Source organism: Amycolatopsis sp. NPDC114503 (assembly GCF_055633655.1).
This window is the reverse complement of the sequence record NZ_JBVKDT010000003.1, coordinates 55,258-110,863: the sequence shown is the minus strand read 5'-3', so window position 1 is coordinate 110,863 and position 55,606 is coordinate 55,258. Positions and strand designations below refer to the sequence as shown.

General features: G+C 70.8%; 52 protein-coding genes (2 of these 52 running past the window's edge). 28 read left to right on the top strand and 24 right to left on the bottom strand.

Translation table 11 applies throughout. The features are described from left to right. On the top strand, positions 1-448 hold the 3' portion of the coding sequence (locus ACZ7OI_RS13185) for an amidase family protein (RefSeq protein WP_470264423.1). The gene continues 878 nt to the left of window position 1, outside the view; only the last 448 of its 1,326 coding nucleotides appear in the window; its start codon lies off the left edge, out of view; it ends in the stop codon at positions 446-448. A gap of 851 nt (positions 449-1,299) precedes the next feature. Beyond that, complete coding sequence (locus ACZ7OI_RS13180; protein ID WP_470264422.1) at positions 1,300-4,416, top strand: amidohydrolase family protein; 3,117 nt, start codon at positions 1,300-1,302, stop codon at positions 4,414-4,416. A gap of 59 nt (positions 4,417-4,475) precedes the next feature. Here the strand turns inward: ACZ7OI_RS13180 and ACZ7OI_RS13175 are convergent, their stop codons facing one another. After that, the gene (locus ACZ7OI_RS13175) at positions 4,476-5,597 is read right to left on the bottom strand and encodes an FAD-dependent oxidoreductase (RefSeq protein ID WP_470264421.1); all 1,122 of its coding nucleotides are present in this window, start codon (positions 5,595-5,597) and stop codon (positions 4,476-4,478) included. 698 nt (positions 5,598-6,295) lie between these two features. On the opposite strand from ACZ7OI_RS13175, the gene ACZ7OI_RS13170 reads away from it, so the two are divergent. After that, positions 6,296-7,201 (top strand): universal stress protein, encoded by a 906-nt coding sequence (locus ACZ7OI_RS13170; RefSeq protein WP_470264420.1) that lies wholly within the window; start codon positions 6,296-6,298, stop codon positions 7,199-7,201. A gap of 514 nt (positions 7,202-7,715) precedes the next feature. On the opposite strand, the gene ACZ7OI_RS13165 is transcribed toward ACZ7OI_RS13170, so the two are convergent. Beyond that, on the bottom strand, positions 7,716-8,636 hold the full coding sequence (locus ACZ7OI_RS13165; RefSeq protein ID WP_470264419.1) for a LysR substrate-binding domain-containing protein: 921 nt from the start codon (positions 8,634-8,636) through the stop codon (positions 7,716-7,718). Positions 8,637-8,725: 89 nt separating this feature from the next. Between ACZ7OI_RS13165 and ACZ7OI_RS13160 the strand changes: the two genes are divergently transcribed. Both ACZ7OI_RS13160 and ACZ7OI_RS13155 read left to right on the top strand, forming a co-directional pair. After that, entirely contained in the window at positions 8,726-9,916 is a 1,191-nt protein-coding gene (locus ACZ7OI_RS13160; RefSeq protein ID WP_470264418.1) for a cytochrome P450, read from the top strand. A gap of 18 nt (positions 9,917-9,934) precedes the next feature. Continuing rightward, on the top strand, positions 9,935-10,252 hold the full coding sequence (locus ACZ7OI_RS13155; RefSeq protein ID WP_470264417.1) for a 2Fe-2S iron-sulfur cluster-binding protein: 318 nt from the start codon (positions 9,935-9,937) through the stop codon (positions 10,250-10,252). Positions 10,253-10,266: 14 nt separating this feature from the next. On the opposite strand, the gene ACZ7OI_RS13150 is transcribed toward ACZ7OI_RS13155, so the two are convergent. Continuing rightward, on the bottom strand, positions 10,267-11,286 hold the full coding sequence (locus tag ACZ7OI_RS13150; RefSeq protein WP_470264416.1) for a LysR substrate-binding domain-containing protein: 1,020 nt from the start codon (positions 11,284-11,286) through the stop codon (positions 10,267-10,269). On the opposite strand from ACZ7OI_RS13150, the gene ACZ7OI_RS13145 reads away from it, so the two are divergent. The 9 genes from ACZ7OI_RS13145 to ACZ7OI_RS13105 all read left to right on the top strand — a co-directional run bounded on the left by ACZ7OI_RS13145 (position 11,285) and on the right by ACZ7OI_RS13105 (position 22,133). Continuing rightward, entirely contained in the window at positions 11,285-12,052 is a 768-nt protein-coding gene (locus tag ACZ7OI_RS13145) for an enoyl-CoA hydratase/isomerase family protein (protein WP_470264415.1), read from the top strand. The two genes, ACZ7OI_RS13150 and ACZ7OI_RS13145, sit on opposite strands and share 2 nt — an antisense overlap. Before the next feature lie 11 nt (positions 12,053-12,063). Next, on the top strand, positions 12,064-13,617 hold the full coding sequence (locus ACZ7OI_RS13140; RefSeq protein WP_470264414.1) for an acyl-CoA synthetase: 1,554 nt from the start codon (positions 12,064-12,066) through the stop codon (positions 13,615-13,617). A gap of 14 nt (positions 13,618-13,631) precedes the next feature. Beyond that, positions 13,632-14,933, top strand: coding sequence for an MFS transporter (locus ACZ7OI_RS13135; protein WP_470264413.1), 1,302 nt, complete (start codon positions 13,632-13,634; stop codon positions 14,931-14,933). A gap of 72 nt (positions 14,934-15,005) precedes the next feature. Beyond that, positions 15,006-16,049, top strand: a complete 1,044-nt coding sequence (locus tag ACZ7OI_RS13130) for a LacI family DNA-binding transcriptional regulator (RefSeq protein ID WP_470264412.1) — start codon at positions 15,006-15,008, stop codon at positions 16,047-16,049. 142 nt (positions 16,050-16,191) lie between these two features. Then, positions 16,192-17,514 carry an MFS transporter gene (locus ACZ7OI_RS13125; RefSeq protein ID WP_470264411.1) on the top strand — a complete coding sequence of 441 codons (1,323 nt, stop codon included), beginning with the start codon at positions 16,192-16,194 and terminating at the stop codon, positions 17,512-17,514. A 16-nt stretch (positions 17,515-17,530) separates the two neighbouring features. Then, positions 17,531-18,640, top strand: coding sequence for an extracellular solute-binding protein (locus tag ACZ7OI_RS13120; RefSeq protein ID WP_470264410.1), 1,110 nt, complete (start codon positions 17,531-17,533; stop codon positions 18,638-18,640). Beyond that, a complete protein-coding gene (locus ACZ7OI_RS13115) occupies positions 18,630-20,168 on the top strand; it encodes a class I adenylate-forming enzyme family protein (RefSeq protein WP_470264409.1) in 1,539 nt (512 codons plus the stop codon). Before ACZ7OI_RS13120 ends, ACZ7OI_RS13115 begins: the two co-directional genes overlap by 11 nt. Beyond that, a complete protein-coding gene (locus ACZ7OI_RS13110; protein WP_470264408.1) occupies positions 20,165-21,346 on the top strand; it encodes a CaiB/BaiF CoA transferase family protein in 1,182 nt (393 codons plus the stop codon). Before ACZ7OI_RS13115 ends, ACZ7OI_RS13110 begins: the two co-directional genes overlap by 4 nt. Continuing rightward, a complete protein-coding gene (locus tag ACZ7OI_RS13105; protein ID WP_470264407.1) occupies positions 21,339-22,133 on the top strand; it encodes an enoyl-CoA hydratase/isomerase family protein in 795 nt (264 codons plus the stop codon). Before ACZ7OI_RS13110 ends, ACZ7OI_RS13105 begins: the two co-directional genes overlap by 8 nt. 68 nt (positions 22,134-22,201) lie before the next feature. Here the strand turns inward: ACZ7OI_RS13105 and ACZ7OI_RS13100 are convergent, their stop codons facing one another. Next, positions 22,202-23,050, bottom strand: a complete 849-nt coding sequence (locus tag ACZ7OI_RS13100; RefSeq protein WP_470264406.1) for an NmrA family NAD(P)-binding protein — start codon at positions 23,048-23,050, stop codon at positions 22,202-22,204. Between the two features lie 124 nt (positions 23,051-23,174). Here ACZ7OI_RS13100 and ACZ7OI_RS13095 point away from each other — a divergent pair, with 124 nt between their 5' ends. The 4 genes from ACZ7OI_RS13095 (at position 23,175) to ACZ7OI_RS13080 (ending at position 25,547) form a co-directional block, all read left to right on the top strand. After that, a complete protein-coding gene (locus tag ACZ7OI_RS13095) occupies positions 23,175-24,170 on the top strand; it encodes an AraC family transcriptional regulator (RefSeq protein WP_470264405.1) in 996 nt (331 codons plus the stop codon). Between the two features lie 78 nt (positions 24,171-24,248). Further along, positions 24,249-24,467, top strand: a complete 219-nt coding sequence (locus ACZ7OI_RS13090; protein WP_470264404.1) for a helix-turn-helix domain-containing protein — start codon at positions 24,249-24,251, stop codon at positions 24,465-24,467. Then, complete coding sequence (locus ACZ7OI_RS13085; RefSeq protein ID WP_470264403.1) at positions 24,467-25,159, top strand: Clp protease N-terminal domain-containing protein; 693 nt, start codon at positions 24,467-24,469, stop codon at positions 25,157-25,159. The genes ACZ7OI_RS13090 and ACZ7OI_RS13085 overlap by 1 nt, the downstream gene beginning before the upstream one ends. A 220-nt stretch (positions 25,160-25,379) precedes the next feature. Continuing rightward, positions 25,380-25,547, top strand: a complete 168-nt coding sequence (locus tag ACZ7OI_RS13080) for a hypothetical protein (protein WP_470264402.1) — start codon at positions 25,380-25,382, stop codon at positions 25,545-25,547. Here ACZ7OI_RS13080 and ACZ7OI_RS13075 read toward each other — a convergent pair whose 3' ends face one another. The 3 genes from ACZ7OI_RS13075 to ACZ7OI_RS13065 all read right to left on the bottom strand — a co-directional run bounded on the left by ACZ7OI_RS13075 (position 25,548) and on the right by ACZ7OI_RS13065 (position 28,346). Beyond that, positions 25,548-26,348 carry a pentapeptide repeat-containing protein gene (locus tag ACZ7OI_RS13075; RefSeq protein WP_470264401.1) on the bottom strand — a complete coding sequence of 267 codons (801 nt, stop codon included), beginning with the start codon at positions 26,346-26,348 and terminating at the stop codon, positions 25,548-25,550. 238 nt (positions 26,349-26,586) lie between these two features. Beyond that, entirely contained in the window at positions 26,587-27,075 is a 489-nt protein-coding gene (locus ACZ7OI_RS13070) for a DinB family protein (RefSeq protein WP_470264400.1), read from the bottom strand. A 182-nt stretch (positions 27,076-27,257) separates the two neighbouring features. Continuing rightward, entirely contained in the window at positions 27,258-28,346 is a 1,089-nt protein-coding gene (locus ACZ7OI_RS13065; protein WP_470264399.1) for a hypothetical protein, read from the bottom strand. A gap of 796 nt (positions 28,347-29,142) precedes the next feature. On the opposite strand from ACZ7OI_RS13065, the gene ACZ7OI_RS13060 reads away from it, so the two are divergent. Further along, complete coding sequence (locus ACZ7OI_RS13060; RefSeq protein ID WP_470264398.1) at positions 29,143-29,679, top strand: Tn3 family transposase; 537 nt, start codon at positions 29,143-29,145, stop codon at positions 29,677-29,679. 227 nt (positions 29,680-29,906) lie between these two features. On the opposite strand, the gene ACZ7OI_RS13055 is transcribed toward ACZ7OI_RS13060, so the two are convergent. After that, the gene (locus ACZ7OI_RS13055; RefSeq protein ID WP_470264397.1) at positions 29,907-30,332 is read right to left on the bottom strand and encodes a hypothetical protein; all 426 of its coding nucleotides are present in this window, start codon (positions 30,330-30,332) and stop codon (positions 29,907-29,909) included. A gap of 805 nt (positions 30,333-31,137) precedes the next feature. Then, positions 31,138-32,334, bottom strand: a complete 1,197-nt coding sequence (locus ACZ7OI_RS13050) for a cytochrome P450 (RefSeq protein WP_470264396.1) — start codon at positions 32,332-32,334, stop codon at positions 31,138-31,140. Between the two features lie 318 nt (positions 32,335-32,652). Between ACZ7OI_RS13050 and ACZ7OI_RS13045 the strand changes: the two genes are divergently transcribed. Next, positions 32,653-33,396, top strand: a complete 744-nt coding sequence (locus ACZ7OI_RS13045; RefSeq protein WP_470264395.1) for an AfsR/SARP family transcriptional regulator — start codon at positions 32,653-32,655, stop codon at positions 33,394-33,396. On the opposite strand, the gene ACZ7OI_RS13040 is transcribed toward ACZ7OI_RS13045, so the two are convergent. Continuing rightward, on the bottom strand, positions 33,393-34,283 hold the full coding sequence (locus tag ACZ7OI_RS13040; RefSeq protein WP_470264394.1) for a LysR family transcriptional regulator: 891 nt from the start codon (positions 34,281-34,283) through the stop codon (positions 33,393-33,395). The two genes, ACZ7OI_RS13045 and ACZ7OI_RS13040, sit on opposite strands and share 4 nt — an antisense overlap. A gap of 132 nt (positions 34,284-34,415) precedes the next feature. On the opposite strand from ACZ7OI_RS13040, the gene ACZ7OI_RS13035 reads away from it, so the two are divergent. Then, a complete protein-coding gene (locus tag ACZ7OI_RS13035) occupies positions 34,416-35,117 on the top strand; it encodes a flavodoxin family protein (protein WP_470264393.1) in 702 nt (233 codons plus the stop codon). A 57-nt stretch (positions 35,118-35,174) separates the two neighbouring features. Here the strand turns inward: ACZ7OI_RS13035 and ACZ7OI_RS13030 are convergent, their stop codons facing one another. Continuing rightward, positions 35,175-36,296: an FAD-dependent oxidoreductase gene (locus ACZ7OI_RS13030; protein ID WP_470264392.1), complete on the bottom strand. Its 1,122-nt coding sequence runs from the start codon at positions 36,294-36,296 to the stop codon at positions 35,175-35,177. A 79-nt stretch (positions 36,297-36,375) separates the two neighbouring features. Here ACZ7OI_RS13030 and ACZ7OI_RS13025 point away from each other — a divergent pair, with 79 nt between their 5' ends. Then, a complete protein-coding gene (locus ACZ7OI_RS13025; RefSeq protein ID WP_470264391.1) occupies positions 36,376-37,071 on the top strand; it encodes a TetR/AcrR family transcriptional regulator in 696 nt (231 codons plus the stop codon). After that, positions 37,068-38,234: a tyrosine-type recombinase/integrase gene (locus ACZ7OI_RS13020; RefSeq protein ID WP_470264390.1), complete on the top strand. Its 1,167-nt coding sequence runs from the start codon at positions 37,068-37,070 to the stop codon at positions 38,232-38,234. The genes ACZ7OI_RS13025 and ACZ7OI_RS13020 overlap by 4 nt, the downstream gene beginning before the upstream one ends. Here ACZ7OI_RS13020 and ACZ7OI_RS13015 read toward each other — a convergent pair. The 3 genes from ACZ7OI_RS13015 to ACZ7OI_RS13005 form a co-directional block, all read right to left on the bottom strand. After that, positions 38,224-39,033, bottom strand: coding sequence for an MBL fold metallo-hydrolase (locus tag ACZ7OI_RS13015; protein ID WP_470264389.1), 810 nt, complete (start codon positions 39,031-39,033; stop codon positions 38,224-38,226). The two genes, ACZ7OI_RS13020 and ACZ7OI_RS13015, sit on opposite strands and share 11 nt — an antisense overlap. An 82-nt stretch (positions 39,034-39,115) precedes the next feature. Beyond that, positions 39,116-39,859, bottom strand: a complete 744-nt coding sequence (locus ACZ7OI_RS13010) for a hypothetical protein (RefSeq protein WP_470264388.1) — start codon at positions 39,857-39,859, stop codon at positions 39,116-39,118. Positions 39,860-39,886: 27 nt separating this feature from the next. Then, the gene (locus ACZ7OI_RS13005; protein ID WP_470264387.1) at positions 39,887-40,573 is read right to left on the bottom strand and encodes a TetR/AcrR family transcriptional regulator; all 687 of its coding nucleotides are present in this window, start codon (positions 40,571-40,573) and stop codon (positions 39,887-39,889) included. Between the two features lie 84 nt (positions 40,574-40,657). On the opposite strand from ACZ7OI_RS13005, the gene ACZ7OI_RS13000 reads away from it, so the two are divergent. Continuing rightward, entirely contained in the window at positions 40,658-41,794 is a 1,137-nt protein-coding gene (locus ACZ7OI_RS13000; RefSeq protein ID WP_470264386.1) for an FAD-dependent oxidoreductase, read from the top strand. A gap of 155 nt (positions 41,795-41,949) precedes the next feature. On the opposite strand, the gene ACZ7OI_RS12995 is transcribed toward ACZ7OI_RS13000, so the two are convergent. Both ACZ7OI_RS12995 and ACZ7OI_RS12990 read right to left on the bottom strand, forming a co-directional pair. Further along, positions 41,950-42,885: an AraC family transcriptional regulator gene (locus ACZ7OI_RS12995; RefSeq protein WP_470264385.1), complete on the bottom strand. Its 936-nt coding sequence runs from the start codon at positions 42,883-42,885 to the stop codon at positions 41,950-41,952. 392 nt (positions 42,886-43,277) lie between these two features. Then, complete coding sequence (locus ACZ7OI_RS12990) at positions 43,278-44,117, bottom strand: alpha/beta fold hydrolase (protein ID WP_470264384.1); 840 nt, start codon at positions 44,115-44,117, stop codon at positions 43,278-43,280. 114 nt (positions 44,118-44,231) lie between these two features. Between ACZ7OI_RS12990 and ACZ7OI_RS12985 the strand changes: the two genes are divergently transcribed. Further along, positions 44,232-44,708 carry an anthrone oxygenase family protein gene (locus ACZ7OI_RS12985; protein ID WP_470265169.1) on the top strand — a complete coding sequence of 159 codons (477 nt, stop codon included), beginning with the start codon at positions 44,232-44,234 and terminating at the stop codon, positions 44,706-44,708. Positions 44,709-44,726: 18 nt separating this feature from the next. On the opposite strand, the gene ACZ7OI_RS12980 is transcribed toward ACZ7OI_RS12985, so the two are convergent. From ACZ7OI_RS12980 to ACZ7OI_RS12960, 5 genes are all read right to left on the bottom strand, one after another. Then, positions 44,727-45,215 (bottom strand): GyrI-like domain-containing protein, encoded by a 489-nt coding sequence (locus tag ACZ7OI_RS12980; protein WP_470264383.1) that lies wholly within the window; start codon positions 45,213-45,215, stop codon positions 44,727-44,729. Positions 45,216-45,246: 31 nt separating this feature from the next. Continuing rightward, complete coding sequence (locus tag ACZ7OI_RS12975) at positions 45,247-45,570, bottom strand: YciI family protein (RefSeq protein ID WP_470264382.1); 324 nt, start codon at positions 45,568-45,570, stop codon at positions 45,247-45,249. Next, positions 45,555-46,373, bottom strand: coding sequence for an alpha/beta fold hydrolase (locus ACZ7OI_RS12970; RefSeq protein ID WP_470264381.1), 819 nt, complete (start codon positions 46,371-46,373; stop codon positions 45,555-45,557). The genes ACZ7OI_RS12975 and ACZ7OI_RS12970 overlap by 16 nt, the downstream gene beginning before the upstream one ends. Next, positions 46,370-47,692 carry an RNA polymerase sigma factor gene (locus ACZ7OI_RS12965; RefSeq protein ID WP_470264380.1) on the bottom strand — a complete coding sequence of 441 codons (1,323 nt, stop codon included), beginning with the start codon at positions 47,690-47,692 and terminating at the stop codon, positions 46,370-46,372. Before ACZ7OI_RS12965 ends, ACZ7OI_RS12970 begins: the two co-directional genes overlap by 4 nt. A gap of 87 nt (positions 47,693-47,779) precedes the next feature. After that, complete coding sequence (locus tag ACZ7OI_RS12960) at positions 47,780-48,538, bottom strand: TetR/AcrR family transcriptional regulator (protein ID WP_470264379.1); 759 nt, start codon at positions 48,536-48,538, stop codon at positions 47,780-47,782. Between the two features lie 130 nt (positions 48,539-48,668). Here ACZ7OI_RS12960 and ACZ7OI_RS12955 point away from each other — a divergent pair, with 130 nt between their 5' ends. Together ACZ7OI_RS12955 and ACZ7OI_RS12950 are read left to right on the top strand one after the other, a co-directional pair. Then, entirely contained in the window at positions 48,669-51,113 is a 2,445-nt protein-coding gene (locus ACZ7OI_RS12955) for a DEAD/DEAH box helicase (protein ID WP_470265168.1), read from the top strand. Then, on the top strand, positions 51,110-51,757 hold the full coding sequence (locus tag ACZ7OI_RS12950; protein WP_470264378.1) for an SWIM zinc finger family protein: 648 nt from the start codon (positions 51,110-51,112) through the stop codon (positions 51,755-51,757). The genes ACZ7OI_RS12955 and ACZ7OI_RS12950 overlap by 4 nt, the downstream gene beginning before the upstream one ends. Positions 51,758-51,985: 228 nt before the next feature. Here ACZ7OI_RS12950 and ACZ7OI_RS12945 read toward each other — a convergent pair whose 3' ends face one another. The 3 genes from ACZ7OI_RS12945 to ACZ7OI_RS12935 form a co-directional block, all read right to left on the bottom strand. Continuing rightward, a complete protein-coding gene (locus ACZ7OI_RS12945) occupies positions 51,986-52,720 on the bottom strand; it encodes an SDR family NAD(P)-dependent oxidoreductase (protein WP_470264377.1) in 735 nt (244 codons plus the stop codon). Positions 52,721-52,938: 218 nt separating this feature from the next. After that, positions 52,939-53,535: a TetR/AcrR family transcriptional regulator gene (locus ACZ7OI_RS12940; protein ID WP_470264376.1), complete on the bottom strand. Its 597-nt coding sequence runs from the start codon at positions 53,533-53,535 to the stop codon at positions 52,939-52,941. 66 nt (positions 53,536-53,601) lie between these two features. Beyond that, on the bottom strand, positions 53,602-54,210 hold the full coding sequence (locus ACZ7OI_RS12935; RefSeq protein ID WP_470264375.1) for a TetR/AcrR family transcriptional regulator: 609 nt from the start codon (positions 54,208-54,210) through the stop codon (positions 53,602-53,604). A 105-nt stretch (positions 54,211-54,315) separates the two neighbouring features. Between ACZ7OI_RS12935 and ACZ7OI_RS12930 the strand changes: the two genes are divergently transcribed. Next, positions 54,316-55,606, top strand: the 5' portion of a protein-coding gene (locus ACZ7OI_RS12930; RefSeq protein WP_470264374.1) for a CocE/NonD family hydrolase. 221 nt of this gene lie beyond the right edge of the window; 1,291 of the gene's 1,512 nt are visible here — the first part of the coding sequence; the start codon lies at positions 54,316-54,318; its stop codon lies beyond the right edge, outside the window.

Sequence of the window (55,606 nt, the reverse complement as noted above, 5' to 3'; positions counted from 1 at the left end):
CCGGCTGGTCGAGGGAGTGCGCAGTCCTGACGTCCGGCAGATCCTCGAAGCGGAGGCGTCGTCCCCGGTGTCGCCCGACGAGTACGCGCTCGCCCAGCGGCGAACCGAGCAAGCGAGAGCGAGCTACGCGGAACTGCTGCACAGCCACGGACTCGACGCGCTCGCGTTCCCCGCCACGCCCGCACCGGCTCCGCCCGTTGACTGCGACGGGACGGTGGAGCATCTGGGCAGCCGCGTCGACGCTTTCGAGCTCTACACCCGGAACACGACACCAGGCGCGATGCTCGGGGCGCCCATGGTCACCTTCCCGCTGGCCGTCCCGGCGACAGGTCTTCCGGTCGGGCTGACGATCCAGGGAGCACGGTTCGACGACCGTCGGACACTGCGCCTGGCCGAACGAACGGCGGAGACGCTGTCGAACACCGCCGACCTGGCCGGCTCGGAGTGATCAGCGCGGCGGCAGACTTTCGAGGGTGAACACCGGGCTGGCCGGCGGGTCGCCGCGCATGCGGGCGTTCGTCTGCGAGTCGGTCACCAGCAGCCGGTCCCCGCTCACGGCGACGCCCGTGGTGTCCGGCTGGCACCCGAGTCCGGAAAGGACGCCACCGGACCACGAGCTGGTCGTCGCATCGGACCGCTGTCGCGTACCGACTGCAATCTCGGCTGTGGAGGCATCGGGTGCCTCTCGGGGTCGCAGCCAGCTGCCTTGCGCATGGGATGGGAAGGAGTTTGCGGTTTGCCGCGACCGCTTTCCGGGTTGCCTGGGATTCGACCTCGGAAATTCGCTGCAAGCCGACACCTTGAGAGCCGGGGGCGTATTTTCCGGGGATGTTTTTGTGGTGCGGCCTCGGAGGGAAGGTCGTGTCGGCCAGTCCAGTGCGTCGCGAAGATGGGCGGCGACGTCGCCGTGCCGTTCGACGAGGCCGGGTTGCCCGAGCGCGTCGAGAAGGTCGAGGCGCTGTTCGGGGTGAACGCGGACGCGGCGATCAGCGCGTAGACGACGACCGCGGCGGACACGCCACTCCGTCGCGACCACTACGACAAACAGCAGCCTCGTTGCGGGTGATGATCGACCTGGCTCCCTAGCGCTCTGGCCCAGGGAGAGGCTCTAGGGCGCGTCGGTCGGGAGGCTCTCGTCTTTGCGGACGGTGGCCAGGGGGCAAAGCGCGATTCCGGCGCGAAAGCGACGTTACGGTGCGGCAGCTGGGCGTACAGCCGAAAGGATGATCGCCGCTGGTATGCCAGGAAGCGCCGTTAGGGTGGGCCTGATCATCGAACGGCAGTGCACTGGGGGCTCAGATGACGGTGAACAGGCGTGGTTTTCTGGCCGGAGTCGCGGGAACGGCCGGGGCGGTGGGGCTCGGCGTGACCGGCCCGGTGTCCGGCGCGCAGGCGGAATCCCTTGCCGTGCAACCCCTTTCGGTCCGGCGGGGGACGAATGTGGCGGCCCAGCTGTCGCCGGACGGCCGGACCGTCGCGATCGACCTGCTCGGGGTGCTCTGGCTGCTGCCGGCGCGGGGCGGAACGGCGAAACGGCTTACCGGGGACCTTTTCGACATCGGATTGCCGTCCTGGTCCCCGGACAGCACGACGCTGGTGTTCCAGTCCTTTCGCGAAGGCGTCTTCGACCTGTGGACGATCCGGGCCGACGGCGGCGGCCTGCGGCGGCTGACGAGCGGGCCGTTCGATCACCGCGAACCGGTCTTTTCCCCGGACGGCCGCGCCGTCGCCTACTCCTCCGACGAGGGCGGCAGTTACGGCATCCGGGTGCTGGACATCGCTTCCGGGGCCAGCCGGGCGATCGCCGACAGCCCGGAGGAGGAGTACGAACCCGCCTGGTCGCCGGACGGGTCGAAACTCGCGTTCGTCGCGGGCGCGAAACGTGTCGACGTCGTCTCCGTCGCCGACGGCGCCCGTTCCACGCTGATCAGCGAACCGGACGCGGTGCTGCACAGTCCGATGTGGACCCCGGACGGGAAGGACGTTGTGTACACCCGGATCATGGGCGGCCCGGTGCCGCTGCCGCCCGCAGCCGTGGAGCTGGCGCGCGCCGGGAAACCGTTGTTCTCCGGGGAGGACGTGTTCCCGTTCCGGGTTTCCTGGCTCAGCGACGACGAATACCTCTACACCGCCGACGGTGCGCTGCGGCGCCGGAAGCTCGACGGCGGCACGGCGACGGACATCCCGTTCTGCGCCCCGGTCACCGTCGCCGAAGGGCCACTGCACGCGCGTCCGCGGGATTTCACCTCCACCACACCGAAACCGGTGGTCGGGATCGGCAGCCCGGTGCTGTCGCCGGACGGCCGCCAGGTCGTGTTCCGCGCGTTGAACGACCTTTATCTGATGGAGCTGGGCCGGTTGCCGCGCCCGCTGACCCGCGACACGTGGTGGAAAAGCGACCCGGCGTTCTCGCCCGACGGAGGCAGGCTGGTCTACTCCACCGACCGCGGCGGCACGCTCGACCTGTGGATCCGCGATCTGAAGACCGGGCAGGACCGGCAACTGACGAACCTGCCGGATCTGGCCGCGACGTCGAGCGCCTGGTCGCCGGACGGCTCCCGGGTCGCGTTCCTCGACCAGAGCGGCGCGCTGCACACCGTCGAGGTCGCGACCGGCGCCGTGCGGCAGGTATTCACCGCGACCTTCGAGCCCGGGCGTCCGACCTGGTCGCCGGACGGCAAGGTCATCGCGCTCGCCGCGGTGAAACCGTACTCGACGCGCTTCCGCGAGGGGTTGAACAAGATCCTGCTGGTCAACACCGAAACCGGTGCCGGCCGGTACGTGGACCCGATGCCGGAGCGGTCCATCCAGACCCGCGGCGACGACGGTCCGGTGTGGTCGCCGGACGGGCGGCGGATGGCGTTCGTGGCGGCCAGCGTGCTGTGGGTGGTCGACGTGCACCCGGACGGCACGTTCGCCGGCGCGCCGCGGCAGGTCACCGACGAGGTCACCGACGCGCCGAGCTGGAGCGGCGACTCGAAGACGCTGCTGTACCTGAACAACGGCCGGTTGCGGCTGATCGCGGCGGGCGGCGGCGCGCCCCGCACCGTGCCGACGCGCCTGACCTGGACCAACGCCCGCAACCGCGGCCGGGTGATCGTGCGCGCCGGGCAGATGTGGGACGGCACCTCGCACACCTCGCGCGCGGACGTGGACATCGTGGTGGACGGCGGCCGGATCGCCGGGGTGGAGCAGGCGGGCAGCGGACTGGACGGCGAGATCGTCGACGCACGCGACGGCGTGGTGATCCCCGGGCTCGTCGACATGCACAACCACCGCCAGATGCAAGGGTACGGCTACGGAGACCGGCAGGGCAGGCTGTGGCTGTCGCTCGGGTTCACCACGACGCGATCGCCGGGCAGCCCGGCGTATCACATGGTGGAGGAGCGAGAGTCGATCCAGTCCGGCGCCCGGCTCGGGCCGCGGTACTTCGCCACCGGCGAGGCGATCGACGGCTCGCGCGTCTTCTACAACTTCATGCGGCCCACCTTCGACGAGCGGCAGCTGGAACTCGAGCTGGAACGGGCCGAGAAGCTCGACTACGACCTGCTCAAGGCCTACGTGCGGATCAGTCCGGAAATGCAGCGCCGGGTGATCGAATGGGGTCACCAGCGGCGGCTGCCCGCGACCTCGCACTACCACTACCCGGCGCTCGCCTTCGGCGGCGACGGCATGGAGCACATGGGCGCCACCAGCCGGTTCGGCTACTCCCGCACGTACTCCATGCTCGGCGCCGGATACGACGACGTAGTGGACCTGTTCCTGCGCCGCGGCGCCGCGCGCACGCCCACTCTGTTCGCCGCCACCGCGCTGTTCCGCCACGACGAGAGCCTGGTGACCGACCGGCGGGTGCGGACGCTGTATCCGGCGTGGGAGTACAAGTCGTTGCAGAAGACCGTCGAAACCTCGAAGACCGCCGATCTGACCGCGGCGCTCAACAGCCTGGCCCGGCAAGTGAAAGAGGCGGCGGCGATCCTGCGCGGCGGCGGCCGGATCGTCACCGGCACCGACTCGCCGATCGACCACACCGCGGTCAGCACGCACATGAACCTGCGCGCGATGGTCGCCTACGGCTTCACCCCGTACGAAGCGCTGATCACCGCGACCAGCATCCCGGGTGACGTCCTGGGCGAACCGCTGGGCCGCGTCGCCAGGGGTTGTCACGCCGACCTGGTGGTCCTCGGCAGCGACCCGCTCGCCGATATCAAGGCCGCTGCCGACGTCCGCCAGGTCCTCGCGAACGGGCGCGTGCGCACAGTGGACGAACTGCTCGCCCCGTTCACGTCGGCCAGCTCAGCCGTGCCGGCCAGCGCACGGCTGACGCCGATTCCTGATCATCCGGACAACGCGGCCTTCTGGTGGCACGACCCGCACTACGTAGAGAGCGCCCGCACGTCCTGCTGCACCGGCGATTAGCGGATTTTCGGCTTGGTCTCGGCGTTCGCGGTGCCGAGACCAAGCCGTTGCGCGGCTCTCTAAGAGCGATCGAAGAGAGCGACCACGCTCTGCGGCGCCTCCCGGCCGAAGAAGTTCTCCAGGTTCTGTGCCGAGAGGCCGGCGACCTCGCCACTACGCGGGAACAGCCGATCCTCGTAGGCGGCGAGCGCGCCCTCGACCTCGGATTGCCCGACCAGTTCGCTCGCCAGGTCGGCACCGTCGTACATGGCGAGGTTCGCGCCTTCGCCGGCAAAGGGGGACATCAGATGCGCGGCGTCGCCGATGAGCGTCACGCCGGGTATCCGGTCCCACTTGACGCCGACGGGGAGGGCGTAGATGGGCCGGAGCCGTGGCTCCACGTCGCTTTCGGAGACGAACGCCGTAAGCAGCGGCGACCAGCCGGCGAACTCGGCGCCGACTTGACGCAGGCCCTCGGACGGGTCTCCGAAGTCGATCGAGTTCGCCCACTCCTCGGGCTTGTTCAGCGCCACGTAGCCGGATACGCGCCCGTCGGCGTAGCGATGGGCGATGATGCCTTTGCCCGGCTCGACCGCCATCAGCGTGCCGGTGCCGATCGCCTCCACGCTCGCCCGGTGGTCCGGGCCGCCGGAGACGAGGCCGATCTCGATGAAGCAGGTTCCGCTGTAGAGCGGCTTGGCGGGGGTGAGCAGCGGGCGCACCTTCGACCAGGCCCCGTCCGCACCGATGACCAGTTCGGCGTGCGCGGCCGCCTCGGTCGCGAAGGCGAGGTCGTAGCCGCCCTCCGGGCGGTGCCGAATCGAGTCGAGTTTGTGCCCCCACTTGACGGTGCCGGGTGCGAGCGACTCGATGAGCAGGTCCCGGAGTTCGCCGCGATCGACCTCCGGGCGCGCCGATCCGGGATTCCCGGGCGCGTCGAGCAGGACCGTGCCGGCGTGGTCGACCACGCGCTTGGCGTCCTCGCCAGGACGGACCAGGCTGAGGAACTCGTCGTACAGACCGGCTGCGCGGAGAGCGGCTTGTCCGGTCTCTTCGTGAATGTCGAGCAAGCCGCCTTGCGCGCGGGCGGTCGCCGACGCCTCGCCCTCGTAGATCGTCGCGGTGACACCGTTGACCTGAAGCACCCGGGCGAGCGTCAGGCCGCCCAGCCCCGCTCCGATGATGGCGACGGACTTCTGCATGGTGCGCTCCTTTGTCGAGCCGGCACGCGCCGGCAAGGGTGTTCGCCGAGAAGGGGCGGGAAGACCGGATCTCGGCAAGGAGCCGCTGACCGAGCAGAAACGTCTGCGTCGATGTGTGCGCGATGTTCGGCGGCTTGAACCGCGGAGCATCGTTTTTCGCGACACCGTCACCATAGCTCAGCATCCGGCGACCAGCGACCGGACGGTCTCGGAATCCGGTAGGCCTGCTGCCGCTTCGGGAACGCGTGTCGTGGGGCGCAGCATCCGGTCGAGACGCAGGTGCCGAGACGCCGGTGGCGCGATCGGTCAGGATCGGCGGAGGAAGAGGTCGAGTGCGGTGGATACGTTGGCGCGCGCGAACTCTTCGGGTTCCGCGGTCAGCGCTGCCTGGACGGGTTCTACGTTGTTTTCGGGTCCGGGCAGGTCGAACACGGCGCGGCCGCGGTGGTGCGGACGTTCCAGTCGTCGTCCTCGGCGGCGTCGTTCGCGGTCGACAGCGGGAACGGTTCGAGCACTGGCGAATCCCGTTTACCGGGGACGAGCAGCCGCCGTGTCCGGAAACGGTTGTCGGGGGTCATCCGGCCGAAGCGGTTGACCAGCTCGCCGCTTCCCCCGTCGGGGTGTGACGACGGGCTGGAACGGCTTTGGGCCGGTAGCTTCCTTGCACGGACTGTCCGTACGGGGAAAGCAGGGATCGGATGACGGGGTCGGAGTCAGCAGTGGTGGTCGGTGTCGACGGTTCCGCGGCCGCTCTGACAGCAGTGCGCTGGGCGGCACGGGTCGCGCGGGAACGTCACCGGGGTCTTCGCCTGGTCCATGCGTTGCCTGAGCTGCCGGCGTCCTTTCCCGCAGCAGAGCTGTCGTTCGAGCAGATGCAGGAAGCTGCCGGCGCGCGCGGCGCTCGAGTGCTGGCCGAAGCGGGCGACGCGGCTGCCCAGGCCGCGCCGGGCGTCGAGGCGGCGACCGCGGTGCGGGCCGAAGGGCCGGCGGAAGCATTGCTGGCCGAGGCGGCCGGCGCGAGCATGATCGTCCTCGGCAGTCCAGGCCGGAGCACGGCGGGCCGCGTCTTGCTCGGGTCGGTGTCGGTCGCGCTGGCCGCACACGCGCCGTGTCCGGTCGCGGTGGTCCGGCCGCACGTCGGCGAGGACGAGGCTCCGGCCGAGGGGTCGGTCGTGCTGGGCGTCGACGGCACCCCCAAGGGCGAAGCGGCGATCGCGGCCGCGTTCGAAGAGGCGACCTGGCGGAATGCGCGGCTGGTGGCGGTGCACAGCTGGAGCGAGACGTTCCTGGCCGAGATCTTCGAAGAGGGCCGGCGGGGAATGGACCGCACGGCAGTCGAGGAGCACGAGCACGAGCTGCTCGCGCAGCGGCTGGCCGGCTGGCAGGAGAAGTATCCGGACGTCGTCGTCGAGCGGGTCGTGCGGGCGGGGCGCCCGGCCGAGGTGCTGCTCGATCTTGCCGACCGGGCGCAGTTGCTGGTCGTCGGCAGCCGGGGCCGGGGCGGGTTCAGCGGCCTGGCGCTGGGATCCACGAGCCAGGCGCTGATCTCGTACGCGCTGTGCCCGGTGCTGGTCGCCCGCGGCGGGACTCGCCCGGGTGAGTAGGGGAGCAGCGCACCGGCCTGGAGCGGGCGATGTCGGCTGGGCGGGCGGCGACGGACTGGTTTCCCGGACGAGGAGTTCGACGCGGCCGAGTTCGGCGAAGCGGGCCGTCGGCGGAAGCGACGAGGAAGATGCGGCCTCCGGCGGTGCGGACGTGGCTGGCGTGGGAGATTGGCGCGAGTTCCACGGCGTCGGGGCCGGGCCGTACGGGCAGCGGGGCGATGCGCAGCGAGGCCAGCGCGCCGTCGCCTGTGTCGGGGACGGCGGCATAGGCGGCGACGGCGTGGTGTCCGGGGCCGACGGGTTCAGGGTTCGAGTCCTTGGCGGCCCACTCTCGAACCCCAGATCGACGACCACGCCGCACACGGTCGTGCAGCGACCCGCGAGGCGGACACCACCTCGCGGGTCGGTGCGCCGCGCGGAGGGCTGAGGCGGCGGCAAGGCACAGCGGCCCAGGATCCTCCATTGTGGACGAACGTGAACCTGGTTGGCGCCCCGTCAGCTCGCGTCGCGGCAATCAGGCGCGGCGGCGCGGGTCCAGCCGGTCGGCGTTGCGGGCGGCGAACTCGACGAGGGCGGCGGCCCGGTCGTTCAAGCGGACCTCGCGAGGCCACATCATCACCACGTTCGCGGCCGGGTCCGCGGGTTCGAGGTCGCACAGCGCGAGCGGCAGGTCCTCGTACGACCGGTTGACCGTGGGGCGCTGGATCAGCACCGAATAGCCGAACCCGCGGGCGACGAGGGAGCGGGTCAGTTCGAAATCTGCGGTCCGGTGCGCGACGCGAGGCTCGAACCCGGCCCGCTCGAACAGTTCCCGGGTGTGCTGGGCCGCGGGCGGGAGGTCCAGCATGATCATCGGCTCGTCCGCCAGTTCGGCCAGCGGTACCGTGCCGCGGCCGGCCAACCGGTGCCCGGCGGGCAGCAGGGCGTACGGCGGGGCGCTGTACAGCCGGACGGAGTCCAGTCCGTCCGGCAGTGCCATGTCGTAGCCGACGGCCAGGTCGAGCCCGCCGGCCAGCAGCCGCTGCGGCAGTTCGGCCTGGTTGCCGGTGACCACCGACAGGTCCACGCGCGGGTGCTGGTCGCGCACCCACTCCATCAGGATGGGGGCCACCGTCGGCGCCACCGTGGAGTAGCAGCCCAGCGCCAGCGGCCCGGCGAGTTCGCGCCCTCCGCCCACGGCTGCCCGCTCGAGTTCGTCGGCGTCGCGCAGCAGCCCGGCGATGCGCTCTCGCACGTACTGCCCGGTCGGCGTCAACGTGATGCCGTGCGCCTTGCGGCGGACCACCAGTTGGGTGCGCAGCACGCGTTCCAGTCCGGTGAGCGCGGAAGCCACCGCGGTCGGAGTCACGTGCAGCGCCGCCGCGGCCGCCGAGATCGACTTCGCCTCCGCCACCGCCGCGAAGTATTCGAGCTGGCGGAGGGTGTAGCCAGGCATAACCAAACCTCAGCTGTGGTTGTTCGCAGGTTATTTGAACTTTACCTGTCGTGGTGGCGTGGCTCACGCTGGGAGCGAGGAGGTCGACGATGACAATCGACACGACAGCGACCCGCGAAATCCCGACCGCGGACTGGGTGGAGATCCCCGCTCTGTACGCCGATCCTTACCCGATTTACCAGCGGCTCCTGGCACAGTCTCCGATCCATTGGGTTCCGGCGCTGGACCGCTATCTGGTGGTCGGCCACGAAGCCTGTCACACCGTCGAACTCGACCAGGAGCGGTTTTCCGCCGACGAAGCGCAGTCGTTGATGAAGCGCTCGATGGGCCACAGCATGCTGCGCAAGGACGACCCCGAACACGATGCCGAGCGGAAAGCGTACGGCGGGCTGTTGCGGCCGAAGGCGGTCAAACAGCAGTGGGAAGCGGTCTTCGAGCGCAACTACCGCACGTACGCGGAGCAGTTGCGCGCCGCGGGCCCGGGCGCTGATCTCGTCGCCGAGTTCGCCGCACCGTATGCCGCCGACAATTTGCGCGCCGTCCTCGGGTTCCGCAATGCCACTCAGCGGGATCTGCAGCGGTGGTCGCAGACGCTCATCGACGGCACCGGGAACTACGCGGACAACCCGCAGGTGTGGGCCGCCGCGGAACGCTCGTCCCGCGAGGTCGACGAGGCGGTCGACGAACTGTTGCCGACCCTGCGCGCCGAACCCGACGGCAGCCTGCTGTCCGTGCTCGCCGCCTCCGGGATGCCGATAGATGCGTTGCGCGCCAACGTGAAAATGACGATCGGCGGCGGGGTCAACGAACCGCGCGACGCGCTCGCGACCACGGCGTGGGCGTTGCTGACCCGTCCGGCGCAGCTGGCGGCGGTGCTCGCCGGGCAGCGATGGCGGGAAGCCTTCGAGGAATCCCTCCGCTGGGTCGCGCCGATCGGCATGTATCCCCGGCAGGCGACGCGGGACACCGAACTGGCCGGGCTCGCGGTGCCCCGCGGCGCGCGGCTCGGCGTCGTGATCGGCGCGGCCAACCGGGATCCCGCGGTGTTCGGCGATCCGGCGGTCTACGACATCGACCGGCCGCGCAAACCTCACCTCGCCTTCGGCGGCGGCAACCATTTCTGCGCCGGTGCGTGGGTCGCTCGCGCGTCGGTGGTCGACGTCGCGCTGCCGCGGCTGTTCGCCGAATTCCCGGGGCTGCGGCCCGATCCGGCCCGGCCCGCGACGGTAGGCGGCTGGGTTTTCCGCGGCGTGCTCTCCCTGCCCGTGCACTGGGACTGAATCCTCGAGGAGAACCGAATGCCCAAGGTCACCTTCCACCACGACGGGGTTGTCAGCACAGTCGCGGTCGCGGCGGGCAGCACCGTGATGCGCGCCGCCGTGGAAAACGGGGTCGACGGGATCGTCGGCGAATGCGGCGGCCAGGCGATGTGCGCGACCTGCCATGTCTATGTCCGCGAGCCCTACCTGACCGTGGTGCCGCCGCTGTCCGAGGACGAAATGCTCGAGTGCACCGCGGCGCCCCGCGACGAGAAGCGCAGCCGTCTCGGCTGTCAGCTGAAGCTGGGCGGTGCCTTGGAAGAAGTCGAAGTGGACGTGCCCGACACCCAGCTCTGACTTCCCGGTGCTTGTCAGTCCACAGTAGACATTCTGTGCCCGGCGGCACGCAGGGCTTCCTCGGCCACTTCGGCGAATCCGGCGATGACGTCGTTGGCGCGCGTCGGCACCCAGACGACCGAACTCGACCACCGCAGCCGGTCCTCGTCGAGCGGGCGCCAGGTCAGGCCGTCGGGCAACGGGTGTTCCTCGTTGAAGTGCACACCCATTCCGGCCAGCACGAGCCCGTGCGTGAAGTTCGGGTTTCGCGCGTGCCGGATCGCGCCGGGCAGGAAGCCGTTGTCGCGGCAGATCGCGAGGATGTGGTCGTAGAGCCGCGGCGCCATCTCGCGCTGGAAGATGACCAGCGGGGCGCCGTTGAGGTCGCGCAGCCGCACGACGTCCGAGGCCGCGAGCCGGTGCGCCGCCGGCAGCACGACCCCGAGCGGCCGGGACAGGACCGGCCCTGACTCCAGTCCGACGGTGTCGGAGGGATGGCGCACGAGCCCGACGTCGAGCTTGCCCTCCCGCAGCCGGGCGATCTGTTCGTCGGTGCTCACCTCGTGCAGCTCCAGCAACACGTCCGGCGCCTTCGCGGCGAACGCGGCGGCGATCGTGCGCAGCACCGTGGGAGTCGTGTCCGGGGGAATTCCCGCGCGCAGCGTGCCCGACGTGCCGGGCAGGATCCGGCGCATCGCCTCCCGCGCGCTGTCCACGCCTTCGAGCACCGGACGCGTGTGTTCGAGCAGCAGCGCCCCGGCCTCGGTGAGCCGCACGCCGCCCCGGCCGCGATGGAACAGTTCGACGCCCAGCTCGCGCTCCAGGTCCCGGATCCGCTGCGACAGCGGCGGCTGCGCCATGTGCAGCCGTTTGGCGGCCCGGCCGAAGTGCAGCTCCTCGCTCAGGACGACGAAGTACCGCAGATGCCGCAGTTCCATCGGCCGAACCATACCAACCTGATATCGCCGCAGGTCGCAGTTGGTGTTGGCCAGCGACGGCCCTCCGCTGTTTTTCTTGTCCGCGACGCAGACCACGAGCGAAGGAACGACCTCCATGAGTGAAACAGTGCTGCTCGACCGCCGGGGCGAGATCGCGGTCCTGACGTTGAACCGGCCGGAGAAGCTCAACGCGTGGACCCACGCGATGCGGGAGCGGCTGATCGGGCACCTGCGCGAACTGGACGAGGACCCGACCTGCCGCGGTGTGGTGCTGACCGGGGCCGGGCGGGCGTTCTGCGCCGGGCAGGACCTGGCGGAGACGGCCGCGATCCGCCCGGACGACCATGCCGCCGCCGAGGCCTGGATCGACGATTTCGACCGCCTGTACCGCGCGGTGCGCGAGTTGCGGAAGCCGACCGTCGCCGCGGTCAACGGCGTCGTCGCCGGTTCCGGCTTCCAGTACGCGCTGGTGGCCGACCTGCGGATCGGGCACGCCGGCGTCACCATGGGCCAGCCCGAAGTGGCCTCCGGGATCCCCAGCATCACTGGGATCTGGGCGATGTGGGACATCCTCGGCCGCGCCAAGACCGCCGAATTCGCCCTGACCGCCCAGCTCGTCGACGGTGTCGAAGCGCACCGCCTCGGCCTGCTCACCCGGCTCGTCGCCGAGGACGAGGTGCTCGACGCCGCCGTCGCACAGGCCCGCGCGATCGCCGCGCTGCCGCCGGGCGCGGTCGCGCTCACCAAGGCCCGGCTCCGCGAGCTGGACGACGAGGCGCTGGCGGAGGCGGTGACCGCGGCCAAGAAGATCCACGCCGACGCATACGCCACCGGGGAGCCGCAGCGGGAGATGGCGCGCTTTCTGGCCGCGAAGCAGCGCTGAAGGAGCATCGGGTGACCTACGACGAACTACGCGCCGGACACGACTGGGAAGTCCCGCCGCGCTACAACATGGCTGCGGACGTGGCCGACCGCCACGACCGCGCCGCCACCGCGCTGATCTTCGAAGACCACCTCGGCGCGCACCGCGAGATCTCGTGGGGCGAGGTGCAGGACCGCTCCCGCCAGGTGGCCGCGCACCTGTGGAACCTGGGAGTGCGGCCCGGCGACCGGGTGGCGGTGCTCCTTCCGCAGCGGCCCGACACCCCGGCCGCCTACCTGGGCGCGCTGCGGACCGGCGCGATCCTGGTGACCATGTCCCTGTTGTGGGCCGACGAGCCGATCCGCTACCGGCTGGCCGACTCCGGAACCACCGTGCTGGTGACCGAATCCGAGGCGCGCGGCCGGGTCAGCGGCTTCGCCGGGGACATCGTCGAGATCGACGACCCGGCGATCGAAGAGCTGCCGCCGCGATTCGCCACAGTGGACACCGCCGCGGACGATCCGGCGCTGATCTTCTACACCTCGGGCACCACCGGCAAGGCCAAGGGCATCGTGCACGCGCACCGGACGTTGTTGGGGCACAACGAGTTCCGCTACTGCCACGACCTGCGCCCCGGGGACGTCTTCTACGGCGCGGGGGACTGGGCGTGGTCGATGGCGAAGCTGCTGGGTCCGCTGCGCGCCGGCGCGACTCAGCTGGTCTACCGCCCGGCCGGCGGGTTCGACCCCGAAGGGCTGCTCGATTCCCTGTCCCGCAACGGAGTCACCACCGCACTGGTCAACCCGACGTTCCTGCGCAAGATGGCCGCCGACGTCCCGGACGCGGGCCTGCGCTTCCCGCACAAGCTGCGGGTGGTGTGCTCCTCGAACGAACCGCTGACCGCCGACCTGATCGACTGGTTCACCGGGCAGTTCGGCGTGCCGCTGCTGGACTACTACGGCTCCACCGAGTCCTACCCGCTGGTCGGCAATTTCCCCGGTGTGCCGGTGAAACCCGGTTCGATGGGCCGTCCGCTGCCGGGCTGGGACGTGGCGCTGCTGGACGCGCAGGAGCGGCCGGTGCCCCAGGGCGAACCGGGCGAGATCTGCCTGCGCGCCCGGTCGAACCCGCAGTACCCGCTCGGATACTGGAACCGGCCGGAGGACTCCGAAGCGGTCTTCGGCGGCGACTGGTACCACACCAACGACCAGGCTTTCGCCGACGAGGACGGCTATTTCTGGTTCCTCGGCCGCACCGACGACGTGATCAAGACGTCCGGATACCGGGTCAGCCCGTTCGAGGTGGAACACGCCCTGCGGGCACACCCGGCGGTCGCCGACGCCGGGGTGGTCGGCGTCCCGGACCCGGTGCGCGGCCAGGCGGTCAAAGCCTGGGTGCAACCCGCGCCCGGCTACGACGGCGGCGACGCGCTCGCCGAAGAACTGCGCGCTTTTGCCAAGGAGACCTACTCGCGTTTCGCCTACCCGCGGCACATCGAGTTCGTGCACGTGCTGCCCCGGTCCGCCACCGGCAAGATCCGCCGGGCCGATCTCCGGGACCGCGATCGCGGCCCCGGCACCGACTGACGAGGAGCCGGCCAATGACCGTCCGGACCGAACAGCCCGCGCGCCTTTCCCGCGGCAGGCGGAAGATCGCGCTCGCCTCGGGCATCGGCAATTTCACCGAATGGTTCGACTCCGCCGCCTACGCGACGATGTCCTCCACTATCGCCGCCGAGTTCTTTCCCAAGAACGACCCGTCCGCGGCGCTGCTGGCCACGTGGGCGATCTTCGCGGGCGGGTTCGTCGCGCGGCCGCTGGGCGCGGCGTTCTTCGGGCACTACGGGGACCGGATCGGCCGCAACCGGACGCTCGCGCTGAGCGTGCTGCTGATGAGCGGCGCCACGTTCCTGATGGGCGTGCTGCCGACGTACTCCGCGCTCGGGGTCGCCGCGCCGATCCTGCTCTTCGTCCTGCGGACGCTGCAGGGTTTTTCCACCGGCGGCGAGTACACCGGCGCCTCGGCCTTCATCATGGAGCACGCACCGGACGGACGGCGCGCCCGTTTCGCCAGCACCGTGCCCGCGACCGTCGGTCTGGCCAGCGTGGCCGGATCGGCGGTCGGGGTGCTGCTGACCTCTGCCTTGTCCTCGGGTGCCCTGCACACCTGGGGCTGGCGGGTGCCGTTCCTGCTGGCCGGCCCGCTCGGGCTGATCGGGCTTTACCTGCGCCGTCGGGTCGAGGACAGCCCGGTGTTCCGGCAGCTGCAAAGCGAGAACTCCGTGCAGCGCAAGCCATTGCGCGACGCGCTCCGCTCGCACAAGCGGCAGATCTGCACGCTCTTCGGCTACAGCATCACGAACGCGATCGCGTACTACCTGATGAGCAGCTACATGATCACGTACATGGCCGACGAGTTGCACTACTCGCGCACCCAGGCGCTGATCGCGAGCGTGGTGTCGATGCTGTGCTACAGCGCGGCGTGCCCGTTCATGGCGTCGGCGAGCGACCGGTACGGACGCAAACGGATGCTGCTGGTGTCGTGCGTCGGGTTCGTCGTGTGCACGCTGCCCGCGTTCGCGCTCATGCACGCCGGATTCGCCGGGGCGCTCGTCGGCACCGCGGTGCTCGCCGTGCTGGTCGCGGTCATCGGCACGTCGAACGTGCCCGCGATGGTGGAGATGTTCCCCGGCCCGGTCCGCGCCAGCGGCTCGGCGATCGGTTACACCGCGGCGTATGTCCTCTTCGGAGGGACCGCGCCGTTCGTGGCGACCGGGCTCGTCACGCTCACCGGCAACTCGCTGGCGCCGGGGATTTACCTGATGGCGATCGCGGTGGTGTCGTCCCTGGTGGTCGGGTTCGCGTTCCGGGAGACCAAGAACCTGGACCTGGCGAGGCGGTGAAGCTGCGGCTGGGCAAGGGCTGGGTCCAGGCGGGTCCCCGAGATCGAGGCGTGCGGCGGTTACGATCGACGAGTGCCGACAATCAAGGATGTAGCGCGCCTGGCGGGTGTGACCCACGCTGTGGTTTCGCGCATCCTCAACGGCGACAAGGCGTTGCGGGTCCGGTCCGAGACCCGCGAGCGCGTGCTGGCGGCCGCCGCTGAGCTGGAGTACATCCCGCATCACGCGGCGAAGGCGCTTCGCGAATCTCGCGCCGGCGCGATCGGGCTGGCGGTGCACGACCTGAGCAACCCGGTGTACAGCGAGGTCATCAAGGGCGCGCAGGAGGCCATCAACCGGCACCGCTCGGTGCTGATGCTGGCCGACGCCGCCGAACTTCACCGGGACGCGGCGACCTTCCGCCGTTTCGTCGCAAGCGATGCGATCGACGCCCTCCTGCTGCTGCCCGCGGGCGACGATTCCGACGCCGCGATCGCTCGCGCCGCCGCAGCGCGCATTCCGACAGTTCTGGTCAACGAGCGCTCCGCCGACTACCAAAGCGTGAGCGCGGACGAACACACGGCCGGAATGCTCGCGGTGCGGCACCTGGCAGACCTGGGACACCGGGAGATCGGCCTGCTGCACCTGGACGGGGCGACTCAGCGCGGCGCGGACCGGGTCGGCGGGCATGTCGCCGGGCTGCGGGAGCTGGGCCTCGAGCTGGACGACCGCTGGGTCGGGGACGGCGGCCACGAGCCGGAGTCCGGACGACGTGCGCTGCTCCGGCTCGCGGAAAGCGGGCCGCTGCCGTCGAGCATCGTCGTGCACAGCGTGCAGGCCGCGGTGGGCGCGCTGATCGCGGCGAGGGAACTCGGCATCGAGGTGCCGGGGGAGCTGTCGATCGTCGGATTCCACGACATGCCTTACGCCGCATACCTCGAGCCGGCATTGACCGTCGTCCGGATGGGGCTGCGCGAGATGGGCGCGGTCGCGGTCGAGACGGCGATGCAGCTGCTCGACGGCCAGACCGTGGACAAGCAGGTCATGGTCACGGAGCCGGAGCCGCGGGTCGTCGCGCGCGAGTCCACGGCACCGCCGCGTACGTCCGGCTCACCGGGCGGTTCTGTCGCTCGGTGACCGGGGTCGCGAAGCCTCGCCATTCGCCACGAAGGTCTGAAACAGTCTCTTTGCCACGGTGGTAACACGTGTTACCGTCGCGTTGTTCGTGCTTCTCGGTGCGCTCGCCGGACCGTTCCCGACACGTCAAGGAAGACGCCTCATGCCGACCTCACCCAGCAGCAGGCCGCGGATCGTCGCGGCTGCCGTCGCCGGAAACTTCGTCGAGTGGTACGACTTCGCGATCTACGGGTACTTCTCCGCCGTTCTGGCGAAGGTCTTCTTCCCGGAGAGCGAAGGGTTCGTGGGCTTGCTCGCGACCTTGGCGATCTTCGCGGCCGCCTTCGTCCTGCGGCCGGTGGGGGCGCTGGTGTTCGGGCACCTCGGGGACCGGCACGGCAGGCGCTGGGTCCTGTCCGTCGTCATCCTCATGATGGCGGTCGCCACCGCCTTGATCGGCGTCCTGCCCACCTACGACCAGATCGGGGCGCTGGCGCCGATCGCGCTGACAGTCCTTCGGCTCGTGCAGGGGTTCTCCGCGGGCGGCGAGTTCGGGGGAGCCGCCTCCCTGCTGTTCGAGTCCGCCGACCGCCGCCGCCGAGGGTTGATGGGCTCGGCGCAGCCCGCGAGCATCGTGGCCGCACTGGCCGTCTCCGCCGGTCTGGGCACCGCGCTCACCTCGGCGATGAGCGAGGAGTTCCTCCACGGCTTCGGGTGGCGCATCCCGTTCTTGCTCTCGCTGCCGCTCGGCCTCGCGGGGTGGTACATCCGCCGCCGGATCGACGAGTCGCCCGCCTTCACCGAGCTTCAGGCCACCGGCACACTGGAGGAGGCTCCGATCAAGGAGGTCTTCCGCTCGAGCTGGCGCATGATCATCGCGGGCACGGCGGCGATCGTGTCCTGGACGGCGGGCGGCTACGTCACGCTCCAGTTCCTGCCGACGTTCTTCGAGGGCGTCCTGAAGCGTCCGATCAGCCAGGGCCTGACCGCGTCGCTGGTCGGCCTCAGCGCGTACGCGGCGTTCGTCGTCCTCGGCGGCTGGCTGTCCGACAAGTTCGCACGCTGGAAGGTGATGCTGGCAGGCGCGGTCCTGCTCGCCGTCGTGGCGGTCCCCGGCTATCAGCTGCTCATCGCGGGATCGACTGTCGCGATCGGTGCCGCGGTGCTGTTGTTCGCCGCGTCGCTCGGCTTGGTGGCCGGCCCGACGCCCGCGCTGCTGGCGGAACTCGCCCCGGGCAGCGTGCGGACCTCGTTCCTCAGCATCGTCTACGCGGTGGCGAACGCGGCGTTCGGCGGCGTGGCCCCGTACATCGTGGTGGCGCTCGTGTCGTCCACGGGGTCGCTCCTCGCTCCCGCGTACTACCTCGTCGTGCTGCAGGTCGTGGCGATCGCCGGCCTGGTCGCCGTCGGCATCCACCAGCGCAACCGAGCGCGCAATCCGGTGGCGCGGGCAGCTCGCCCGTCCAGCCCCGTCCATCACGACTGACAGGAGAAACCAGGCCATGACGCGCCTACGGGGGCTCACGTGGGATCACCCCCGCGCCATCGACCCCATCGCCGGAACGTCCGCGGAATACGAGGTCCGCACAGGTATCTCGGTCGAGTGGACCGCGCGGACGCTCGAGGAGTTCGAGGACGTCCCGCTCGACGAGCTGGCGGACGAGTTCGACATTCTGGCGATCGACCATCCGCACGTGGGCAACGCCGCGCGCGCCGGCGCTCTCGCGCCGTTGCCGTCGGAGCTGATCGAGAAGCGGACAGCGGCCTACGTCGGGCCAAGCCTGCGCAGCTACGTGTGGGACGGCCGGCTCATGGCCCTTCCAGTCGACGCGGCCTGCATGGTGAGCGCGGCCAGGACCGGAACCGACCTTCCGCGCACGTGGCAGGACGTCGTCGCGCACCTGGCCGCACTCGGGCCCGCTCGCACTCTCCTCGCCGCGAATCCCACGCATCTGTGGGGCACTCTGCTGTCGATGTGCGAAGCCGTCCGTCCGGGCGAACGGGCGGGGGACCTGCCCGCCTGGTGGGGTGACCACGGACTGGACGCCGACACAGCGTTAGAGGCATTGGCGTTGCTGCGCGAGGTGCTGGCGCTGCTGCCCGAGAGGTCGCTTGACGCGAACCCGATCCAGGTGCTCGACGAACTCGCGGGCGCCGGGCCCGCGCGGTACACGCCGTTGGTCTTCGGCTACAGCACCTACGCGCTGGACCGGCGCGTCGTGTTCTCAGACGCGCCGGTCGCCGCGGGGACGGCCACCGGGTCGCTCACCGGCGGGGTCGGCCTCGCTGTGTCGGCGCGCTCGGCTCTGCCGCGCGAGGCAACGGACTTCGTTGTTTTCGCGACGTCCCCGGAGGTGCAGGCCGGGGCTTACCTGGCGGCAGGGGGTCAGCCCGCCGCCGCTCGTGCCTGGCGCGACCCGCTCGCCGGGGGATTCTTCAGCGGCACGCTCTCGACCATGCAGCAGTCGTTCCTCCGCCCCCGCGAACCGGCCTACCCGCGATTCCAGCGCGTGGCGGCGTCCGCGCTGCACGACATGATCCGCGGAGGAGCCGACGACGCGCGGATCGTGGTGCGCCTCAACGACTTGTGGGCCGGTGCGCATGTCGGCTAGCCCCGGCACGCTGCCAGAGATCCTCGAGCGCACCTACGAGACACACGAGGCTGCGCCCGCGCTGCTTCACGACGGACGCTGGCTCACGTTCGCCGAAACGGCCAAGCTCGCGCGAGGCATCCACGCCCTGCTCGTCGAACACGGCGCTGCCAAAGGAGATCGCGTCGTCGTGCACCTCGAGAACGGCGTGACGACCCGGCTCCTCGATCAGGCGCTGCTCGGCTTCGGCCTGGTCCGGGTCGCCGTTTCCGCGAAGCTCCACGTCCGGGAGGTCGCGGCGATCTGCCTCGACGCACAGGCTTCCGTCGTGTGCGCCGACCCCGGGCAGGCCGACCCGCTGCGGGCCGCGCTGCACGACGCTGGCGCTCGCACCGTCGTCGTCGGCCTCGACGCCGACCGTCCGCCCGACCCCACCGACGGACGGACAGCAGCACCGGTGCGCCCGCGCGACGACGACGTGGCAATGCTGATGTACAGCTCCGGTACCACTGGCGCACCGAAAGCAGCGGTAGTCACGCAAAGCGCCTGGGTAGCGCGGACCCGGCACTCGCTCGCGTATCTGCCCCCGGTGACGGAGTCGGACACGGTGGTCCTCGCGGCTCCGGCGGCGCATTTCGCCGGATCGGTCGCGCTCGACTGCTTCATCCAGGGCGCTCGGACGGTGATCGAGCGGCGATTCGACGCCGGAGCCGTCCTCGACCTGATCGACCGGCACGACGGCACGATCGTGCCACTGGTGCCGGTCCTGCTGGCACGCCTCGTCGAAGCAGCCGCCGCACGGCCCGCCAGCGGACGGCACCTCCGCTGCCTCCCATACGGCGGTTCCTCCGTGAGCGCCGACGTGCTGGTCCGCGCGTCCCGTCGGTTCCCGGGCGTGCTCACCCAGTTCTACGGGCTCGCCGAAGCCCTCGCGCCGCTTTCCGTGCTGACACCGGCCGATCACGACGAGTTTGCCGCCATCGGCTCGGACTCGATCCGCCTCACGTCGGCGGGCAGGTTCGTCGACGGCGTCGAGCACCGCGTGGACGACGGCGTTCTCGCGGTGCGGGGCTCTGTCGTCATGCCGGGCTACTGGCGCCGGCCCGACCTCGACGCGAAGGTGCTGTCCGACGGATGGTTCGCCACCGGCGACCAAGCCCGGGTCGATGACGACGGCTACCTGTACCTGGTCGGGCGCAGCTCGGACGTCATCGTCTCCGGCGGGTACAACATCCAGCCGCGCGAAGTGGAACAGGTCATCGAGCGAGTCCCCGGGGTGGCCGAGGTCGCCGTGGCCGGCGTGCCGGACCCCGAGTGGGGCGAGGCGGTGCACGCGTTCGTGGTCGTCGGCGAGGATTCGCCGCAGGACCCGGAAACCCTGGCAACGGCCCTGCGCGACGCGTGCGTGAGCGCCATCGCCTCGTACAAGAAGCCGCGGCACGTCCACGTGCGAAACAGCTTGCCGCGCAACCACTACGGCAAAGTCGACCGGCGGGCCCTGCGGGACTCCGTCGCGCCCGTGCCGCCGACGAAGGAGACAGAAGCATGACCCAGGCGCTCGAAGGGATCCGCATCCTCGACTTCACGCAGATGATGCTCGGCCCGTACGGGACGCAGATGCTCGCCGACCTCGGCGCGGACGTCATCAAGGTGGAGCGTCCCGAAGGGGAGTGGGAACGTTCGCTCGAGATGATGGGCGGCCTGGTCGCCGGGGAATCGGCCGCGTATCTCGCGATGAACCGCAACAAACGGTCGCTCGCACTGGATCTCAAGGACCCCGCCGCGCGAGACGCGCTGCTGCGCCTCGCCGCGACGTGCGACGTCGTGGTGGAGAACTTCCGCCCCGGCGTCATGGACAAACTGGGACTGGGCTACGACGACATCCGCGCGGTGCGGTCCGACGTCGTCTACTGCTCCGGGTCGGGCTGGGGGCAGGACACGCCGTTCGCCCGCGAGCGCCGCCCCGGGCAGGACCTCCTCATCCAGGCGATGTCGGGCCTGGCAGCGGCCACCGGCCGGCGCGGCGACCCGCCGACGCCCGCCGGGACGGCGATCGTCGACCACGCCACCGCGCTCACCCTCGCGAACGGGATCCTCGCGGCGCTCGTCGCGCGGGAGCGGCACGGGATCGGGCAGCGCGTCGAAGTGGACCTCTACTCGACCGCCATCGCCATGCAGTGCCAGGAGATCTCCGCTTTTCTCAACCAGGGCGGCGGCTACGAGCGGTCCGAGGAAGGCATCGGCCAAGCGTGGCTGTCGGCGCCGTTCGGCGTCTACGAGGCACAGGACGGCTGGATCGCGCTGGCGATGGCCCCGCTGGACGTCGTCGCGGACGTAGCGGGCGACCCGTCGCTCGCCGATCTCGATCCCTGGGCGGACCGGGACGAGGTCAAACGTCGCCTGGAATCGCTCGTGCGCCAGAAGTCCGCGGCGCATTGGGTCCAGACTCTGGGTGCCGCAGGACTCTGGGCGGCGCGCGTGCGGACGACCGAAGAGGCCGTCGCCGAGCTGCGGGAACAGGATTCGGACCTCCTGATCACGACCGATGGCCCCGACGGATCCCCGATCTCGCTGATCGGATGCCCCGTCACCCTCAGCGAGACGCCCTGGCAGCTCCGCTCCGCCCCGCCGCGGGCGGGCGAGCACACCGCGGAGGTGCTGCGCGAGGTGCTCGCCGACGACGAGATCGCCCGCCTCACGACTGTCCGGAGTTCCGCCCATGACTGACGAACGACACGTCCACCCCAACCTGGTCGTGCGCGACGAGGGCGCGGTCCGGATCCTGCGGATCGAGCGCGAGGACAAGCTCGGCGCCTTCTCCGGCTCGCTGATCGCCGCTCTGGGGAACGAGATCACGACCCTGCGGACCGCCGCAGCAGTACGCGCCGTCGTCCTCACCGGCACGGGCCGGGGCTTCGTGGCGGGAGCGGACATCGGCGAGTACGGCACTTCCTCGCGTGCTGAATTCGAGGCATACCAACGACGCTCGCGGGTGGTCTTCGACGCGCTCGGCGCACTGCCGCAACCGACCGTCGCGGCGGTGAACGGCTACGCATTCGGCGGCGGCTTCGAGATCGCCCTCTGCTGCGACGTGATCTTCTGCTCGGAAACCGCCCGGTTCGGCTTGCCGGAAATCAAACTCGGCCTCATCCCCGGCGGAGGCGGTCCGCAACGACTGGCCCGCCAGGTCGGCCCGAGGTGGACGAAGGAGCTGGTCCTGACCGGACGCACCGTCTACCCCGACGAGGCGCTCGCGCGCGGGGTCGTCGCGAAGGTCGTCCCCGCAGACCACTTGCCCGCTGCGGCGCTGGAACTGGCCACGACGCTTGCGCTCCTGCCTGCCGAAGCCGCCCGCGCCGCGAAGCGACGCATCGACGAGGGAGCGGAGCAGGATCTGGAGACGGCGCTCGCCGACGACCAGGCAGCGCTGGGCAGGCTGTTCGACACGCCGGACGCGAAGGAGGGCATCGACGCGTTCATCCAGAAACGCCCGCCTGCGTTCGGACGTCTCTGACACTGCCGGGCTCGTGGTCCGGAGCCGCGTCCCCGGAGTGTCCACTGTGGAATATCAGCACCGGCCGGTCAGCGCCACAGGGCTGCCGCGGCACGGGCGTAGTCGGCGAAGGAGACCGGCGGCCGGCCGGTGATCCGCTGGACGTCGTCGGTCACGTCGGCGGCCCCGTCGTTGCGGATCCCTTCGTACATGGCGGCGTAGAAGTCGGCGACATGACCAGGAGTGCCGCCGCCGAGCAGGGCTTCGCGGAATTCGGCCGGGTCCATCGCCCGGTACCGCACCGGTTTTCCGGCGGCCTCGGCCACGATCGCTGCCATGTCCGAAAAGGACAGTGAATGGGGTCCGGTCAGGGAGTAGGTCTGGTGCTGATGGCCACCCTGGGTCAGCGCGGCCGCGGCGACGGCGGCGATGTCCTCGACGGAGATCGGCGCGACCCGGCCGTCGCCCGCGGGAACCGAGACGACACCGGTGCGGATGCCCTGCAGGATCGCGGGGTGCTCGGAGAAGTTCTCGGCGAAGACGTTGGGCCGCAGAATCGTCGCGGGCACCGGCCCCGTTTCGAGGAATCGCTCGATCCCGTGCATCGGGAAGCACTCGCCGGACAGCTGCGCCGTCATGTTCGACAGGTGGACCACCCGGCGAACCCCGGCGGTCTTGGCGTCGTCCAGCAGCGCCGCGACCTCGGTCGTGGTGTCGGGGCTGATCGGGAACCACTGGTAGATGGCGTCCACGCCTTCCAGCGCGGGCGGGTAGGTCGCGGGGTCGCTCCAGTCGAAGCGGACCGGCGTCACCGGACCCTCCGGTCTCCCCGGGGCCCGGCTCGCCGCCCGGATCGCGTGTCCCCGCTCGGCCAGCAAGGACACCACCCGGCGCCCGGTGCGGCCGGTCGCGCCGAGAACAAGAACTGTGGTGGGCACGCGTTCCTCGCAAGGTAGGGTCGAATCGGCAACAACATCACCGTATGAACGGGTTATCGACGCACGCCATGACAGTTCTCGACAGATTCATATCCGATCGGCATCACGCCGGAGCGAATCGGATATGGCGGTGACGGGCAGAGCGGTCGGTCGCGAGCGCGACCACGTGGCCGACGTCGTGGGCGACATCGTCGCCGCCCTCCGGCGCGGCGGCGTCGTCTACGGCAGGGCGCTGCTGCGCGCCCCCTGGGGCATGGCGTTCGAGTCGCGATCGATCGCCACGATCTACGTCGTGATCGCCGGCTCCTGCGTGCTCGTCCCCGACGGCGGAGAGGCTCTGCATCTCGCCCAGGGGGATGTCGCGTTGCTGCCGTCCGGTGCCGGGCACGTCGCCGCCGACGCCCCGGGCCGGCCGGCTCCCACTGTGCGAGCGCTGTTCGGTGCCGACCTGGAGGAGCTGTCGGCCACCGACCTCGTCATCGAGGGCGATGGTCCCGAGACCGTTCTGGTCTGCGGCGCGTACCTGCTCGAACCGGCGCCGCAGCACCCGTTCATCGCCTCCTTGCCCGACGTCGTGCACGTCACGGCGGGCCAGATGCGCGGCACCTGTCTCGCCGCCGCCGTCCACTTGCTCACCACCGAGGTCGACCACGCCGGCCGCGGTACGCCCGCCGTGGTGGCCTCGCTGCTCGACCTGCTGTTCACCTACACCCTGAGGTCCTGGTTTCTCGGCCAGCCGGACCAGCTGGTCGGGTGGGCCCACGCGCTCCACGACCCCGCGGTCGGCCCCGCGCTCGCGCTCTTGCACGACGACCCCGGCAAACCCTGGACGGTGGAGGCGCTCGCGCACGCCGTCGGCTTCCCGCGTGCCCGGTTCAGCCGCCGATTCGCGTCGACGACCGGTCACACCCCTATGGAATACCTCGGCATCTGGCGGATGACCGTGGCGGCCCGCCTGCTGCGCGAGGGCCAAGCGCCCCTGCGCCAGATCGCCCGGAAGGTCGGGTACGACTCGGAATTCGCGTTCGCCCGCGCTTTCAAACGGGTCGTCGGGCTCGCCCCCGGCCGTTATCGCGCGATGCACCGTCGCGATGAGGGCGCCGCTGATCCGCGGCGATGACTCATGGCCGGGCGCCTTCTCGCGTCCTGCCGCAAACGCGATTGCCACCCGGACGATCGTCAGCATATGCTGACGAGCATGTCGATGCTCGCCGATCTCGACCAGGCCGTTCACGGCGCCGACCCCGACGCGGGACTGCGGGCGGTGGCCCGGCTTCGCACGCTGGTCGAGCAGCTGGAGACCGAGCAGGTAGCGGCGGCGCGGCGGAACGGATGGTCCTGGCGGGACATCGCCGTCCGCCTCGGCGTCACGAAGCAGACCGTGCACCGCAAGTACCACCGCGTCGAGGGGGCCTGATGTTCCGAGGAGATCACCCTGAGCTGAGCCAGGTCGTGGGCCAGGCGATCACGCTGGCGCGCGGCCTCGAACATCCGCGCACGGGCAGCGAACATCTTCTGCTGGCCCTCGCCGCGGGCAGCTCCGTCTCCGCAGTGCTGATTAGGCACGGAGCGACCGGGGAGGCGATCCGCCAGGCCGTTCTTCTAGCCGCTCCGGCAGGTGCTGGCGCGGCTGCGGACCGAGCTGTCCTGGCACCGCTCGGGATCGATCTCCAGGGCCTGGCCGGGTCGGCACTCGACCGCCCGCCCGCGCGCGAACCGTTGCTGCCGCTGGGAATGGCGGAAGCACGCCGGCGGTGCGCCCGGCAAGAACCTCCGCTCGGGCTGGACGCACAAGCGGCGTACGCGGCGTCGTTGCGGCTCGCCCTCGCCCGCCGGGAACGGGAGCACCGGACCGAACATCTCGCCTTCGTACTGGTCACCCTCGATCCCGGCACGTCGTGGGTCTTCGACGTCGCGGACATCGATCAGCGGGCCCTGCTCGCCGACCTCGCCGCGGCCTTCCCGGTCCCGCAGCGCAATCCGGTGCTGCGAGCCGAACGACGGCTCGGACGGCGGGTCCGCCATCGCGACCTCGTCCGGCGCTACCAGCACACGACAGGACGGACCGCTTCCGCGGGCGACGCCGTCGGCGCACTCATCGCCAGCTGACTTCCGTCCTCATCGGACGGTCCCGGCGCGCGGCTTGACAACCAGCGGAACCGCATCAGCCCCGCCGACGTGGATGGACGCCACGGCGCGACTCCGACCCGCCGTCACGACGGTCAGTGGCACGGCCTGCATCCCGAGAGCGTCTCCGCGACGTCCTGCTCCGCCGCACGGCGAGCCGTAAGGGTTGAACCGTACTGAACCATTACCGCACGATGGCGGCATGGAAGAAAACCGTTGCCCCCGTTGCGGCTGGCCCCTGGCCGAGCTGCCCGCGTCCGCTGTCGTCCCGGCGTCGGCGAGCAGCCGGACCGAATACGTGCGTTGCGTGTGCGGCAGCTGGATCGCCCGGCTCGGCGGAGTGGTCGTCGGGTCCACCCGGCCGCGCTGACTACCAGTGGCCAGGACGGGCCAGCCGTGAAGGCAGCTTGGTCGCGGCGTCGCCGCGGGCGGCGTTCACCTGGGTCTGGGTAAGGAAAAGGCTGTCGGTGAAGTCGGCTCCGCGGACGTCGGCGTCGCGCAGATCCGCGCCGATCAGGTCGGCGCGGCGCAGGTCCGCGCCCCGGAGATCGGCCGCGATCAGGTACGCGCCGCGCAAGTTCGCGCTGCGCAGATCCGCTCCGGCCAGTTTCGCGCCGATCAGGTCGGCGCCGCGGCGGTCCTTCTTGCGCCCGGCTCCGGCGCGGACCAGTTCGCTGGTGCGGACCAGCAGCGGGTTCACCTGGGCCCGGCGCGCGTCGACGTCGATCGCCAGCACCGCGTCCGCGTCCCCGGCCGTCACCTTCTCGATCTCGGCGATCGCCGAGTCCAGTTCCGCGTGGATTTCGCGGGTCGCGGCCAGCGAACGCGCCTCGGTGAGATACCAGAGCAGCTCGTGCAGGTGCCGCATCACCGGAAGCGCGGCGAACATCTGTTTGCGGGTTTCCGGAGCCTCGCGCCAGCTGCGACCGCCGAAGGTCACCTGCGACACCTGCTGCCCGGCGCCGAAGCAGTCGTACCCGGTGCAGCCCGCGAAACCCTTGGGGCGCAACTGATCGTGGATGCCGCAGAGGAAGTCGTGCTGCAGATTCGGGCACGGGTCGCCGGCGCGCTTGTCGATGGCGAAATCAGCTGATTTGGTGAAGGTGAGCGCGACGCAGCAGAGCGCGAAACAGCTCGTGCAGTCGGCAGTCAGGGTACGGCGGTCGGACAAGGTCTCTCCAGCGAAGGCGGGTGAACCTCTCCAGCGTAGTCACCGCTCAACTGCCGACAACGACCACGACGCGTCGGCGGCGCGTGCGCGAACCTCGCCGCCGCTCTCGACGCTCCAGTTGCGCACGCGCGACCAGTGGGCCGCCATCAGCTGGCAGGTGCCGAGCCGACGGCGGATCCGGCAGTCGATATCGCCGAGGAACCTCTCGTTTCTGGCCGACCAGCCCGGGCCGGGGGAGTCAGGCCAGGGGCTGGTCGATCTGCTCGCGCAGGATGTCGCCGTGTCCCGCGTGCCGGGCGAATTCCTGGATCATCGCGAGCATCGTCCAACGCATGCTGACCGTTCCCTCGCCCGGGAATTCCTTGGTGTCGTCCAGTTCGAAGCGCGCCGCGATCTCCCGTGACCGCTGGCTGGCGCGCTCGTACTCGGCGATCACGTCGGCCACGGTCTCGTCGTCGGTGACGGCGAAGGTGCCGACGTCGCGCTTCGAGTAACCGTCGCATTCGGACTCTTCGAGCCCGGCCCAGAACCGCTGGAACCAGATCCGTTCCGCCGCGGCGGCGTGCTTGACCACGGAAATCGGCGTCGACAGCGACGCGACGAGCCGTCGTCGGGCGTCGGCTTCGGACAGTCCGCGAAGGGTCTCGACGAGGGCTTCGCGGTTGCGGTCGAGCGTGTTCTCGAGGAGTGCTCGCTCGGTGCCGTTGGTGAGGCGTTCGGTGGGCATGGTTCTGCTCCGTTTCGTGGGCATGGCTGGGGACGACCTGACGAGGCCGGGATCGGTGAAGTGCTCGCTGCAGGAGCGCGCCCGATGCGGGCCAGGAAAAGCACCGCGGGCGAGAACAGTCCGCCGGGAAGACCAGGCGGCTGAGGCCATTGAACCACAACCCGGCCTGGCGTGCGGCAGCGTCAGTGCCCCGCCACCTGCTCTTCCGCCTGCTCCTCTTCCTCGGCCTTCTCTGCTTCGCGGAGCCGTTTCAGCTCGTCCAGCTCAGCCTGCTGCGCACTGACGCGAGCACGCAGTTCCCCCAGCTCAGCGTGCAGCGGCGCCAGCGTTTCGGCATACCCCTTCGTCGCCTGGCTCAACTGCGCCGCTGACTCGGCAACCCGCTGGTCGGCCGCGAGCTGGACCCCGCGTACCCGCTCGTCCGCCTCAACCGCCTGCTCGCGCATCCGCTGTTCCTGGTCGCGCAACCGGCTTTGGTGCTCGGCGGTCAACGACGTCCGCAGTTCCTGCTGCGCCTGCGCAGCGTCGCGGCGGGCCTGTTCGAGATCCTCGACCGCCGTCGCGCGCAACGCCGAGATCTCGCGCTGCAGCGCGGTGACCCGGTCATGCGCTGCGGCCGCCTGTTCGAGCGCACGCTGACGGTTGTTCTCCGCCTCATCGCGAACAGCCAATGCCGCTTCCTGCGCTTTCCTTGCCGCAGAAGCATTCGAGAGCGCACTGTCGCGCTCGGCCCGGTCCACTTCGGACTGCTTTTTGGCCTCCGCCTCCGCCTCGCGCGCCTCCTCCGCGGCGGCCACCGCGTGCGCGCGTTCAGTGTTCGCCACCCTGGCCTGCTCCACCGCCTCGTCGCGGGCCGCCTCAGCCTCTTCCCGCGCCTTGAGGGCCGCCGCGGTCTGGTCGGTGACGTGCGTGCGCAGCGCGGACAGCTCCGCGTGCAGCGGGTCCAACGCCGACAGCGCCGACCCGAGCTGCTCGTCGAGCGCCTGGGTGTCGAGCAGGGTCATCGGCTGGTCGGGACCGTAGACGGTCACCCAGATCTCGCGCTGCTCGTCGAGCATCGCGCACGTGACGACCTTCGCGCCCCACTTTCCGTACCGCTCGGGATCGGCCGGACAGTACGGCGTCGGCCGCCCGCCCTGCCGGGGGATAGGCGGCAGCGGCTCACCGCAATAGGCGCACCCCGCCTCGTCGCCCGCGGCCAACGCGCGCACGGTCGCCTCCCGCCGTTCTTCCCGGCTCCCGCGCCGTATCGGCGGCCCACCCGTCTCCATCGATGCCCCTTTCCGCAGGTGAGACACACTCTACAGTTAGAGTATTGATACTGAAACAGTAGGTACTAGATTCAAATCTGAAACCAGTGGAAGCATGTGACGGTGCTTGTCTATATGGATAACTGAGATTATTCATATAGTCGTGCTCCGGGCCGCTCGGAGAGCTAGCGAAGGTCCTGTCCTGGCTCAGCGAAGCTGACACCGGCTCGCTCTAGATGACCCCGCAGCTCAGCTATCTGAAGCCCGGCTCACTGAACCTGCTCGGATTGCGCGACGGGCCGCGCACCGGCGGCGCCTGCGTACCCGGCTGACGGCTCTACTCCGACCCGGCCACCTGCCCTGCTGACCCCGGACAAGCGGTCAGCGCAGCGCCCGGAGTTCTGCCGGCTGGCCGGCAACCCGCCGGCCCTGCCCGCGCCCTGGCCGCCGAGAACGAGCTGAACGACGCCCTCGGGGAGTGGGAGCAGGTCCCGGCCACCGGCGATGGCCCGGTCCGCCTGGACGACGGCGGCGACCTGGTGATCTCTCCGCTCACCGCCGAGGACGTCCCCGCTGAGGCGGTGGCCCTCAAGGCGGAGCTCACCGAGATGTTGCCGTTCGCACCGATCGTGTCGCTGCTGGCCGGACCGGACAAGCGCACCGGGTTCCTAGACTGCTTCACCCCACGCCAGCCCGGAGCTCAAGCGGAACCTGATCGCGGTGCTGATCAGCCACTCCGCCAACCTCGGACTCACGCGGACGGCGGGGCGCGTGCGGGATCTCCTACAACATCTTGGCGTGGACCGCGGAGTGGTACGTGCGGGAGCAGACGCTACGGGCGGCGAACCTGGCGATCATCGGCTACCACGGCACGCTGCCGCTGGCCCCGGTATTCGGCACCGGCACCCTGTCCTCCTCCGACGGGCAGCGGTTTCCGGTGCGCAGCAAGACATTGACCGGCCGGGACATGGTCATCCACGACGGACAGGTCCTCTCGGCCTACACCCACGTGACCGACCAGCACACCACCTACGGCACGAAGATCATCCTCGCGACCACACGCGAGGCCCACTACGTTCTCCACGAAACCCTCGGAAACGCCACCGACGTCCCCGTCACCGAGCACGCCACGGACACCCACTGGGTGACGCTGGTCAACTTCGGGCTGTTCGATCTGCTCGGGTTGCGGCTGTCCCCGCGCATCCGGGACCTGGGCAAGATCCCCCTCTGCCGCGCCGGGTCGCGGGCGCAGGCGGAGGCCGACTACCCGCACACCGGACCGCTACTGACCCGCAAACGCAACACCGACCTGATCGCCGAGCACTACGACGATCTGCTCCGTGTGGCCGGATAGTCGAAGTTCGGGCACGCAACCGTCTCGCTGCTGATCGGCAAGCTCCCGGCGTCGCCGAGGGCGCGCGACTGCCGCCGTTGCGCAGCCAGCGATGGGCGTGATCGGAGCGCGGGACCATGACGCCGGCCCAGGACTCCCGAAGACGGCCAAGCGCAAAGTAGAGCGTTATAGCTGGTCACAGGCTCGGCGCAGGGTAGCTGAGGCCAGCCCGCAGCCCGCGCGTTCTGTCAACTCTGACACTCTCGCCACTCCCAGATGCTGATCAAGGTGGCCAGGGTTGGCCCCATCAATGCCGCAATGATCACGATCGGAGTCTGCGTCGAGTCCGGCGCGGGAAAGGCAATAGCCAATGCGGCACCCACCCAAGCGAGCCAGGTACTGGTTATAGGCCGCAACAGCGGGTGGCCACCCTCGCTGAAACCGTTGTGATGCATGAGGTACAAGGAGCACAAGAAAAAGATGGCGAACCATATTGCCAGCACTGACAGGACTATCGCCAAAGGTACGATCAGAAGAAGCAACGCTGGCGATATGTCCATTGCCCATGCCGCGAGACCGACGAGAGGGTTGCGGTAGCCGTCCGGACCAGGCGTGGTCACCAGCGATGTCAACGCCAGGCCCGTCCCCATCGCCAACGCCAAGAGCGCGAGCACGCACGGCCGTCGTACAGCACGCCGGGTTGCCCGGCGGTGGTTCGGGCGGGCGAGCAGCGTGAGCGCGGCGGCCCCCAACCACAGGCCGAATGTCCTTGAGCGTCACCCCGCCGATCAGTTCAAGGTCATCCGAGGCGGCCAACCGGAAATGCTTGGACAATGTGTACGGGCCATAAAGTCGCCGTGCGACTTGCCATGGCATCACGGAACGCGTTCGCCGCCGGCCTGGGGGCACTTGCGCGTTCCGCCGCGCCCAATCATGTGGGTCAGACATCAGGATTGCCCTCCCTCTCGCTCGACATGCGGCTGGCGGGGGAACTCCGGTTCAGCCACGAATTCTCCTGTGCATGACGAGACGAATCCGGTCGACGGCCGAGCGTATCGGGGTTGGATGAAATTTCGATGACTGTCAGATAATGACGTATTATCTGGCGAGCCGGCGGGTTGCTCCTGGGACGACGTCTTCGGCGGCGTCACCCCCCTTCGTGCGTGTTATCTGACAACCGAGGAAGTGGGGCAGCGATGGCCACCGAATGGCACCTGGCCGCCGTCGCCGAGCGGCGTGCCGGCCGCTGAAGCGCTTGCCTCGTTCCTGCGCATTGTCGATCCGGGAGAGCAGGAGATTCTGCACGTCTTTCTTCGACGTGGTCAGCAGGGCACCGCTGGGTGATCCGGACTCGGTTCCGCCGGATTCGGTTTGGATGAGACCGCTAGTTCAGGGCCGTCTCATCCAAACTGAATCCCCCATCTCAGAAGAGGGAAGTTGGGATCAGATAGAACGAGACAGGACACCCGCTCCGGCCGCCTACCGCCAGTGCAGCGAGGTCTTCCGCCGAATCGACACCTGGACCGGCAGCGAAGTCAGCCCGCGCAGGGTCGCGGTGTCCTCCCAGTCCGGACAGCCTGCCAGCGTCAGCGTGATCCCGTTGTCCCGCAAGCAGTCGAAGAGCGTGCGCAGCTGCAGGTTGACCAGCGCGGCGCCGAGGCAGGAGTGCGCGCCGCGGCCGAATCCGAGGTGCAGGCCGCGCCGGGGACGCGGATTCACCTCGTCCGGGCAGGCGAACACGGCGGGATCGCGGTTCGCGGCGGCGAGCAGCACGATCACGACGTCGCCGCGCCGGATGCGCTGGCCGCCCAGTTCGCCGTCGGCGACGCAGATCCGGCCGTCGGCTTGCACGGAACCGTCGAGGCGGACGAGTTCGTCGGCGAGGTCGTCCGCACCGTCCAAAGCGGACAACAGATCCAGCAGGCCCGGACGGCGCGCCAGGCGCAGCAAAGCCGCCCCGAGCAGACGGCTGGACGACTCGTAACCGGCGTGGAGAACCGCGCGGAGCGAGTTCGCCAGCAGGTCCGCGGAGATGCCGGGGCGGGTGTACCGCGCGCGGCGGGCGGCGGCGACGAAACCGGCCTGATTGTCGTCGGCCAGCCAGCCTGCGACGAGTTCGCTCAGCGCCGCCCGGGCGTGGTCGCCCGCCTCGGCGCGGGACGGGTCCAGACCGGCATCCATGCTGCGCACGATGGCGTTGGAGTAACGCTCGAACTCCTCGCCGTCCGGCGGTTGCACGCCGAGATAGCGGCTGATCGTGTCGAGCGCGACCGGGCGGGCGAAGCCCCACACCAGGTCGGCCGGGCAGGCGTCGGCGAGCGCGAGCAGCCGGGAGGTCATGGTCGTGCGGAGGTGCTCGGCCATCGTGCGTTGCGGCACTTGGTGCAGCGCGCAGACCAGCAGGCGGCGGATTCCGGTGTGCTCCGGCGGGTCGAGCTGTTGCAGGTTCACCGCCGGGGCGGGAACGTCGATCCCGCCCCGGCGGAAGTCCGAGGCGTAGCGGGCGGTGTCGGCGAGCACCTGGCGTCCGGCGGCGTGTTCGGTGACGACCCAGGAGTCCAGCATTCCGTGCCAGTACACCGGATGCGCCTCGCGCAGCCTGCGGTAATACGGGTGCGGATCGGCGAGCACGCGCGGGTCGAGCGGCTCGTAGTACGGGTCGTCGTGCGAGGCCAAGACGTCCTCCGGTTTCCCCGGCGAGCACGCCGCGGTCGGGTCGGAGCGGGCGCGTCGCGGCCTTCCCGGCCACGCCGCGCCCGCGATGCGCTTGCCGGGTCAGTGGCGGTACAGCATGGGCTTTCACCTCCCGATTTCCGTTCGCAGCAGCGAGAAACCGCGCCGGGGCGGGCGAAAGCCGGCGGGCGCGTCCCCGATGCGGGGCGACGCTGCCCGGGCCGTGGCCCATCGTGGCCGGGGCACCTTGTCGAAACCTTGCCGCGACCTTGAAACCGCCGCGGCGGGACTGGTATCCCGGAAACAACCCAGGGAGGTTCCGTGAGCGGCACCGAGGTGAGGGTTCTCGGAGAGGTCGAAATACGGGTCGGCGAAAGGATTCTCGCGCTGGGCCCGCCGCGGCAGCGCCGGCTCCTCGCGGCGCTCCTCATCCAGCCGAACGTCCAGATCTCGGCCGGCGAGCTGATCAGCCGGGTCTGGAACGGCTCTCCGCCGGCGCGGGTGCACAACGCGCTCTACAGCTACGTTTCCCGGCTTCGCGGGGTGGTCCGGCACAGCGATCGGCTGGTTCTGACGCGCGGGCACCGCGGATACGTGCTGATCGTCGACGAGGACGACATCGACCTGTGCCGGTTCCGCGGGCTGGTGTCCCGGGCGCGGAAGTCCGGCGGCGACCGGCGGCGGGCGAAACAGTCCTACGAATCGGCGTTGTCGTTGTGCCGGGGCGTTCCGTTCGTCGACGTCGACGCCGCGTGGCTGGTCGATCTGCGCGCCCGGTTCGCCGGCGAACGTCTCGGGGCGGAGCTGGACCTGTTCGACATCTGCCTGCGGGAGGGCAAGTCCTCGGAACTGCTCGGCCCGCTGAACGACTACGCCGCCGAGCATCCGCTGGACGAACGGATCGCCGCGCAGCTGATGACGGTGCTGTGCCGGCACGGCCGCCAGGCGGACGCGCTTCGCCGGTACGCCGGGTTGAGCCGCCGCCTCCGCACCGAGCTGGGCGTCGACCCCGGCGCGCGGTTGGTGGAGCTGCACGGCCGGATCCTGTCCGGCGCGTGTCCCTAATCCGCCGACGAAGCCCGCAGCAGCAGATCCCGCAGCGAGAGTGCGACTTCGGACGGATTCTCGGGCAGGAGGACCACCTGGTCGGCGGTCGTCGAAGGACCGGTCAGCGGGATGATCCGCAGCCCCGGCGGCTGGTGGTCCAGTGCCGATCCGACGGTGATCCCGATGCCCGTTCCGGCCGCGACGTGGGCGGCGATCGCCTGCACGCTGTCGGCCGTCCGGATGATCCGCAGGTCCGCACCGCTGATCCGGAACGCGGACAGCAGCCGGTCGCACAGCCCGCTGTTGATCTGATGCGGCCAGGTCAGCAACGCGGTCGACGACAGCTCGGCCGCGCTCAGTTCGACATGCCCGGCAAGGGGATGCGCCGCGGGCACGAGCGCGACGAACCGTTCGGCGGACAGCACCCTCGCCCGCACGCCGTCGATCCCGCCGGTCGCCCAGCCGATGCCGAGCCCGACGGTTTCCGCGCGCAGGGCGGCGAGCTGAGCGGTGGTCGGCATCGGTTCCGGCACGATGGCGACGTCCGGGAACCGCTCGCGCAGCTGCGGCAGACAGCGCATCAGGACCTGGTGCGCGGTGTACTCGGCGTGGGCGACGACGAGCGTGGTGCGCGCCCGGTCGCCGCCGGCCAGAGAACGGCCGCGTTGCTGGAATCGGCGCAGCTGGGCGAGGGTGGCGTGCGCGTCGGGCAGGAGCGCTTCGCCGAGGTCGGTCAGCGAGACGCGGCGGCTGGTTCGGTGGAAGAGCTTGCCGCCCAAGGTTTTCTCGAGACGGCGGACGGCGTCGCTCACGGTCGGCTGTCCGCGGTGCAGGCGTTCGGCGGCGCGGCCGAAGTGGAGCTCCTCCGCGACCGTGACGAACGCTTCCAGCTCGATCCTGTCCACCGGATCAGGCTAGCCCGATCGATCGGTCTCACCGATCGCTGGGTGCCGGAGAACGGCGTTGATGGCGCCCGGCGATCGGGATGAGATGGGAAGCAAGCCGGGGCTTTCCCCACGAACGGAAGAAGTTTTCGCATGACAGCCAATGCCGTTGACGGCGCACCCAACGTCACTGCGACCGTCGTCTGCCATTCGGTGCACGGGCACACCCGCCTTGTGGCCGAGCACCTCGCCGAAGGAGCGCGGCAGGTGCCGGGCGTGCAGGTGCACCTCGTCGACATCCGGGCCGAGGACGTCAACGCGGGCCGCTGGCACGACCGCGAGGTCATGGCGCTGCTGGACCGTTCCGACGCGATCGTCCTGGGCTGCCCGACGCTGATGGGCAGCGTGTCGGCGGTGTTCAAGGCGTTCATGGAGGCCGCGTTCACGCCGTTCACGACGCAGGCGTGGAAGGACAAGCTGGCGGGCGGGTTCACCATGTCCGCGTCGCAGAGCGGCGACAAGCTGACGGTGCTGCAGCAGTTGTCGGTGTTCGCGGCGCAGCTGGGCATGCAGTGGATCGGCGTAGGCGACATGCCGGGCAACAACTGGAGCGGCGGGACCCGCGACGACGTCAACCGGCTCGGCTCGTGGCTGGGGCTGATGAGCCAGAGCCACGCCGACCTCGGCCCGGAGGACGCCGGTTCGCCCGGCGACCGGATCACCGCCCAGCGCTACGGCGAGCGGATCGCCCGGCTGACGCAACGGTGGGTCAACGGCGTGCCGTACGAAACCGGCCGGATGACCGAGCACGAGGCCCGCGCGCTGTCCGCGTCGCTGCGGGAAGCAGTGGCCTGACGGCGGCTTCGGCTCCTTGAGGGAATCGGGTTCCCCCAAGGAGCCGACCGGAAGGCCTTACGTTCCGGCGACGAACTCGGCGAGCAGGCCGTGCGGTGCGTCGGGGCCGAACATCTGCCGTTGCAGGTGCGCGCCCTCGGCGGCGGTTTCCTCGCCGCGCGGGAACATCGCCTGTTCGTACTCGGCGAGCGCGGCCTCGACGTCGCCGGGGTGGGCGGCGAGCGCGATCCCGAGTTCGGCACCGTCGAGCATGGCCAGGTTCGCGCCTTCTCCGTTCGGCGGGGCGAGGTGCGCGGCGTCGCCGATCAGGGTCACGCCGGGCACCCGCTCCCACCGCTGGCCGATCGGCAGGCCGTAGTGCGGCCGCAGGACCGGCGCGGTGTTGCTTTCGGTGATCAGCGTGGTCAGCGCCGTCGACCAGCCCTCGAACTCCGCCGCGATCCAGGCGGTGGCGGCGGACGCGTCAGCGAAATCGATGCCGTCGAACCACTCCAGCGACCGGACCAGCCCGACGTAGGCGTGCAGGATTCCGTCTCGCTCGCGGTGTGCGGTGATGCCGTGGCCCGGCGCCAGCGCCAGCAGCATCCCGCCGCCGACCGCTTCGGCCGTGGCGGGGAACCGGCGGTCGGAGTCGTGGACGAAGGTCTCGACCGAGGCCGTGCCGGTGTACTCGGGCTTCGCCGAGGTCAACAGCGGCCGCACCTTCGACCAGGCGCCGTCCGCGCCGACCAGCAGGTTCGTGGTGACCGTGCTTCCGTCGGCGAACGCGACCTCGTACCCCTGCGCCAAAGCGCGCACGCCGCTGACCTTGTGTCCCCAGTGGACAGTGCCCTCCGGCAGCGAGTCGATCAGCAGTTGCCGAAGCTCGCCGCGATGGACTTCGGGACGGCCGCCGGTGCCGTCGTCGGGTTGTTTGAACAGCACTGTCCCGTCCCGGGCCAGCAGCCGCAGTTCTTGTCTCCCTTCCAGGATGAGGCTGCGGAATTCGGCGGTCAGCCCGGCGGCTTCGACGGCGAGCTGACCGTTGTAGTCGTGGATGTCGAGCAGGCCGCCCTGGGCGCGCGAAGCCGGGGACGGCTCGGCTTCGTAGACCGCGGCGGGGATTCCGTGGACGTGCAGGACGCGGGCGAGCGTGAGACCGCCGAGCCCGGCGCCGACGATCGTGACGGGTGTGTTCATGACACGGCTCCTTCGGGAGAGAGGTTCTGGTACGCCATTCCATATTGGAACGGCGCTCCAGATGTGTCAAGATGGACCCATGGCTACGGGGACGCGCCGGGCACAGCGGCGCACGGAGGCGCTCTCTCGGGAGCGCATCGTCGCGGCGGCGGTGGAACTGCTGGACGCGGCCGGCGAGAGCGGCTTGACCTTCCGGGTGCTCACCGAGCGGCTCGCGACCGGTCCCGGGGCGATCTACTGGCACGTCGCGAACAAGGGCGAACTGCTGGTCGCCGCCACCGACGCGGTGGTGGCGGACGCACTGGCGGCGGAGTCGGCCGGATCGCCGCGCGAGGAAGTGCACGCGGTCGCGCTCGGGCTGTTCTCCGCGATCGACGCGCATCCGTGGCTCGCCGCGCAGCTTCTGCTCCAGTTGTCCCGCAGTCCCGGGGGGCCGGTCACGCCGCGGATCCTCGAAAGCCTCGGCCGCCGGGTCCGCGCGCTGGGCGTGCCCGAGGAGCACTGGTTCACCGCGACGTCGGTGCTGATGCACTACGTCCTGGGCGCGGCCGGGCAGAACGCGGCGAACAGCCAGGTCGCCGAGCCGGAGGCGGACCGGGCCGAATTCCTGGCCGCCACGGCGGAAGCGTGGGAGGCGCTGGATCCGGAGGAGTACGAGACCACCCGGGCGATGGCGGGCCAGATGAGCGAGCACGACGACCGCGAGCAGTTCCTCGCCGGGATCGATCTCGTGCTCGCCGGGGTCGCCGCACTGTATCCGGGCGGGCGCGCATGACCCTCGCGCTCACCGATGCCGGGGGAGCGGGCAAGGACGCGCACGAGCGGTTCGCGGAGTTCCTGCGCGTGTACGCGTCGGTCAACACCCGCGTCGCGTACGCGACCGATCTCGGCATCCCGCTCGACTGGGTGCCCGGCTACCAGCCGCCGGACCCGAGCCGCCGCCGAGGCCGGGCGCGGCGGACCGATCCGGAGGCGCTCGCGTGGCTGCCGTGGTGTCTGCGCAACGGGTTCACCTCGTTCGCCGACGTCCGGGTGGAGCACGTCGAGCAGTGGCTGGACGAGCTGGCGCGGGCCGGGTACCGCGACGCGACGCGCGGCCGGATGCTGTCGGCGGTGTCCGCGTTCTACCGCAAGTACCTGCTGCGGGAAGGCTTGGCCGGACACAATCCCGCAGCGCTGGTGGACCGGCGCGCGCAGCATCTCAACCGTCCTTCCGGCGTCCCGTCCCAGACCGCGCGCTGGTCCTTCGACGCGTGCCGGGCGTTGCTGCTCGCCGCCTGGCTGCTGGTCGACCACAGCCGCAACGGCCTGCGCGACCGGGCGATGGTCGAGATCCTGATCGGCACCGGGGTGCGCGCAGAGGAACTCGTCGGCGTCGATCTGGGCGACTACCGGCGGCCGACCGCGGGCGGCATCGGCGTGCTTCGCGTGCACGGCAAGGGGTCCAAGGACCGCGAGGTCGCGCTGGCCGCGCCGGTGGCGGACGCGCTCGACGCTTATCTCTCGGACCGGATCACGCCGCAGGTCCCGGCACTGCGCGGGCAAGTCGGCGCGAAGCGGGCGGAGCCGTTGTTCGTCACCAGCACCGGCGCGCGCGTGCACGTTTCGCACGTGACGGCGTTGCTGCGCCGGTTATGCGCGACGTTCTGCCAGCCGCCCAAGACCGCTCGGCTGAAGGAATTGCTCGACACCGCCGAGGCCCGGTTCGTCGCGACCCACCTGCAGCCGTTGTGCGACACCATCCACCCGCATTCGGCGCGTCACTCCTACGCGACGCACGCGATCGAGCGAGGGGTCCCGCCGCGGCAGGTGCAGCGCGACCTCGGGCACGCCGCGCTGTCGACCACGGAGGGATACCTCCACGACGAGAACGCCATCCGGGATTCCGCCGCGCACGAACTGGCTCCGGCGCTGCACCGAGGCTGGCTCAGCCGCTGATCCCGGCGATCTTCCGGGCTTGCCCTCGGTGCAGATCGGCGACCCACTCCCAGCCGGGCTTGGCCGACGGGCCGATCCGCGGGTCGACGGGTTCGCGGCCGTCGCGCAAGGCCTCCACGTACGCGCGGTCCAGGTCGATTCGCGCGCGCACCTGATCGGATCCGCCGACGGATCCGTGCCCGGGGACGAGAACGTCGACGTCGTCCGCCACGGCTTCGAGCGCCCGCAATCCGGCGAGGTAGTCCTCGATCGGGTCGGCGGTGTCGTCGAACATCGGGACCAGGACGTCGGAAAGCATGTCCCCGGCAACAAGAACTCCGCGTTCCTCGATCAGCAGAGCCGCGTGGCCCGGGGCGTGAGCCGGATGTTCGATGATCCAGGCCCGCGGGCCGTCCCAGGGGAGATACGCGGTTCCGGCGGGCAGACCGGTGACGCGGCCGAACAGGTCCAGCGGCACGTCGTCGGCGATTTCCGGCGGCAATCCTTCGGCGAGAAGGGTTTTCCAGTCCGCTTTCGCCAGCAGATCGCGCAGGTAGGCCGCGCACCGGGCGGTGCCGTAGCGCGGCGCGTCGCCGAATTCGGCGTGCCAGAGCGCGTGGTCCCAATCCGGGTGCGTCGCGAAGCCTGCCGCTACCGGCTGACCGAGTTCGCGCAGATCTCCGGCGAGACAGGTCAGTTCGTCGTTCGTGAGCCCGGGATCAATGAGCAGCACCCCATCCCGGCCCCGCACGACGACCGCGTTGTTCTCGAGCACCTCGCTCTGATGGACCAGCACGCCCTCCGCTGCCTGTCTCAGCATGACGACCCCCTCCGCTCGTGATGCGCGACGGTAGCCCGAAGTGATAGCAAAGTGCAAGCACTAAGGGTTGTCGCGGCAGCGGTCAAGCCTCGATGAACGGTTCGGAGCACACCGTGCAGGTGATCGGCCCCAGCTCCAGGATCGAGCGGGCCGCGCGGATCCGGCGCGGCGGTTCGCAGCGGCAGATCGCCGCGACGTAGTTCGGCCCGCCGCGGTGCGCGCCGCGGCCGTCGACCGGGGCGATCACCACCGGCGGCGCGAGTGGTTCGGCCACCTCGTCCGGACCTTCGGGATCGTCCGGCGGGGCCGCCACGGCGCGACGCGCGACCTCCTGTTCGGTGTGCCGCCACACAGTCAGCGCTTCTTCGAGACGGGAGAGTTCTCCTTGATACGCCTCGAGAGTCGCCGGCAGCGCGGTGGTCGCGGACCAGCCGATGCGGTCCGCCTGTTCGGCGCGCAGGCCGAGTTCGGCGGCGAGCGCGGCGAAGCGTTTGTTGTGGTAGCGGCCGTCGCTGACGTCGACGATGTCGCGGGTGGCGGCGAGTCCGTGCGCGGCCTCGTGGAGCGTGGTGGAGAGGACCTCGGCCGCGCCGCGCCGGAGGCCTTCCGCGCCGAGGAAGAACTCGGCGCGCGGTTCGACGCCGTCGCCGACGTGCCAGCGGGACCGCGCGAAGTGGCCGTGGATCTCGGTGGTGGTGCCCATCGTTCCCGACGCCAGCACGAGGATCGCTTCGGGAACGTCCGCGTGCCGCCGCCGGATTTCGGCCCACAGCTGTTCCATCGCGTGCATGACGCGGGTCGTCGGCCCCAGCGCGGCGGTGTTCATGCGCCCATCTTGCCGCTTAAGCGGTAACTAGCTCAGGGAGAGTCCGGAGAGCACCCGGTCGAGGCCGGCGGAGAAGACCGCGTCGCCGTCGGGGTGGACGGCGTCGCGTGCGGTGCGGAGGAGAGTGGGGTAGCGGCCGGAGTCGAACATCCGCTGCAGGTACGGCGCGGCGGCGCGCTGCCAGCTTTCCTCGTCGAGACCGGTGTCGCTGATGAGCCGCCGCTCGCGGATCTCGCTGCGCACGGCGCCGGTGACGTAGGAGTGCACGGTGAAGACCGTGATCATGGCGTCCTCGATCGGCCCCGGACCGGCCGCCGCGGCGAGCGACGCCTCCAGGTAGGCGAGCGCGTTCGGGCCGAGCCCGGGCCGTCCGCCGATCAGGTCCGCGAACCATTCGTGCCGCTGGACCGCCGCGCGGCAGCCGTGGGCGAGCGCGCGGAGGGCGGCGGGCCCTTCGGTTTCCGGGTCCGGCAGCGGGATCTCGCCGTAGACGGCGTCGGTCATCAGGTCGAGCAGTTCTTCTTTGGTGTCGAGATAGCCGTACAGCCGCATCGGCCCCGAGCCGAGCGCGGCCGCGACTTTGCGCAGCGACACCGCTTCGAGCCCGCCTTCGTCGGCGAGCGCGCAGGCGGTCTCGACGATGCGGGCGCGGCTCAGTGGCGTCGGCGCCGCGCGCGCCGGCGGTTCGGGCCGTTCCCACACCAGTTCGTCCATGCTCGCTCCTTTTTCGGGTGACAGTACCGGGGCGGTTCCGATACGGTGTATCTCGTCAATACAGTGTATCGAGGGGAAGTCATCATGCGAATCGTCATAGCTGGGGGCGGGCTCGGCGGGCTCACCTGTGCGCGGGTGCTGCGGGCGCACGGCGTCGACGCCGTGGTCTGCGAACGCGACGCCGGCCCGGAAGCCCGAGTGCAGGGCGGCACGCTGGATCTGACGGTCGACGGGGGCCAATGGGCGCTGCGCGAGGCCGGCCTGGAGGCCGGTTACCGCGCGATCGCCCGTCCCGAGGGCCAGGACATGGTCCTCTACGACTCCGCGGGAACCTTGCTGCGGCAGGAAATCACCCCGGACGAGGGAGACGCGCGCTGGGGCCGTCCCGAGGCGGACCGGCCGGCTCTGCGGAAACTGCTGCTCGACGCGCTTCCGGAGGACACTGTCCACTGGGGACACGCAGTGACTCGCGCGGAGCCGCTCGGCGACGGACGCCACCGCGTCCATCTTTCCGGCGGCGAAACCCTGGAGTGCGATTTCCTCATCGGCGCGGACGGCGCCCGGTCGAGAATCCGCCCGCTGCTCACCGACGCGGTACCGGCGTACTGCGGCGTGCACGGGGTGGAACTGGTCATCCACGACGCGGACCGAGCGCACCCGGCCGCTTCGGCGCTCGTCGGACGAGGGAGCTTCTCCTCGCTCGGGGATCACCAGACGCTTTCCGCGCAGCGCAACGGAGACGGCACGATCCGAGTCCACCTGGCCCGGCGATGCGCCGAGAACTGGCCGGAGACCTCGGGGATTCCGTTCGACGACCCGGATCGCGCCCGCGTAGCGCTCAAGGAGCTGTACGCCGGGTGGCCCGAGGAGTTCCTGGCGCTGCTGGACGCGACGTCCGGGCCGATGCTGGTGTATCCGCTGAACGCGCTGCCGGTCGGGTTGCGGTGGGACCCCACGCCGGGCGTGACGCTGGTCGGCGACGCGGCGCATCTGATGTCGCCGTTCGCCGGACAGGGCGCGAACCTCGCGATGCGCGACGGCGCCGAGCTTGCCCTGGTTCTCGCTCAAGGCGGTGACGTGCGGAAGTTCGAGCAGGCGATGTTCGAGCGTGCCGAACCGGCGGCGCAGATGTCGGCGGACAACCTGGAGCTGTTCCTGTCCGACGGCGCGGCGGAGAAGGTGCGGAGCTTGTTCGCCCGGATGTTCGGGGAGGAGGACTGAGTTAGCCGAGTGGCACCGGGCATGGGCACGTCGCCTTTCCGGCGATTGCCGGGCCGACTCGTTCACCTTCGCGGGTGCGCGTCGGTGTGCGGGGACTGGTTTCGATCGCGTCCGCAGCGGTGACTCCCCGTCGGCACGTGTCCCGGAGTATGTGCTCAGGCGGGTTCGCGCAGGCGGTAGTGCTGCGGACTGCGGCCGTACTCCCGTTTGAACGCGGTGCTCAGCGTGAAGGGGCTGCGGTAGCCGACCTGCCGGGCGATCGCGGTGAGCGTCGCGTCGGGTTGCTGCCGCAGGAGATCGGCGGCGAGGGCGAGCCGCCAGGTGGCGAGGTAGGTCATCGGGGGCTCGCCGACGGCGTCGGTGAACCGCCTGGCGAGCGCGGCGCGGGAAACGCCGGTCGCGCTCGCCAGGCCGGCGACGGTCCAGGGGTGCTCGGGCTGGTCCTGCAGGAGACGCAGGGCGTGCCCGGCCACCGGGTCGCCGTGCGCGCGGTACCAGGCGGGCGCGGCCGGGCGGTCGAGCCATTCCCGCAGGACGCGCACGAGCAGGAGGTCCAGCAGCCGGTCGAGGACCGCTTCCTGCCCGGGGACGTCGCGCTCGATCTCGTCGGCGAGCATCGAGACGAGCGGATCCGGGCTGGTTCCGGCGCGTGCGGTGACGACGTTCGGCACCGCCGCGAGCAGCCGGCGCGAGACCTCTCCGACGGTCGGGTAGGTCCCGGTGAGCAGCACCGTCGGACCGTCCGCGTCGGCGCCCCAGGTGCGGACGCCGAATTCGGTCAGGTCGGTGAGATGCCCGCCGTCCGGGGTGACGCACTCCTGTCCCGGACGGATCACCGCTTGCGGAGGCGTCCCCGGATCGTCGGCGACGAGGTACGGCTCGGGTCCCCGGACGACGGCCACGTCGCCGGTGTCCAGGCGCACGGCTTCGGCGTTGTCGGGCACCAGCCAGGCGTCGCCGCGGACCACGGCGAGCACGGTCAGCGGCGCTTCGTCCTCGATCCGCAGGGACCACGGCGGGCGCAGGACGGACCGGAGCAGGAACGCGCCGTGCGCGCGGGGTCCTTCGAGCAACGCGGTGAGCGGGTCCACGCCGCTGAGAATAGCGCTGCGGCAAGGGAAATCCGGCCGGTTCGGGTTGCCGCGCTGGCCGGGATCGCGGGGCGGCGGGTGGCAACGCGGCGGAAGCACGAATCCCCCTGGGCAGTTGGCCATTCCGCGTCGGGCACCCGCGCTGGTCGAAACCGCGGCGCATTCAGACCGCGGCGCGCTGCGGAAGCAAGGCTCCCGCTGCCCACCTCCTCGCCGGGGCCTGTCGCCACTTTCCGGGCCGCGGCTCCCTATCGCCGTTGTCCGGCAGCGCAATCGTCAGCCCGCACGCTGGCTCAGCGTTCCAGGGCAAGCTGCCAATTCCGAGCCCGACCGGCATCGCTCCGGTCTCGGTCGCGCTGGTTGCCGTCGGGCCGCACCCGTCCGGCGGACGTTCAGGCGGCGAGCATCGCTTCGGCGATCTCCTCGGCGGCAGCGTCCGGAATCGCGCTCGCGGCATCCTCCACGACGACCAGCCGCGCGCCGGGGATCTCGCGGGCGAGGGCTTCCCCGTTGCCGACCGGGAAGAACGCGTCCCTCCGGCTGTGCAGCACGACCGTCGGGATCGCGAGTTCCGGCAGTCGTTCGCGCCAACGCGGCGTGCAGTCGAGCTTGGAGAACACCATGCCCAGCTGATTCGCCAGCTGCACCACCGGCTCCGTGCTGGCCGCGCGGTCGAAAACGCGTTCTGCGGCGGTTCGCGCCGCGCTGGGGTCGTTGCCGAGGATCTCGGCGCTGGCGGCGGCGCGTTCGGCGACGGCGGCGCGGTCTGACCAGTCGGGCATTGGCAGCGCGAAGACTTCGTGCATGGTCTTCGCGTCGTGATCGGGCAGGTCGGGATCGACGGGGCCCGGCGCGACAGGGCGCGTTCCGTACAGCGTGAGGGCGGAGAAAGCGGACGGGTGGTCGAGGGCGGCGACTTGGGCGACCATCCCGCTGACCCCGATCCCGGCCAGGTGCGCGGGCCGGTCGTCGAGTTCCCGGGCGAGCGCGGCGGCGTCGGCGGCGAGGTCGCGCAGCGTGTAGGCCGGGGCGTTCGGATCGAGAGTGGTCGAGGTGCCCGCGTCGCGGAGGTCGTAGCGAACGACGTGCCGTCCGCCGCGGGCGAGTGCCTCGCACAGAGCGTCTGGCCACGACAGCATCGTGGGACCTCCGGCGAGCAGGACCAGCGGCGCGGCCGGGTCGCCGAAGTGCTCGGCGCCGAGCGTGACGCCGTTCGGAAGGGTGTGCTGCATGGAAGTCTCCCGCTGAGACGATCGCGCATGGTTCCGAGCGGATAACCGATGGATCGTCTCGCGATCTTTGGATTGACTGGGGGCGTACTGGGGGACAAAACGGAAGGCAAGACGATGGTGATCGTTTCGAAGGCGGTTCTCGTGGCGGCAGTGGTCGCGGCGGGGCTGATCGCGGGGTTGTTCTACGCGTACACGGTGTCGGTGATGCCAGGCCTCGCCCATGCCGACGACCACACGTTCGTGACCGCGATGCGCCGGATCAACGACGCCATCGTGAACGGCTGGTTCATGCTGTCGTTCCTGGGCGCGCCGCTGCTCGCGGTCGCGGCCGTGGTCCTGCACTTCACGAGCGGCTCGCGAGGCGGGCTGCCGTGGCTCATCGCGGGCGCGGTGCTTCTGGTGGCGATGGTGATCGTGACCGGCGCGATCAACGTGCCGATGAACAACGCCCTCGCCGTCGACACGGTCGACTTCGCCGCGCTGCGGGCCCGGTTCGAGGAGCCGTGGGTGCGGTGGAACACGGTGCGGACGGTGGCGTCGGCGGCCGGGTTCGGGTGTCTCGTCGGCGCTTTGGTGACCCGGAGCGCGTGACTCCGGGCCACCGGCCGGTCAGTCCGCGAGCCGGAAGCAGAGGTCGGTGTCCCAGTTGTTCGGGTCCGGCTCGATCTGCGGGTTGGTGCGGTAGATCTCGAGCCGGGCGGTCCAGTGCTCGCCGTCGGCCTCGACGGTGCGGTCCCAGCGCACGTCCTCCTTCTCGCCCCAGGCGAGCAGGTCCGCGGTGGCCGCGAAGAGGCCGCCCGGCGGGCCGTGGTGGGTGGCCTGGGCGTATTTCCCGGCGGGCAGAACGTCGTTGAAGTACTCGTCGCCGAGGTCGAGGGCGTCCTTGACCGGGACGCCGGCCTCGACGGTGACGGTCTCCATGTCCGTTCCGAGCACCAGGTAACGGAAGAACGGCGCGCAGGCGGGTTCGAGACCGCGTTCGGCGAGCGCGCCGATGATCGCGGCGATCCGGTGCGCGACCTCGGGCATGCCGTCGAATCCGACTGTCGCTCGGTAGCCGACGTAGCGCTGTTCGTTTCTCTCCACGATGGAGGGCATGAGGGTTCCTTTCGGTTCGGGGGCGCGCGCCTCAGCCGAGGAGCGGGCGTACTTCGATCGTTCCGTATGCGGCGGCCGGATGCCGGGACGCGTGCTCGACGGCCTCGTCGAGGTCGGCGCATTCGAGCACGGCGTAGCCGCCGATCTGGTCCTTGGTTTCGGCGAACGGCCCGTCGCTGAGCAGGACCTCGCCGTCGCGCACGCGCACCGTGGTGGCCGTCGCGGGCGGGTGCAGTCCTCCGCCGCCGACCAGGACGCCGCGTTCCGCCAGGTCCTCGGACCAGCCGCCGCAGCCGATCGCGAGCTGTTCCTCGGTGGGTTCTTCGGACCCGGCGATCATCAGGAGGTAGCGCATGTGTTCTCCTCGTTGAGAGTTCCGGCGAGGCGGGCGGCGAATGCCTCGGGTTCACCAGCGAAGCCGGCGTGGTCTCCCGGGAACCGGACGGGCTCGCCGCCGAGCGCGCGGGCCAGCCCGACGCCTGCTTCGTAGGCCGGGGTGCCGATCGCGTCGCCCACCGCGACGACGATCCGGGTGTCCGCGGCGGCGAGCGCTTCGAGATCGGGTTCCCAGGCTCCGATGGCGCCCATCAGCTTGCCGAAGAACACCTCGAAGTTGCCGCGCATCTGTTTGCCCTGCTCGATTTCCGCGGCGGTGGGGTGCTCGGGCGGCGGAGGGATCTCGAATCCGCTGGCGGCCATGAACGCCCCCACGGCCGCGTCGACGCCCTGCTCCCGGTAGATCGCCGGGATGTCCGGGAAATCGGCCAGCAGTTCGCCGAGGTAGCGGCTGACCGGCGGTTCGTGCGCGACGAGCGTCCGCACCGCGCCGGGGTAGCGGGTCACGTGTTCGAGCATGGTGATCGCGCCGCCGCTGTTGGCCAGCACCGAGACTGGCCCGCCGTCGAGTTCGGTGAGCAGCCGCTGCACGTCCTCGGCGTGTTGGCCGACGAGGTCGTCGTCGAGTTCGGTGGTGCGGCTGCGCGAAATGCCGCGCGGGTCGAACGTGACGACGGTGTAGCGGTCGGCGAGGAAGGGGCGCAGCGCGGTGAACGCGGTGGCGTCCGCGGGTCCGCCGGGCACGAGGAGCAGCAGCGGTCCGGAGCCCGCGACGTCGTAGTGGAGCTCCGCGCCGGGCACGCGAAGGGTTTTGGTGATCATGGCTGTCCTTCCGGAGGCTGTTTGCCCTCCCGACGAACGGAAGAGACCGAGACAGACACCTCCGGCGAAGAAATTTCCGAAAGTCGTCTCCGGAGGTAGCTGCGTTCGGCTCCGGTGCGGGCCAGCGCGAGCGCTTCGGCGTAGGCGACTTGGGCTTCTTCGGTGCGGCCGAGGCGGCGGAGGAAGTCCGCGCGGGTGGCGGGCAGCAGGTGGTAGCCCGCCAGCTCTTCGCTCAGCCGGTCGGCGAGGGCGAGCCCGGCCTCCGGTCCGACGGCCATCCCGACCGCGACCGCGCGGTTCAGCTCGACCACCGGACCCGGACGGAACCGCCGCAGCTCGTGATAGAGCCCGGCGATCTGCGCCCAGTCGGTGTCTTCGGCGCGCGCGGCGGCGGCATGACACGCGGCGATCGCGGCCTGCACCTGGTACGGCCCGGGGCTCCGGCGGCGCAGCGCTCCTTCGAGCAGCGCGGTTCCCTCGGTGATGGCCGCGGCGTCCCACCGGCTTCGGTCTTGTTCGTCGAGCGGGATCAGTTCGCCGTCGGGCCGGTTTCGCGTGCTGCGGCGGGCGTGGTGCAGCAGGAGGAGGGCGAGCAGGCCGGTGGCCTCGGGTTCGTCCGGCATCAGGGTGCACAGCAGCCGGGCCAGCCGGATGGCTTCGCCGGCCAGGTCGGGCCGCTGGAGATCGTCGCCTTCGCTGGCCGAGTAGCCCTCGTTGAACAACAGGTACAGCACGCCGAGCACCGCGGCGGTGCGCTCGGGCAGCAGGTGCGCGGGCGGCACCCGGTACGGGATCCCGGCGGCGCGGATCTTGCGTTTCACCCGGACGAGACGCTGCGACATCGTCGATTCGGACACCAGGAACGCGCGCGCGATCTCCGCGGTGCTGAGCCCGACGAGCGTGCGCAGCGCGAGCGCGACCTGCGCCTCGAACGCGAGCGCGGGGTGACAGCAGGTGAATATGAGCCGGAGCCGGTCGTCTTGGAATCCACCGGTTCCGCCGATTCCACTGTGGACAGCGGCTGGTTCGTCCGGGAAGGCCAGGCTCGCCGCCTCACGGAGTTTTTCCGCGCCTGCCGCCGCCCGCCGGAGCCGGTCGACCGCGCGGTTGCGCGCGGCGGTGGTGAGCCATGCTCCGGGGCGGTCGGGAACGCCGTCGCGCGGCCAGGTCCGCACGGCGAGCGCGAATGCGTCCTGCGCGCATTCCTCGGCAAGGTCCCAGTCGCCGGTGACGCGGATGAGCGTGGCCACGACGGAGCCCCACTCGTCGCGGAACGCCTGCGCGACAGCGGCTTCGACCGCGTCGTGCTCCCCGGTCACCGCGCACTCCCTTCTCGTGCCCGCCGGCGAACCAGTTCCGCCGACACCCTCCGCACGGTAAACCGCGCCACCGACAATTTCTCGCGTTCAGGCTCCGGCGAGCTGCCCGATCCCGTCGAGGATGCGGCCGAGCCCGAACCGGAAATGGTGCTCGGGATCCGACGACCCGCCGTAGGTCTGCCCGGCGGTCGTGCCGACCCGGCTGGCGCGCGGGAAGTGCGCCGGGTCCGCCGCCGGGATCTCGGCCAGCACCGGCGCGGAGCGGTTCCACCAGTCGAGGTCGGTCATCCCGCTGCGCCGCGCGGCGCGGGTCGCGTCCACCGATCCGCGCGCCGCGCCCGCGACCAATCCGTTGAGCAGGCTGACGATCGCGTCGAGCTGGACGTCGTCGAGGCCGAGTTCGTCCATCGCGGCCAGCTCGCGCTCGTATTTGGCGAAGGTGTGCGGGCCCAGGGTCGGACGGCCGACGCGGATCTCCAGCAGCCAGGGATGCCGGTGGTAGAGCCGCCACAGGTCTTCGGCGACCGCGGCGAGCCCGGCCCGCCAGCCTTCCGGCAGCTCGCCGGGGAGTTCGCCGTGCGCGTGGTCGAGCATCAGCTCCAGCAGTTCGTCGCGGCCGGGCACGTAGGTGTAGAGCGACATCGTCGCGACGCCCAGCTCGTCGGCGATCCGGCGCATGGTGACCGCGTCGAGCCCGTCCGCGTCCGCGACCCGGATCCCGGCCGCCACCACGTGCTCGACCGTCAGCTTCGGTTTCGGGCCGCGGCGCGGGGGACCGGGCACGCCCCACAGCAGTTCGATGGTCCGCCGCGGATCGCCCGGCCCGGTGTCCGTTTCGGTGTCCACTTCGCTCCTCGTACGCAGTACAGAGTTTTCCGGTAGACTATCCCGGACAGGCCAGCCAGGGGAGGGCGGAGCACTGAATTCAGCAGTGGTGGAGCCGGGTCGGATCGTGTTCTGGAGACCGGACGGCGCGATGCCGGACGGTCCTGGGGCGCCCGGCACGGTCGAGGTCGTGTTGCCGGACGGGGTGCGCACGGTGCCCGCGCTGCGGGTGCCGACCGCGGATGCGGTTCCGGTGCTGCGCGCGCTCACGGACCCGTCCGCGAGGTTCTGGGCGCTGGCGGCCGAAGCCGCGGAGCGACTCGCCTCGGCCGGGTGGACCGGACCGCTCGACCCGGCCGAGGAAGCGTGGCTGCGCCGGCTCGCCGACGCGATGCCGCCGCACGCCCACGCGACGCCGATCCCCGGGGACCCGGCGCGGTTGCCGGAGCCGTACCCGCTGCTGATGCGGTTCCTCGGCGATGTCGCCGGAGTGGAACCCGCGCTGCGCGTGTCGCTGCGGATCGAGTCCGACGATCTCGCGGGCGGCCGGTTCCGCGCCGTCGTCCAGGTGCACGGCGGGACCGAGCCGCTGGTCGACGCGGAAGAGCTGTGGCGCACCGGAAGCCAGGAGGCGCGGCACGAGGTTCTGCTGGCGTTGCGGCACGGAGCGGAGGTGTGGCCCGCGCTGGCTCCGCTGCTGTCGGCGGCGGTTCCGTCGTCGGTCGCGCTGGGAGACCGCGAGATCGCCGAACTGCTCGCCGGCGCGCTCGACGCCGCCGAACTGGCGGTCCACTGGCCCGCGGAGCTGACCGGGCTGGCCGCGCGCGCAGTCGTCCGGCCGGGCGACGCGCCGTCCGACGCGCGGTCGTTCTTCGGCGGCGACCGGGTGCTGCAGTTCGACTGGCAGCTCGCGCTCGGCGACAGCGAGCTGAGCGTCGCGGAACTCGACGCGCTCGCCGAGGCCCAGCGTCCGGTCGTCCGGCTGCGGGACCGGTGGGTGCTGCTGGACAGCAAGACCGCCGATCGCGCCCGGGATCGCACGCTCAAGCCGTTGACCGCGATCGAGGCGCTCGGCGTCGCGCTCACCGGCCGCACGGAGGTCGACGGCGACCTGGTCGACGTCCGCACCGACGGCTGGCTGGAAGATCTGCGCGCGCGGCTGTCGGCCGATCCCGAGCCGGTGCCGCAGCCGGCCGGGCTGGCCGCGACCCTGCGCGACTACCAGCTGCGCGGTCTGCGCTGGCTCGACACCGTCACCGGGCTGGGTCTCGGCGGCTGTCTCGCCGACGACATGGGGCTCGGCAAAACCGTCACGCTCATCGCGCTGCACCTGCACCGCGGCGCCGGGCCGACGCTGGTCGTCTGCCCGGCTTCGCTGCTGGGCACGTGGGAAACCGAGATCCGCCGGTTCGCGCCCGGGGTCGCGGTGCGCCGGTTCCACGGCGCTTCGCGGTCGTTGGACGAGCTCGACGGCGGTTTCGTCCTCACGACCTACGGCACGCTGCGCGCCGACCCCGCGCCGCTGGCCGAGGTGGGCTGGGATCTGCTGGTCGCCGACGAGGCGCAGCACGTGAAGAACCACCGCTCCGACACGGCGAAAGCGTTGCGGCTGCTGCCTTCCTCGGCGAAGGTCGCGCTCACCGGCACGCCGGTGGAGAACACGCTCACCGAACTGTGGGCGATCCTCGACTGGACCACGCCGGGTCTGCTCGGCCCGCTCGCCGAGTTCCGCCGCCGCTGGGGGAAGCCGGTCGAATCCGGCGCCGATCCGGCGGTTGCCGAGCAGCTGTCCCGGCTGCTGCGGCCGTTCCTGTTGCGCCGCCGCAAATCCGACCCGGGCATCGCGCCCGAGCTGCCCGCCAAGACCGAGACCGACCGGCCGGTGTCGCTCACGACCGAGCAGGCGTCGCTGTACGAGGCCACCGTGCGCGAGCTGATGGCGGACATCTCCGCGAGCGACGGCATGGCCCGTCGCGGCCGGGTGGTCAAGCTGCTCACCGCGCTCAAGCAGATCTGCAACCACCCCGCGCAGTACCTCGGCGAGCCTGGCGACAGCACGCTCGCCGGACGGTCCGGGAAGCTCGAGCTGCTCGACGAACTGCTCGACACGATCCTCTCCGAGGACGGCGCGGTGCTGGTGTTCACCCAGTACGTGGTGATGGCTCGGCTGCTGGAGCGGCACCTCGCCGCGCGCGGCGTCCCGTCGCAGCTGCTGCACGGCGGAACGCCGGTCGCCCGGCGCGAGGAACTGGTCCGCGGCTTCCAGAACGGCGACGTGCCGGTGTTCCTGCTCTCGCTCAAGGCCGCGGGCACCGGGCTCACCCTCACGCGTGCCGATCACGTCGTGCACTACGACCGGTGGTGGAACCCGGCGGTCGAGGACCAGGCGACCGACCGCGCGTACCGGATCGGGCAGACCCGGCCGGTGCAGGTCCACCGGCTGGTCGCGGAAGGGACGGTCGAGGACCGGATCGCGGCGATGCTGCGGGAGAAACGCGCGCTCGCCGACGCGGTGCTCGCCTCGGGCGAGGCCGCGCTCACCGAACTCACCGACGACGAACTGGCCGAGCTCGTGACCCTCCGGAGGCAGCGATGACCGACCGGGTCCGCGGATTCCCCGCGTTTCCCGCCCGCCCCGGCCGCGGTCCGTTCGCCCGCAGCTGGTGGGGCCGCGCGTGGCTGCAGGCGATGGAGGACACCGCACTCGACCTGCGGCAGCTGAAGAAGGGCCGGAGCTACGCCGCGGCGGGCCTGGTCGGCCCGATCACGGTCAGCCCCGGCCTCATCACCGCGACCACCGAGGACGCCGACGACGGCCCGTACCGCACCGGCGTGCACCTGGCCGAACTGTCCACAACGGACTGGGAGCTGCTGCTGGACCGCGCCGCCGACCATGCCGGGCACCTCGCCGCGCTGCTCGACCGGCATCTGCCGCCGGAGCTGGCCGAGGTCGTCCCGCTGCTGCCCGGCATCGGCGACCTCGACCCGGACTGCGACTGCCCCGGCTGGGAACTCCCGTGCCGGCACGCCGCCGCGCTGTCGTTCCAGGTCGCCTGGCTGCTCGACGCCGACCCGTTCCTGCTGCTGCTCGCGCGGGGCCGGACCGAGCAGGAAATCCTGGACGAACTCGGCCGCCGCACGGCCACCCGGGTCACCACAGGTGTGCTGGCCGCGGACGCGTATGCGCGGGAGGTGCCGCCGTTGCCGGATCTCGCGGAGTTCACGCCGCGCGTCCGCTGAGCCGAGTTCTGCGGAGCCGGGGTCCCCGCAGCGCTCGGAAAATCGGGCGTTATCGCTTTGCCAGCCAGGCTTGCCGGCTTCCGGCAGGGATCGACGTCTGGTGGTTTTGACGTCGACCGCTGCTGGGCTGCCCGCTGCTTTCCTTGCCATGCACCGAGTTTTCGTCCTGGCCCGGCGGCGGGATTAAGCCCCGGTTTCGGTGAGGTTCGCGCGCGTCGACGAGAGCGCTCACACCTGTGCGAAACCGCCGTCGGCGAAGAACTCGGCGCCGTTGACGAAGCTCGACGCGTCCGAGGCGAGGAACGTCGTCACGGCGGCGATCTCCTCGGGTTCCGCGAGCCGGCCGAGCGGGACTTCGCCCTCGGCCTGCCGGAGCGCCTCGGGCGGGACCAGCTCGAGGAGACCGGGGGTGCGCGTGCCGCCAGGGGACACGACGTTGACCCGGAAGCCGTGTGTGCGCGAGCTGAGAGCCCAGCCCCGGGCGAGGTTGCGGATCGCCGCCTTCGATGCCGCGTAGACCTCGAGTCCCTGGCTGGGCCTGGTCGTGGCGGTCGAACCGGTGAGGATCACCGAGGCGTTCGCGCTGAGCAGCGGCAGCGCTTGCTGCACGGTGAAGATCGTTCCCTTGACGTTGGTGGCGAACACCGAGTCGATCAGCTCCTCCGTCACCTCGCCGAACGCGGCCGCGGCGCCGACGCCTGCGTTGGCGACCAGTACGTCGATGCGGCCGGCCTGCTCGCGCACGGTTCGGTAGAACGCGTCGAGCTCCGCGAGCGCCGAAACGTCGCAGACCACGCCAGTCACGTCAGGCCCGAGTTCGGCGACCGCCGCGTCGAGCGCGTCCTTGCGGCGGCCGGTGATGAAGACCTTGGCCCCCTCGTCGCGGAACGCCCGTGCGGTCGCGAATCCGATGCCGCTGCTGCCCCCGGTGACCACGGCGACTTTGTCTGCCAAGACGGCCATGCCGCCCTCCTTCACAGTTATTGACCGTAAGGTCCATAACTGTCGCAGATCTGGACTGGGCGGTCAATAACTGTGGCCGACGAGAAGAGCGCGGGCATGCATGGACCTGGATTCGTCAGGCAGGAACCCGTTCTGCCACGGTGATCCTTGGCAGGAGCGGCGGGGTGCAGCCGGAGGGCGCGCCGTTCCCGGTCCGGCCGCCTGCCAGCGAGTTGTCGCTACCGTGTTGCGGCGGGCAGCAGCCGCACGAGGGCGGACTGGGCCGCTTTCGCGAGCACGTCGACGTCCATGCCGGTGCGCCCGAGCGCGATCAGGCCGAGCTGGGCGACGAGCACCGCGCGGGCGGTCTCGGCGGGGTCGGCGTCAGGGGAGAGGTCGCCTTCTCGCTGGGCGCGCTCCAGTGCCTCGGCGAGAATGTCCGCGATCGCGTCATAGCTGCGACATGCCTCCGCGGCCACGTCCGGAGTGCTGGTGGCCAGTTCGGCGTTGCTGTTGGCCAGCAAGCAACCTCGACGCGCAACTGCTCCGGTCGGGTCGAGGGTCGGGCCGAGCAGAAACGCGCGCACCACGTCGATCCCGCGCGCCGCGGACGCCAGACTCTCGCGCAGCATCAGCAGGTTCGCGTCGTCGTAGTCGCGCAGCACTCGCAGGAACAGGCTTCGCTTGTCGCCGAACGCCCCGTACAGGCTGCCCTTGCCGAGCCCGCTCACGCGCAGCAGATCCCCCAGCGACGTCGCCCCGTAGCCCTTGTCCCAGAACTCGTCGCGGACGGCGAGCAGCACGCGATCTTCGTCGAACTCGCGAGGCCGGGCCATGCGCCGACCATACTGGTTCTGGACCGTACGGGCCACAATGCGCCTGGTCCGCGCGCCTTCAGGAAATCACGACCTCGGTTGAGGGCTGTCGGCGTCGGCGAGCCCGCGGAGGAGGGCGTCGACGATGCGGGCAGGCAAGTCCGGTTCGAGCGGCTCGCGGGTGAGCACGATCCTGAAATGCAGCGGCGCGACAAGCATTTCCAGCACGAAGCGGGGGTCGGTGGCCTCGGGCAGCTCTCCGCGCTTGATCGCCCGTGCGGCGATCTGGCCGGACTGGGCGAAGCGGGCCTCCCAGTACTGGTCGCGCAACTGCCGGGTGATCGGGTCGTCGCCGGCCGAGGCCAGTGTCCGGTCGAGGGCGTTGCCGGCGGGCGAGGTCAGGTATTTCGCGAGCGAGGTGGCGTAGGCGACCAGGTCGCCCCGCAAAGTCCCGCTGTCGGGCACCGGGAGCTGTTCGGCGGCGTCGGCGAGCAGGGCGTCGATGACGAGGTTCTCGCGGGTGCCCCACCGCCGGAAGATCGACGTCTCGTTCACCTGCGCGCGCCGTGCCACCTCGGACACCTTCAGCCCCGTCAGGCCCTCGTCCCGCAGGAGCTCGTTGGTCGCCTCGAGGACGGCGGCGCGCACCCGGGCCGCCCGTCCGCCGGGCCGTCGCCGGACGTCCGAATCGCTCACGGGGCACCACTCTAATACAAGTTCGCTTGCTTTAGCGCGCGCCAGTCGCCATACTCCTTGACGCAAGCTGACTTGCTTTAACGGTCACCCCCCTGGAGTACTGAGATGCGCATCGAACGGGACATCGAGGTCCCCGCCCGCACCGGCCCGCCGATCCTGGCCGACGTGTTCCTTCCCGACGGCGACGGCGAATTTCCCGTGCTGGCGTCGATCAGCCCGTACGGCAAGGACGTGCACTGGCCGGACCGCTATCCGCTCTACGACCTCGTGCCGCACAACGAGCACATGGTCTGGGAGACCCCGGATCCCGAGTGGTGGACGGCCCGCGGCTACGCGGTGCTGCGCGCCGACACCCGGGGCACCGGCAAGTCGCCCGGCCGGATGGACCTGATGAGCCCGAGCGATTCCGAGGACTTCTACGACGTCGTCGAATGGGCGGCCGGACAGCCGTGGTCCACCGGCAAGGTGGCTTCCAGCGGCATCTCGTGGCTGGCGATGATGGGCTGGCGGGTCGCAGAGCTCCAGCCGCCGCACCTCGCCGCGATCGTGGCCTGGGAAGGGGCGACCGACTTCTACCGCGACTTCATCTACCAAGGCGGCCTGTACGCCAACGGGTTCGTCGGCTTCTGGTGGAACCGCCAGATCACGCCCCAGCGCAACGGCGACGACGGAGACGACTGGCGCGAGGTGCTCCCGCGGCGTCCCGTGCTGGACGACTACCACCAAGCCCGCATCGTCGATCTCGACCGGGTCACGGCGCCGGTGCTGTCGGCGGGCAACTGGGGCGCGCTGCATGTCCACCTGCGCGGCAACATCGAAGGCTGGGCCCGTGCGGCGTCGCGAGACAAGTGGCTCGTGGTGCACACCGGCACCCACATCGATCCCTACTACGCCGACTGGGCACTGGATCTGCAGCTGCGCTTCCTCGACCGTTTCCTGAAAGACCAGCCCGGCCGGATGGACGGCGTGGCCCCGGTGCGGCTGGCGATCCGGCACGGGCGCGAGGTCGAATGGCGGGACGCCACGGACTTCCCGCTCCCGCAGACGCAGTGGCGCGAACTCCACCTCGGCGAGGGAGTCCTCGACTGGGACCCGCCCGTCGACGCCGCGACGGTGGCCTACCCCGCGAGCTTCGACACCGCCCCGGTGTCCGAGCCGCTCGAGCTGACCGGTCCGGTCGCGCTGCGCCTGTGGCTCAGCGCGGACCAGGACGACCTCGACGTCTTCGCGCGGGTGCAGCACATCGGCGCCGACGGCGAGCCGATCCCCGGTGTCGGCCCCCAGGGCGATCCGGTCCCGATGACCATGGGCTGGCTCAAGGCTTCCCACCGCGAGACCGATCCCGAGCGGTCGCTGCCGCACCGGCCGTGGCACACCCACGCCCGCGAGATTCCCC

Excerpts from the sequence above, each read along its gene's own strand:
- ACZ7OI_RS12950 (WP_470264378.1), top strand. The coding sequence starts at position 51,110 with ATGACCGACCGGGTCCGCGGATTCCCCGCGTTTCCCGCCCGCCCCGGC.
- ACZ7OI_RS13165 (WP_470264419.1), bottom strand. The coding sequence starts at position 8,636 with ATGCCTGGCTACACCCTCCGCCAGCTCGAATACTTCGCGGCGGTGGCG.
- ACZ7OI_RS13120 (WP_470264410.1), top strand. The coding sequence starts at position 17,531 with ATGACGCGCCTACGGGGGCTCACGTGGGATCACCCCCGCGCCATCGAC.
- ACZ7OI_RS12940 (WP_470264376.1), bottom strand. The coding sequence starts at position 53,535 with ATGGCCCGGCCTCGCGAGTTCGACGAAGATCGCGTGCTGCTCGCCGTC.
- ACZ7OI_RS12980 (WP_470264383.1), bottom strand. The coding sequence starts at position 45,215 with ATGCCCTCCATCGTGGAGAGAAACGAACAGCGCTACGTCGGCTACCGA.
- ACZ7OI_RS13010 (WP_470264388.1), bottom strand. The coding sequence starts at position 39,859 with ATGAACACCGCCGCGCTGGGGCCGACGACCCGCGTCATGCACGCGATG.
- ACZ7OI_RS13070 (WP_470264400.1), bottom strand. The coding sequence starts at position 27,075 with ATGCCCACCGAACGCCTCACCAACGGCACCGAGCGAGCACTCCTCGAG.
- ACZ7OI_RS13175 (WP_470264421.1), bottom strand. The coding sequence starts at position 5,597 with ATGCAGAAGTCCGTCGCCATCATCGGAGCGGGGCTGGGCGGCCTGACG.
- ACZ7OI_RS13150 (WP_470264416.1), bottom strand. The coding sequence starts at position 11,286 with ATGGAGGTCGTTCCTTCGCTCGTGGTCTGCGTCGCGGACAAGAAAAAC.
- ACZ7OI_RS13095 (WP_470264405.1), top strand. The coding sequence starts at position 23,175 with ATGGCGGTGACGGGCAGAGCGGTCGGTCGCGAGCGCGACCACGTGGCC.
- ACZ7OI_RS13160 (WP_470264418.1), top strand. The coding sequence starts at position 8,726 with ATGACAATCGACACGACAGCGACCCGCGAAATCCCGACCGCGGACTGG.
- ACZ7OI_RS13065 (WP_470264399.1), bottom strand. The coding sequence starts at position 28,346 with ATGGAGACGGGTGGGCCGCCGATACGGCGCGGGAGCCGGGAAGAACGG.
- ACZ7OI_RS13030 (WP_470264392.1), bottom strand. The coding sequence starts at position 36,296 with ATGAACACACCCGTCACGATCGTCGGCGCCGGGCTCGGCGGTCTCACG.
- ACZ7OI_RS13015 (WP_470264389.1), bottom strand. The coding sequence starts at position 39,033 with ATGCTGAGACAGGCAGCGGAGGGCGTGCTGGTCCATCAGAGCGAGGTG.
- ACZ7OI_RS13020 (WP_470264390.1), top strand. The coding sequence starts at position 37,068 with ATGACCCTCGCGCTCACCGATGCCGGGGGAGCGGGCAAGGACGCGCAC.
- ACZ7OI_RS13155 (WP_470264417.1), top strand. The coding sequence starts at position 9,935 with ATGCCCAAGGTCACCTTCCACCACGACGGGGTTGTCAGCACAGTCGCG.
- ACZ7OI_RS12990 (WP_470264384.1), bottom strand. The coding sequence starts at position 44,117 with ATGCAGCACACCCTTCCGAACGGCGTCACGCTCGGCGCCGAGCACTTC.
- ACZ7OI_RS13110 (WP_470264408.1), top strand. The coding sequence starts at position 20,165 with ATGACCCAGGCGCTCGAAGGGATCCGCATCCTCGACTTCACGCAGATG.
- ACZ7OI_RS13105 (WP_470264407.1), top strand. The coding sequence starts at position 21,339 with ATGACTGACGAACGACACGTCCACCCCAACCTGGTCGTGCGCGACGAG.
- ACZ7OI_RS12955 (WP_470265168.1), top strand. The coding sequence starts at position 48,669 with ATGCCGGACGGTCCTGGGGCGCCCGGCACGGTCGAGGTCGTGTTGCCG.
- ACZ7OI_RS13080 (WP_470264402.1), top strand. The coding sequence starts at position 25,380 with ATGGAAGAAAACCGTTGCCCCCGTTGCGGCTGGCCCCTGGCCGAGCTG.
- ACZ7OI_RS13170 (WP_470264420.1), top strand. The coding sequence starts at position 6,296 with ATGACGGGGTCGGAGTCAGCAGTGGTGGTCGGTGTCGACGGTTCCGCG.
- ACZ7OI_RS13145 (WP_470264415.1), top strand. The coding sequence starts at position 11,285 with ATGAGTGAAACAGTGCTGCTCGACCGCCGGGGCGAGATCGCGGTCCTG.
- ACZ7OI_RS13090 (WP_470264404.1), top strand. The coding sequence starts at position 24,249 with ATGTCGATGCTCGCCGATCTCGACCAGGCCGTTCACGGCGCCGACCCC.
- ACZ7OI_RS13115 (WP_470264409.1), top strand. The coding sequence starts at position 18,630 with ATGTCGGCTAGCCCCGGCACGCTGCCAGAGATCCTCGAGCGCACCTAC.
- ACZ7OI_RS13000 (WP_470264386.1), top strand. The coding sequence starts at position 40,658 with ATGCGAATCGTCATAGCTGGGGGCGGGCTCGGCGGGCTCACCTGTGCG.
- ACZ7OI_RS13135 (WP_470264413.1), top strand. The coding sequence starts at position 13,632 with ATGACCGTCCGGACCGAACAGCCCGCGCGCCTTTCCCGCGGCAGGCGG.
- ACZ7OI_RS13180 (WP_470264422.1), top strand. The coding sequence starts at position 1,300 with ATGACGGTGAACAGGCGTGGTTTTCTGGCCGGAGTCGCGGGAACGGCC.
- ACZ7OI_RS13035 (WP_470264393.1), top strand. The coding sequence starts at position 34,416 with ATGACAGCCAATGCCGTTGACGGCGCACCCAACGTCACTGCGACCGTC.
- ACZ7OI_RS12985 (WP_470265169.1), top strand. The coding sequence starts at position 44,232 with ATGGTGATCGTTTCGAAGGCGGTTCTCGTGGCGGCAGTGGTCGCGGCG.
- ACZ7OI_RS13005 (WP_470264387.1), bottom strand. The coding sequence starts at position 40,573 with ATGGACGAACTGGTGTGGGAACGGCCCGAACCGCCGGCGCGCGCGGCG.
- ACZ7OI_RS12975 (WP_470264382.1), bottom strand. The coding sequence starts at position 45,570 with ATGCGCTACCTCCTGATGATCGCCGGGTCCGAAGAACCCACCGAGGAA.
- ACZ7OI_RS12945 (WP_470264377.1), bottom strand. The coding sequence starts at position 52,720 with ATGGCCGTCTTGGCAGACAAAGTCGCCGTGGTCACCGGGGGCAGCAGC.
- ACZ7OI_RS13125 (WP_470264411.1), top strand. The coding sequence starts at position 16,192 with ATGCCGACCTCACCCAGCAGCAGGCCGCGGATCGTCGCGGCTGCCGTC.
- ACZ7OI_RS13025 (WP_470264391.1), top strand. The coding sequence starts at position 36,376 with ATGGCTACGGGGACGCGCCGGGCACAGCGGCGCACGGAGGCGCTCTCT.
- ACZ7OI_RS13085 (WP_470264403.1), top strand. The coding sequence starts at position 24,467 with ATGTTCCGAGGAGATCACCCTGAGCTGAGCCAGGTCGTGGGCCAGGCG.
- ACZ7OI_RS12970 (WP_470264381.1), bottom strand. The coding sequence starts at position 46,373 with ATGATCACCAAAACCCTTCGCGTGCCCGGCGCGGAGCTCCACTACGAC.